At 57.7% G+C, this 56,823-nt stretch carries 53 protein-coding genes, 1 pseudogene and 1 riboswitch (2 of these 55 only partly in view); of the genes and pseudogenes, 39 read left to right on the plus strand and 15 right to left on the minus strand.

Going from position 1 to position 56,823, the window contains the following annotated elements; all coding sequences use genetic code 11:
• From ACW5XD_RS05130 to ACW5XD_RS05160, 7 genes are all read left to right on the plus strand, one after another.
• On the plus strand, positions 1-1,024 hold the 3' portion of the coding sequence (locus ACW5XD_RS05130) for an exoribonuclease II (RefSeq protein WP_456493925.1). 1,013 nt of this gene lie to the left of the window's left edge; 1,024 of the gene's 2,037 nt are visible here — the last part of the coding sequence; its start codon lies beyond the left edge, outside the window; its stop codon occupies positions 1,022-1,024.
• A 681-nt stretch (positions 1,025-1,705) separates the two neighbouring features.
• Positions 1,706-3,628: a PTS mannitol transporter subunit IICBA gene (locus ACW5XD_RS05135; RefSeq protein ID WP_456493926.1), complete on the plus strand. Its 1,923-nt coding sequence runs from the start codon at positions 1,706-1,708 to the stop codon at positions 3,626-3,628.
• Positions 3,629-3,665: 37 nt separating this feature from the next.
• Entirely contained in the window at positions 3,666-4,814 is a 1,149-nt protein-coding gene (locus tag ACW5XD_RS05140) for a mannitol-1-phosphate 5-dehydrogenase (RefSeq protein WP_456493927.1), read from the plus strand.
• A gap of 127 nt (positions 4,815-4,941) precedes the next feature.
• Positions 4,942-5,463, plus strand: a complete 522-nt coding sequence (locus ACW5XD_RS05145) for an MltR family transcriptional regulator (RefSeq protein WP_456493928.1) — start codon at positions 4,942-4,944, stop codon at positions 5,461-5,463.
• Positions 5,464-5,644: 181 nt separating this feature from the next.
• The gene (locus ACW5XD_RS05150; RefSeq protein WP_456493929.1) at positions 5,645-7,432 is read left to right on the plus strand and encodes a cation:proton antiporter; all 1,788 of its coding nucleotides are present in this window, start codon (positions 5,645-5,647) and stop codon (positions 7,430-7,432) included.
• Positions 7,429-8,013 (plus strand): DNA-J related domain-containing protein, encoded by a 585-nt coding sequence (locus ACW5XD_RS05155; RefSeq protein WP_456493930.1) that lies wholly within the window; start codon positions 7,429-7,431, stop codon positions 8,011-8,013. The genes ACW5XD_RS05150 and ACW5XD_RS05155 overlap by 4 nt, the downstream gene beginning before the upstream one ends.
• Positions 8,014-8,076: 63 nt before the next feature.
• Positions 8,077-8,325 carry a hypothetical protein gene (locus tag ACW5XD_RS05160; protein ID WP_456493931.1) on the plus strand — a complete coding sequence of 83 codons (249 nt, stop codon included), beginning with the start codon at positions 8,077-8,079 and terminating at the stop codon, positions 8,323-8,325.
• Positions 8,326-8,467: 142 nt separating this feature from the next.
• Here the strand turns inward: ACW5XD_RS05160 and ACW5XD_RS05165 are convergent, their stop codons facing one another.
• The gene (locus tag ACW5XD_RS05165) at positions 8,468-9,454 is read right to left on the minus strand and encodes a phage integrase (protein ID WP_456493932.1); all 987 of its coding nucleotides are present in this window, start codon (positions 9,452-9,454) and stop codon (positions 8,468-8,470) included.
• Positions 9,455-9,520: 66 nt separating this feature from the next.
• Positions 9,521-9,820 (minus strand): helix-turn-helix transcriptional regulator, encoded by a 300-nt coding sequence (locus ACW5XD_RS05170; protein ID WP_456493933.1) that lies wholly within the window; start codon positions 9,818-9,820, stop codon positions 9,521-9,523.
• A 116-nt stretch (positions 9,821-9,936) separates the two neighbouring features.
• Between ACW5XD_RS05170 and ACW5XD_RS05175 the strand changes: the two genes are divergently transcribed.
• The 11 genes from ACW5XD_RS05175 (at position 9,937) to ACW5XD_RS05225 (ending at position 20,299) form a co-directional block, all read left to right on the plus strand.
• On the plus strand, positions 9,937-10,266 hold the full coding sequence (locus ACW5XD_RS05175) for a Cox family DNA-binding protein (RefSeq protein ID WP_456493934.1): 330 nt from the start codon (positions 9,937-9,939) through the stop codon (positions 10,264-10,266).
• Positions 10,263-10,502: a hypothetical protein gene (locus tag ACW5XD_RS05180; RefSeq protein ID WP_456493935.1), complete on the plus strand. Its 240-nt coding sequence runs from the start codon at positions 10,263-10,265 to the stop codon at positions 10,500-10,502. Before ACW5XD_RS05175 ends, ACW5XD_RS05180 begins: the two co-directional genes overlap by 4 nt.
• On the plus strand, positions 10,502-10,711 hold the full coding sequence (locus ACW5XD_RS05185; protein ID WP_456493936.1) for a hypothetical protein: 210 nt from the start codon (positions 10,502-10,504) through the stop codon (positions 10,709-10,711). Before ACW5XD_RS05180 ends, ACW5XD_RS05185 begins: the two co-directional genes overlap by 1 nt.
• Complete coding sequence (locus ACW5XD_RS05190) at positions 10,693-11,022, plus strand: ogr/Delta-like zinc finger family protein (RefSeq protein WP_456493937.1); 330 nt, start codon at positions 10,693-10,695, stop codon at positions 11,020-11,022. Before ACW5XD_RS05185 ends, ACW5XD_RS05190 begins: the two co-directional genes overlap by 19 nt.
• On the plus strand, positions 11,019-11,579 hold the full coding sequence (locus ACW5XD_RS05195; protein WP_456493938.1) for a GPO family capsid scaffolding protein: 561 nt from the start codon (positions 11,019-11,021) through the stop codon (positions 11,577-11,579). The genes ACW5XD_RS05190 and ACW5XD_RS05195 overlap by 4 nt, the downstream gene beginning before the upstream one ends.
• A gap of 11 nt (positions 11,580-11,590) precedes the next feature.
• Positions 11,591-12,556 (plus strand): P2 family phage major capsid protein, encoded by a 966-nt coding sequence (locus ACW5XD_RS05200; protein WP_456493939.1) that lies wholly within the window; start codon positions 11,591-11,593, stop codon positions 12,554-12,556.
• A 5-nt stretch (positions 12,557-12,561) separates the two neighbouring features.
• The gene (locus tag ACW5XD_RS05205) at positions 12,562-13,278 is read left to right on the plus strand and encodes a hypothetical protein (RefSeq protein ID WP_456493940.1); all 717 of its coding nucleotides are present in this window, start codon (positions 12,562-12,564) and stop codon (positions 13,276-13,278) included.
• A 509-nt stretch (positions 13,279-13,787) separates the two neighbouring features.
• Complete coding sequence (locus ACW5XD_RS05210) at positions 13,788-15,845, plus strand: replication endonuclease (protein ID WP_456493941.1); 2,058 nt, start codon at positions 13,788-13,790, stop codon at positions 15,843-15,845.
• A gap of 158 nt (positions 15,846-16,003) precedes the next feature.
• Positions 16,004-16,888 carry a hypothetical protein gene (locus ACW5XD_RS05215; protein WP_456493942.1) on the plus strand — a complete coding sequence of 295 codons (885 nt, stop codon included), beginning with the start codon at positions 16,004-16,006 and terminating at the stop codon, positions 16,886-16,888.
• Between the two features lie 482 nt (positions 16,889-17,370).
• Entirely contained in the window at positions 17,371-18,030 is a 660-nt protein-coding gene (locus ACW5XD_RS05220; protein ID WP_456493943.1) for a RipA family octameric membrane protein, read from the plus strand.
• Positions 18,031-18,901: 871 nt separating this feature from the next.
• Positions 18,902-20,299, plus strand: coding sequence for a hypothetical protein (locus ACW5XD_RS05225; protein WP_456493944.1), 1,398 nt, complete (start codon positions 18,902-18,904; stop codon positions 20,297-20,299).
• A gap of 452 nt (positions 20,300-20,751) precedes the next feature.
• Here the strand turns inward: ACW5XD_RS05225 and ACW5XD_RS05230 are convergent, their stop codons facing one another.
• Both ACW5XD_RS05230 and zntB read right to left on the minus strand, forming a co-directional pair.
• Positions 20,752-21,270: a mechanosensitive ion channel domain-containing protein gene (locus ACW5XD_RS05230; RefSeq protein ID WP_456493945.1), complete on the minus strand. Its 519-nt coding sequence runs from the start codon at positions 21,268-21,270 to the stop codon at positions 20,752-20,754.
• Positions 21,271-21,279: 9 nt separating this feature from the next.
• Positions 21,280-22,245, minus strand: a complete 966-nt coding sequence (zntB, locus tag ACW5XD_RS05235) for a zinc transporter ZntB (protein WP_456493946.1) — start codon at positions 22,243-22,245, stop codon at positions 21,280-21,282.
• Between the two features lie 131 nt (positions 22,246-22,376).
• On the opposite strand from zntB, the gene ACW5XD_RS05240 reads away from it, so the two are divergent.
• The 4 genes from ACW5XD_RS05240 (at position 22,377) to ACW5XD_RS05255 (ending at position 24,415) form a co-directional block, all read left to right on the plus strand.
• Positions 22,377-22,829, plus strand: a complete 453-nt coding sequence (locus tag ACW5XD_RS05240; protein WP_456493947.1) for a YaiI/YqxD family protein — start codon at positions 22,377-22,379, stop codon at positions 22,827-22,829.
• Between the two features lie 120 nt (positions 22,830-22,949).
• Positions 22,950-23,219, plus strand: coding sequence for a PepSY domain-containing protein (locus ACW5XD_RS05245; RefSeq protein WP_456493948.1), 270 nt, complete (start codon positions 22,950-22,952; stop codon positions 23,217-23,219).
• A gap of 46 nt (positions 23,220-23,265) precedes the next feature.
• The gene (locus ACW5XD_RS05250) at positions 23,266-23,823 is read left to right on the plus strand and encodes a cytochrome b/b6 domain-containing protein (protein WP_456493949.1); all 558 of its coding nucleotides are present in this window, start codon (positions 23,266-23,268) and stop codon (positions 23,821-23,823) included.
• Between the two features lie 91 nt (positions 23,824-23,914).
• On the plus strand, positions 23,915-24,415 hold the full coding sequence (locus tag ACW5XD_RS05255) for a metal-dependent hydrolase (protein ID WP_456493950.1): 501 nt from the start codon (positions 23,915-23,917) through the stop codon (positions 24,413-24,415).
• A gap of 112 nt (positions 24,416-24,527) precedes the next feature.
• Here the strand turns inward: ACW5XD_RS05255 and ACW5XD_RS05260 are convergent, their stop codons facing one another.
• Complete coding sequence (locus ACW5XD_RS05260) at positions 24,528-25,733, minus strand: NupC/NupG family nucleoside CNT transporter (protein WP_042868870.1); 1,206 nt, start codon at positions 25,731-25,733, stop codon at positions 24,528-24,530.
• Between the two features lie 563 nt (positions 25,734-26,296).
• Between ACW5XD_RS05260 and dbpA the strand changes: the two genes are divergently transcribed.
• The 3 genes and pseudogenes from dbpA to ACW5XD_RS05275 all read left to right on the plus strand — a co-directional run.
• On the plus strand, positions 26,297-27,676 hold the full coding sequence (gene dbpA, locus ACW5XD_RS05265) for an ATP-dependent RNA helicase DbpA (RefSeq protein WP_456493951.1): 1,380 nt from the start codon (positions 26,297-26,299) through the stop codon (positions 27,674-27,676).
• 114 nt (positions 27,677-27,790) lie between these two features.
• Complete coding sequence (locus tag ACW5XD_RS05270) at positions 27,791-28,081, plus strand: YkgJ family cysteine cluster protein (protein WP_288034040.1); 291 nt, start codon at positions 27,791-27,793, stop codon at positions 28,079-28,081.
• Between the two features lie 42 nt (positions 28,082-28,123).
• A pseudogene (locus tag ACW5XD_RS05275) lies at positions 28,124-28,225 on the plus strand (YkgJ family cysteine cluster protein); the annotation flags it as partial.
• On the opposite strand, the gene ACW5XD_RS05280 reads toward ACW5XD_RS05275, so the two are convergent.
• A complete protein-coding gene (locus ACW5XD_RS05280) occupies positions 28,212-28,625 on the minus strand; it encodes a hypothetical protein (RefSeq protein ID WP_456493952.1) in 414 nt (137 codons plus the stop codon). The pseudogene ACW5XD_RS05275 and the gene ACW5XD_RS05280 sit on opposite strands and share 14 nt — an antisense overlap.
• Before the next feature lie 277 nt (positions 28,626-28,902).
• Between ACW5XD_RS05280 and ACW5XD_RS05285 the strand changes: the two genes are divergently transcribed.
• The 4 genes from ACW5XD_RS05285 to ACW5XD_RS05300 all read left to right on the plus strand — a co-directional run bounded on the left by ACW5XD_RS05285 (position 28,903) and on the right by ACW5XD_RS05300 (position 34,110).
• Complete coding sequence (locus ACW5XD_RS05285) at positions 28,903-30,378, plus strand: PepSY-associated TM helix domain-containing protein (protein WP_456493953.1); 1,476 nt, start codon at positions 28,903-28,905, stop codon at positions 30,376-30,378.
• 356 nt (positions 30,379-30,734) lie between these two features.
• Positions 30,735-32,837, plus strand: coding sequence for a pyruvate/proton symporter CstA (gene cstA / locus ACW5XD_RS05290; protein ID WP_456493954.1), 2,103 nt, complete (start codon positions 30,735-30,737; stop codon positions 32,835-32,837).
• Between the two features lie 52 nt (positions 32,838-32,889).
• Positions 32,890-33,087, plus strand: coding sequence for a YbdD/YjiX family protein (locus tag ACW5XD_RS05295; protein WP_456493955.1), 198 nt, complete (start codon positions 32,890-32,892; stop codon positions 33,085-33,087).
• 12 nt (positions 33,088-33,099) lie between these two features.
• Positions 33,100-34,110, plus strand: coding sequence for a CobW family GTP-binding protein (locus ACW5XD_RS05300; protein ID WP_456493956.1), 1,011 nt, complete (start codon positions 33,100-33,102; stop codon positions 34,108-34,110).
• Between the two features lie 76 nt (positions 34,111-34,186).
• Here ACW5XD_RS05300 and ACW5XD_RS05305 read toward each other — a convergent pair whose 3' ends face one another.
• Entirely contained in the window at positions 34,187-35,092 is a 906-nt protein-coding gene (locus ACW5XD_RS05305; protein WP_456493957.1) for a 1,4-dihydroxy-2-naphthoate polyprenyltransferase, read from the minus strand.
• Positions 35,093-35,299: 207 nt separating this feature from the next.
• On the opposite strand from ACW5XD_RS05305, the gene ACW5XD_RS05310 reads away from it, so the two are divergent.
• The 7 genes from ACW5XD_RS05310 (at position 35,300) to ACW5XD_RS05340 (ending at position 44,062) form a co-directional block, all read left to right on the plus strand.
• A complete protein-coding gene (locus ACW5XD_RS05310) occupies positions 35,300-36,646 on the plus strand; it encodes an isochorismate synthase (protein ID WP_456493958.1) in 1,347 nt (448 codons plus the stop codon).
• A 34-nt stretch (positions 36,647-36,680) separates the two neighbouring features.
• Positions 36,681-38,414 (plus strand): 2-succinyl-5-enolpyruvyl-6-hydroxy-3-cyclohexene-1-carboxylic-acid synthase, encoded by a 1,734-nt coding sequence (menD, locus tag ACW5XD_RS05315; protein WP_456493959.1) that lies wholly within the window; start codon positions 36,681-36,683, stop codon positions 38,412-38,414.
• Positions 38,404-39,171, plus strand: a complete 768-nt coding sequence (gene menH / locus ACW5XD_RS05320) for a 2-succinyl-6-hydroxy-2,4-cyclohexadiene-1-carboxylate synthase (RefSeq protein ID WP_456493960.1) — start codon at positions 38,404-38,406, stop codon at positions 39,169-39,171. The genes menD and menH overlap by 11 nt, the downstream gene beginning before the upstream one ends.
• Before the next feature lie 161 nt (positions 39,172-39,332).
• Positions 39,333-40,193 carry a 1,4-dihydroxy-2-naphthoyl-CoA synthase gene (gene menB / locus ACW5XD_RS05325; protein ID WP_042868847.1) on the plus strand — a complete coding sequence of 287 codons (861 nt, stop codon included), beginning with the start codon at positions 39,333-39,335 and terminating at the stop codon, positions 40,191-40,193.
• Positions 40,193-41,122, plus strand: a complete 930-nt coding sequence (gene menC / locus ACW5XD_RS05330; protein WP_456493961.1) for an o-succinylbenzoate synthase — start codon at positions 40,193-40,195, stop codon at positions 41,120-41,122. Before menB ends, menC begins: the two co-directional genes overlap by 1 nt.
• 10 nt (positions 41,123-41,132) lie before the next feature.
• Positions 41,133-42,539, plus strand: a complete 1,407-nt coding sequence (locus tag ACW5XD_RS05335; RefSeq protein ID WP_456493962.1) for an AMP-binding protein — start codon at positions 41,133-41,135, stop codon at positions 42,537-42,539.
• Positions 42,540-42,838: 299 nt separating this feature from the next.
• A complete protein-coding gene (locus ACW5XD_RS05340; RefSeq protein ID WP_456493963.1) occupies positions 42,839-44,062 on the plus strand; it encodes a winged helix-turn-helix domain-containing protein in 1,224 nt (407 codons plus the stop codon).
• Between the two features lies 1 nt (position 44,063).
• Here the strand turns inward: ACW5XD_RS05340 and ACW5XD_RS05345 are convergent, their stop codons facing one another.
• From ACW5XD_RS05345 to ACW5XD_RS05370, 6 genes are all read right to left on the minus strand, one after another.
• Positions 44,064-44,609 (minus strand): fimbrial protein, encoded by a 546-nt coding sequence (locus ACW5XD_RS05345; RefSeq protein ID WP_456493964.1) that lies wholly within the window; start codon positions 44,607-44,609, stop codon positions 44,064-44,066.
• A 13-nt stretch (positions 44,610-44,622) separates the two neighbouring features.
• Positions 44,623-45,651 (minus strand): fimbrial protein, encoded by a 1,029-nt coding sequence (locus tag ACW5XD_RS05350; RefSeq protein WP_456493965.1) that lies wholly within the window; start codon positions 45,649-45,651, stop codon positions 44,623-44,625.
• A 4-nt stretch (positions 45,652-45,655) separates the two neighbouring features.
• Complete coding sequence (locus tag ACW5XD_RS05355) at positions 45,656-46,387, minus strand: fimbrial biogenesis chaperone (RefSeq protein WP_456493966.1); 732 nt, start codon at positions 46,385-46,387, stop codon at positions 45,656-45,658.
• A 10-nt stretch (positions 46,388-46,397) separates the two neighbouring features.
• Entirely contained in the window at positions 46,398-48,929 is a 2,532-nt protein-coding gene (locus tag ACW5XD_RS05360; protein WP_456493967.1) for a fimbria/pilus outer membrane usher protein, read from the minus strand.
• Positions 48,930-48,996: 67 nt separating this feature from the next.
• Positions 48,997-49,395, minus strand: a complete 399-nt coding sequence (locus ACW5XD_RS05365; protein WP_456494069.1) for a hypothetical protein — start codon at positions 49,393-49,395, stop codon at positions 48,997-48,999.
• 98 nt (positions 49,396-49,493) lie between these two features.
• Positions 49,494-50,036 (minus strand): fimbrial protein, encoded by a 543-nt coding sequence (locus ACW5XD_RS05370; protein WP_456493968.1) that lies wholly within the window; start codon positions 50,034-50,036, stop codon positions 49,494-49,496.
• 803 nt (positions 50,037-50,839) lie between these two features.
• Positions 50,840-50,926, plus strand: a riboswitch (cyclic di-GMP riboswitch).
• Positions 50,927-50,967: 41 nt separating this feature from the next.
• Between ACW5XD_RS05370 and ACW5XD_RS05375 the strand changes: the two genes are divergently transcribed.
• The 3 genes from ACW5XD_RS05375 to ACW5XD_RS05385 all read left to right on the plus strand — a co-directional run bounded on the left by ACW5XD_RS05375 (position 50,968) and on the right by ACW5XD_RS05385 (position 55,798).
• On the plus strand, positions 50,968-51,348 hold the full coding sequence (locus tag ACW5XD_RS05375) for a fimbrial protein (protein WP_456493969.1): 381 nt from the start codon (positions 50,968-50,970) through the stop codon (positions 51,346-51,348).
• Between the two features lie 508 nt (positions 51,349-51,856).
• Complete coding sequence (locus ACW5XD_RS05380) at positions 51,857-54,607, plus strand: collagenase (RefSeq protein ID WP_456493970.1); 2,751 nt, start codon at positions 51,857-51,859, stop codon at positions 54,605-54,607.
• A gap of 210 nt (positions 54,608-54,817) precedes the next feature.
• Entirely contained in the window at positions 54,818-55,798 is a 981-nt protein-coding gene (locus ACW5XD_RS05385; RefSeq protein WP_456493971.1) for a SanA/YdcF family protein, read from the plus strand.
• A 54-nt stretch (positions 55,799-55,852) separates the two neighbouring features.
• Here the strand turns inward: ACW5XD_RS05385 and ACW5XD_RS05390 are convergent, their stop codons facing one another.
• Both ACW5XD_RS05390 and ACW5XD_RS05395 read right to left on the minus strand, forming a co-directional pair.
• Positions 55,853-56,467, minus strand: coding sequence for a superoxide dismutase (locus ACW5XD_RS05390; RefSeq protein ID WP_456493972.1), 615 nt, complete (start codon positions 56,465-56,467; stop codon positions 55,853-55,855).
• Positions 56,468-56,488: 21 nt separating this feature from the next.
• Positions 56,489-56,823 carry the 3' portion of a hypothetical protein gene (locus ACW5XD_RS05395; RefSeq protein WP_456494070.1) on the minus strand. Its footprint extends 91 nt past the window's final position, so 335 of the gene's 426 nt are visible here — the last part of the coding sequence; its start codon lies beyond the right edge, outside the window — the gene reads right to left on this strand; it ends in the stop codon at positions 56,489-56,491.

Below are 56,823 nucleotides of genomic sequence, written 5' to 3' on the forward strand. Positions count from 1 at the left end.
GCTGATGAAGGCCATGACCGAGGCGCGCATTGCATGGCGCACCGAGCATGCGCTGGTGTTCCCGGACAGACCCGACTACGACTTCGAGCTGGGTGAAAACGGCGCCGTGCTGGCCATCCACGTGGAGCCGCGCCGCATCGCCAACCGCATGATCGAAGAGTCGATGATCGCCGCCAACATCTGTGCCGGTCGCGTGCTGGGCAAGAGCGTCGGCTACGGCATCTTCAACGTCCACACAGGGTTCGATGAAGAGTCCCTCGACGGCGCCATCGATCTGCTGAAAAGCGCCGAGGCCCCGTTCGAGAAGGAAGAGATCGCCAGCCTGACCGGTTTCTGCGCCCTGCGCCGCTGGATCGACAGCCTGGATACCCGCTGGCTGGACGGCAAGATCCGCCGCTTCCAGAGCTATGCACTGATGTCCGCAGAGCCGGGTGCCCACTACGGCCTGGGCCTGGATGCCTACGCCACCTGGACCTCCCCCATCCGCAAGTACGGCGACATGGTCAACCATCGCCTGCTCAAGGCCGTTATCGCCGGCAAGACCCCGGGTGAGCGCCCAAGCCAGGAGCTGACCGAGCACCTGACCGAGTGCCGCCGCCTGCACCGCAGGGTGGAGCGCGACATCGGCGACTGGCTCTATGTCCGTTACCTCAAGGCCGATGCCGGCACCGACAAGGTGTTCAACGCCGAGATCATCGACGTGATGCGCGCCGGTCTCAAGCTGCGCCTGCAGGAAAACGGGGCCGTGGTCTTCATGCCCGCCCGCCATATTCTGGACAACAAGGAGCGGCTGGAGTGCAACTGGGACAACGGCCGCGTCTACCTGGACAAGACCGAAGTGGTCTATGAACTGGGCCAGATCATCGAGGTCAAGCTGACCGAGGCGGTGGAAGATACCCGCTCCCTCATCGCCAAACCGGCGGTAGATCTGGTGCCGGGTCCGGCACCGGAAGCCCCGGTGGCCGACAGCACAGTGACCGAGAGCAGTGAGGCCCCTGCCGAGGCGGCTCCCAAGGCCGAATAAGCCAAGCCTCTACAGCCCGATGCAAAAGCCCGCAACCTTGCGGGCTTTTTTATACGTGCAGAGCGGCTCGGTATGGGCGTGTTGGAGGCACTTGGCTGGCTGAGCGGGCAGAGCCTGCCCGAGGTGGGGGCTGACCGCCCCTTGGCGATGCTGCGGCTTGTCAATCGGTGGAGTCAACGCTTCGATCGGGGCTGTGGGAGGGAGTGATACGCCGGCTGCGCGGCGGAAGACGCTGAGCGGAAAACTGAAAGTAGGTTACAAAATTATTGATTCATTGGTGATTAATGACGAAAAAGAAGGATTCATCGTCCTGGCTCGCTGATTGAAGGTCACCGCGATCGCCCCATTTGAATACAAATGATGTATTTGTGATTCACGTCACATTGACAACCGGTTTGCGCAAACCATAAAGGGTGACATACATCACATTAAATCTATGTGTTCAGCAGGAAAGATCGAAATGTAGCCAAACTACAGCGCATGAATGTGATCAGCATCACTGCAAAGGGAGGGGGGTGGCCTGGGTATTTGAGAGGTGCGTCACAAGACACCCCGTTTTCAGCCTAATTTGATCACAAGCTGGTAGATTGAAGTTGCTTAGACGACTGGGATGGGGGTTCGGCAAAACCCGTCATCCCGACAACCACTTTTAATCAAACAGGCTTAAAACGGGGTCCCGACATGTTATCACCGGATACCAAAGTCAAGATACAGAATTTTGGACGCTTCCTGTCCAATATGGTCATGCCCAACATAGGCGCCTTCATCGCCTGGGGCTTTATTACCGCCCTCTTCATCCCCACCGGCTGGCTGCCAAGCGAAACCTTGGCCAAGCTGGTCGGCCCCATGATCACCTACCTGCTGCCGCTGCTGATTGGCTACACAGGCGGCAAGCTGATGGGCGGTGAGCGTGGCGGCGTGGTCGGTGCCATCACCACCATGGGTGTCATCGTGGGTACCGACATTCCCATGTTCATGGGTGCCATGATGGTCGGCCCGCTCGGTGGCTGGACCATCAAGCGCTTCGACAAAGTGATGGAAGGCCGAGTCAAGAGCGGCTTCGAGATGCTGGTCAACAACTTCTCCGCCGGTATCATCGGCATGCTGCTGGCCATTCTTGCCTTCTTCGTGATCGGCCCCTTCGTCAAGGTGCTCTCCGGCGTACTGGCCGGTGGCGTCGGCTTCCTGGTGGACAACAATCTGCTGCCGCTCACCTCCATTTTCGTTGAGCCCGCCAAGATCCTGTTCCTCAACAACGCCATCAACCACGGCATCTTCTCGCCGCTGGGGATCCAGCAGGCGACCGAGCATGGTCAGTCCATCTTCTTCCTGATTGAAGCGAACCCGGGCCCGGGCATGGGCGTGCTGCTGGCCTACATGGTGTTCGGTCGTGGCGCAGCCAAGCAGTCCGCTGCTGGTGCCTCCATCATTCACTTCTTCGGTGGCATCCACGAGATCTACTTCCCCTACGTGCTGATGAACCCGCGTCTCATCCTGGCGGTGATCGCCGGTGGCATGACCGGGGTCTTTACCCTGACCCTGTTCAACGCCGGGCTGGTCTCCCCCGCTTCACCGGGCTCCATCTTCGCCGTGCTGTTGATGACGCCGAAAGCCTCCCTGATCGGGGTCGCTCTCTCCATCGTCAGCGCCACTCTGGTCTCCTTCCTGGTCGCCGCCGTGTTCGTGCGCGCCCAGCAGCCGGAAGCAGACGAAGCCGATGCCCTGGGTGAGGCAACTCGCAAGATGAAAGCCATGAAGGGTGCCAAACCCGAAACCGCGGCGGCCAAGAAGCCGGGCGGCGAACTGATGGCGGTACGCAATATCGTGGTTGCCTGCGATGCGGGCATGGGTTCCAGCGCCATGGGTGCCGGCATGCTGCGCAAGCGGGTGCAGGCCGCCGGACTCGACATCAGCGTCACCAACCGCGCCATCGATCAGCTCGACGATCAGGTGGACTGGGTCATCACCCACAAGGATCTGACCGAGCGGGCTCGTCGCCACGCACCGAACGCCCATCACATCTCGCTCACCAACTTCCTCGACAACGGTCTCTATCAGGAGCTGGTACAAAGCCTGACCCGCGCCGCCAACGATGATGTCGCCAACCCGCAACTGCTGGTGGCGGCCAACGACGACCACTACGAGCCGCAGGCCAGCGAGGTGTTCACCCTGAGCCGTCAGGACGTGCACCTGGGGCTCAAGGCCGACAACAAGGAGGCCGCCATTCGGGCTGCCGGCAAGCTGCTGGCGGAGCGTGGCTACGTGGCGCCCGACTACGTCAACGCCATGCTGGAGCGTGAACAGCTGGTCTCCACCTACCTCGGCGAATCCATCGCAGTGCCCCACGGCACCATAGCCGCCAAGGAGTTCGTGAAGCGCACCGGCATCGTCATCTGCCAGTATCCGGCCGGGGTCGCCTTCGGCGAGGCGGCCGATGAAGTGGCACGACTGGTGATCGGCATCGCCGCCCGCAACGACGAACACATGCAGGTGATAACCCGCCTGACCAATGCACTGGATGAACCCGGTCTCATCGACCGGCTGGCCAGCACCCAGGATCCCCAGGAGTTTCTGGATCTGCTGGGTGCCGAACAGGCTGCGTAATCGTCCTTCATCGTCTTTGGTTGTAGAGGTTAATATCATGAAAACATTGCATTTTGGTGCCGGCAACATAGGTCGTGGCTTCATTGGAAAACTGCTGGCGGATGCCAGCCACCAGGTCACCTTCGCCGACGTCAACGAGACCCTGATCGATCAGCTCAACCACCGCCAGGAGTACAAGGTGCATGTGGTGGGAGCGGATCAGAAGCTGGACGTGGTGCGCAACGTGGCGGCGGTCAGCTCTGCCGGCCACGAGGTGATCGCCCGCATCATCACCGCCGATCTGGTCACCACTGCGGTCGGCCCCAATATCCTGGACAAGATTGCCAGCACCCTGGCCAAGGGGCTGCAGGCCCGCTTCGATGCCGGCAACCTGACCCCGCTCAACGTCATCGCCTGCGAAAACATGGTGCGCGGCACCAGCCATCTCAAGCAGGAGGTACTCAAGTACCTGCCGGTCGCGTATCATGCCACGCTCGAATCCTGCGTCGGCTTCGTCGACTCGGCGGTGGATCGCATCGTACCGCCCACGGCCGCAGCCAACGACGATCCGCTGGAAGTGACGGTGGAGAGCTTCAGCGAGTGGATCGTCGACCAGACCCAGTTCAAGGGGGAGCTGCCACAGGTGGCGGGCATGGAGCCCACCGACAACCTGATGGCTTTCGTCGAGCGCAAGCTGTTCACCCTCAACACCGGCCACATAGTCACCGCCTACCTCGGCAAGTTGCGGGGCTACCGCACCATCCGCGAGGCGATCGAGGATCCGCTGATCCGCAGCAAGGTGCGCCGCGCCATGGAGGAGAGCGGGGCCGTGCTGGTGAAACGCTACGGTTTCGACCCGCGTCTGCACGCCGCCTACATCGAGAAGATCCTGGCCCGTTTCGCCAACCCTTATCTGGTGGACGAGATTGACCGGGTCGGCCGTCAGCCGCTGCGCAAACTGGCGGCGGGAGACCGCCTGGTGAAGCCGCTGCTCGGCACCCTGGAGTACGGCCTGCCGAGCGATCACCTGCAGGAAGGGATTGCCGCCGCGCTGCACTACCGCAATGCCGATGATCCCCAGGCTGTGGAGCTGCAACAGCTGCTGGCGGAGCTGGGCCCGACCCAGGCCCTGGCGCGCATCACCGGCCTGGCCGCCGACAGCGACATCGTCAGCGCCATCGTCGCCCGTTACAACACCTTGAAGTGACCCCGATGGGGCGCATTCACCGCCGGGCAGCCGCCTCAACCGGTTGAATGGCATGAGAATTCGCCCCATATGATAAAAACCGGGAGAGAGGCACTCTCTCTCCCAGTCAGCTGGACCCTAAACACCTATGACCACACACCAGGAAGATGAAGTACTGGAACGACTGAACGAGCAGGATGGCCCCCGCGGCTTCTTTCTCGAAGTCGTGACCATCCTGGAAGAGGCGGTCGACTCCCTGATGCGGCGCGCGTTCCGCCAGGAGGAGTATGCCGTCAAATACGCCATCGAACCCCTGCTCAACCAAAGCGGCCCCCTCGGACAGCTGGAGGTGCGCCTCAAGCTCATCTTCGCCCTCGGCCTCATCTCTCTCGAGCGTTATCAGGATCTGGAAGCTTACCTGAAGATCCGCGATTTTCTGGTGCGCGACCCCAAGGATTACCGCTTCAGCGACAAGCCGGTCCGCGATCTGCTGGATCGACTGCACGGTCTCAACCAGAGCGGCATGATGCCGCAGGATCCCCCCGCCAACGAGGAGGATTGGCCCTTCTACCAGATGCAGATCAACCGGCTCGATCAGGTGGTGCGCTCGGCGCTGGTGCTGGCGGTGGCCGACTGCGTCACCGAGCTCCACAAAGAGAGTCCCATCTAATCCGGCTGGTGGCTTCAGGTCAGCAGCCTTGGCCTTCCCTTGCCAACACCCTCTTCCCGGCGGTTATCACGCCGGCTGTCGCACTTATCCCGCAGCCCTTGATCCTGCCTTCGCCGGGTGTCAATCTGACCATCTTCCCCGCTACACTTCCCCCTAGTCCATTAGCTGAATCGAGGTCTGCATGATTGCTCTCTCCCTGGCCGGGATCGCCCTGGTCTCAGTGCTGGCCCAGTGGCTCGCCTGGTCGCTGCGAGTACCCGCCATCCTGTTTCTACTGCTCACGGGCCTGACCCTGGGCCCGGTCAGCGGTCTGCTCGACCCCGATGCCCTGCTCGGCGACCTGCTGTTTCCGCTGGTCTCCCTGTCGGTGGCCATCATCCTGTTCGAAGGGGCACTGACCCTGCATCTGGCCGAGCTAAAGGGGATAGGCAAGGTGGTGCGCAACCTCTGCTCGGTGGGCATGCTGGTCAGCTTCGCCGTCATCGGCAGCGCCAGCTACTTCCTGCTGGGGCTGGACTGGCGGGTCGCCATGGTGCTCGGCGCAGTGCTGGTGGTAACGGGGCCGACCGTGGTCGCCCCCATGCTCAACGTGATCCGTCCCACCCGGGAGGTTGATCGCATCCTGCGCTGGGAGGGGATCGTCATCGACCCCATCGGGGCCCTGTTTGCGGTGCTGGTGTTCGAGGCGGTGCGCCTCGGCAGTCAGGGAGATCTCATCGGCCACACCCTGCTGGCACTGGCAAAAACGGTGGGGGTCGGTTCCCTGATCGGGGTGGCCGCAGGCTGGCTCACCACACTGCTAATCCGCAAGGACTGGCTGCCGGTCAGCCTGCACAAGTTCGGGGTACTGGCGCTGGTACTGGTCACCTTCAGCCTTTCCAACTGGATCAGCCACGAATCCGGCCTGCTGGCAGTGACCGTATTCGGCATCTGGCTCGCCAATCAGGAGGGGCTGGATCTGGAGGAGGTGCTGGCCTTCAAGGAAGATCTCGCCGTCATCCTCATCTCCAGCCTGTTCATCCTGCTGGCTGCCCGCCTCGATCTGGTCCAGCTCTGGCAACTCGGTCCCATGGTGCTGGCGCTGCTGTGCGTGGTGCAGTTCGTGGCGCGCCCGCTCTGCATCCTGGTCTCGACCTGGGGCTCGGATCTCTCCTGGCGGGCCCGTGCCCTGCTCAGCTGGATAGCCCCGCGGGGCATAGTGGCGGCGGCGGTCAGCGCCTCCTTCGCCATCAGCCTGCATCAAGCCGATATTCCCGATGCGGACAAGCTGGTGCCGCTGGTGTTTGCGGTGATTATCTCCACCGTGGTGCTGCAGAGCCTCACCTCGGCGCCGCTGGCGGGCCTGCTCAAGATGCGTCAGAGCGCCCCCAACACCTGGCTCATCATCGGCGCCAATTCGGTGGCTCGCGCCATAGGCCGGGCACTGGCGGAGCAGGGGGTGCCGGTACAGCTCTGCGACCCGGCCTGGGAGTTTTGCAGGCAGGCGCGCATGAGCAACCTGCCCTGCTACTTCGGCAACCCGCAGTCCGAACATGCCGAGCTGCACCTGCCGCTCACCAGTATCAGTACCGTACTGGCGCTCTCCCCAAACCGCCACAACAACGCCCTCGGCGTGCTGCACTTCGCCCATCTGTACGGGGAGGAAAAGGTCTACTCACTGCGCTCCAGCGAGCAGCACGGCAAGGCGAACCGGGAGAGCGCCACCTTCCGCGCCCGCCAGAACCTGTTTGGCCCCGACATCAACTATGCCCGCCTGAGTGGCCTGCTGAGCCGGGGCGGCCAGATAAAGGCGACCCGTCTGAGCGAGGCGTTTGACTGGGCGCAATATCAGGTGGCCAATCCGGGCGCCATTCCGCTGTTCGTGCTGGATGGCAAGGCCAGACCCCGCATCGTCACGGGCCCTGTCACGCCGCTGGCCGGGGAGCTGCTGATCGCCCTGCAACCGCCAAAGGAGACAGCCAGCGCATGAGCGAGACGTCACGCCACCCCAATCCACTGCTCGCCCCGCTGCTGGCCCTGCTGCAACAGGCCAGGGGTGGCTACAAGGTGCACGAGCTGCTGGCGGCCCTGCGAAGGCAGGGGGTGGTTCCCACGTTGGCGGAGGATGAACAGCTGCAGCTGTTTCGGGTCAACTTCCTCATCATGAACGCCCTCTACCAGTTGCAGGCCGAACTCCATGACGCGGGGTGGTGGCTGGTGATCAGCACCCTGGATATCCGGCTAGAGCCCCTTGCCGGGGCAACAGATACTCGCCAGAAGCTGGCCCTTGGTCAGCCTCTGCGCAGTTATTACCTGGACTGGCGGGTGTTCTGGCAGACCGACAGGGAGGAGGTAGAAGCCCTGCTCACCCGCTTCTGGCTCGCTTATGACGGCGCGGGACACAGGATGGAGGCGCTGGCCCTGTTCGCGCTGACCGCCGAGGCCAGTCCGGAAACAGTCCGCCGTCGCTGGCGTGAGCTGGCGCTGCAACATCACCCGGATCGCGGTGGTGATGCCGAGACCTTCATCCGCCTGCGCTGGGCCTGGGAACACCTGAAATCGGCCAAATGAGCCAGCTGCTGCCGACCGCAACCACTAGACTTGAAGAGGCGCCAAAAGCCACAGGAGGACGTCATGACAGTCAGTGAACTTCGCCTGCTCTTCCAGCAACAGGCCTTCAAGGAAGCCGAAATCTTGCAAGATGCCATACTGCCGGGCTGGATAGTGGAGTTCAGGGGTCAGGATGGCAGGCTGTACGAAATGACCGACACCCTGGGTTGCCCCCGCTACTTCGGCTCGGTCGAAGAGGCCCGCCAGCACGTGCATCTGGTGGCAGACTGCCCCATTCAGGTCGAGCATCTCTACCGCTTCTTCGAACGCTGAGTGGCATTCAGAATGAAGAAGGCTCCCGAGGGAGCCTTTCTCGTGCCTATACCGCAAGGTATACACAGCGAATCAGTTACTTGGCCACCACTACGGCCTGATTTTACGGGCCGAAATCGACCTAAACGTGGACATCATGTGGTCACCCAATTTCGACACCTCCTCTTAGTGGATTGAAGGTAATAGCATCCTGTAGATAGTCCGGCGCAAAGTGTGCGTAGGACATTGTCTGCTGGATGGTTGCATGCCCCAAGATCCGTTGTAGGGTAATGATGTTCCCGCCATGAGCAATAAAGTGGGTGGCAAAGGTATGGCGCAACACATGAGAAGCTTGCCCATGTGGCAAGTCCGGTTTCACTTCTCTCAATACCTTCCGCACCGTCAGGTAATCCACGTTTGGAAATAACCGCCCTGACTTCCCATCGATCATTCGTGCCGATACATCAGCCGAGATTGGCACCACACGTGTTTTGCCATTTTTAGTGGCCACAAACATCACTCGCTGATTGATGACATGCTCCGCGCTAAGCTCTGCCGCCTCGCTCCATCTTGCTCCGGTACTCAAGCACAGCAGGACAACATCTCGATTATCACCATCAAGTGAAGTCAGTAGAGCCTCGATCTCATGTTTGGACAGATAACTCATCGCAGTGGGCGGCTCCTTGAGTTTCTTTGTTCCTTTCAATGGATGAGGAGCGTGATACATCCCCGCATCAATCAGAAAACTAAACATCCCTCCAAGTGCTATCAAACGGCGATTAACACTTGAAGCTTTCAACCCCTGGGTCAGTAAACGTGACCGGAAGCAGGCGATTGCATTGTTATCAATCTGGAATACACAAGGGTGGTTCATAAGACGATCCACCAGTTCTAACGTTCTGCGTGTATGTGCACCCCATTTCGTATTTTGCCCGTGGTAGATCCACCAAAGCTGGATGAGCTCGGACAATGGCCGGGCATCCTTCGGTTTCTCTATCCACGCCTTGTCATGCTGGTTTGCCAGCACATACCGCTCAAAGGCGGTTGCTTCATGCTTCTTGGCAAACTTCCGCCGGATTCGCTTTCCGTTGCGTCCCGTCGGTCTCATGTCCACTTCATAACGACCATCATCGAGCTTCTTAATCGACATAAGGAAGCCCTCCGATGTAACTCAAACCTGATGACTCTATGGCGTCGAGAAACGCCTCATGCAGGGTTAGCCAGTTTTCTTGCCTGAGGCTGAACAGCCTGTTTCGTCTTGCCCAAAGTGTGCGAGAACCGGTGCTATCTGCCCGGCTTCTGGAGCGACCTTATCGGTCATAAACCAGAGCGTGTATTTCGTGAATAGTGGGATGTTTAAAATCCTCATTGAAACGTCTGTTGGTGGCGTAGAACGCCCTGTTTCATAATAATTTAGAGTTCCAACAGGAACCCCTGTAACTTCTGAAAACTGCTTTCTCGTCATGAATTCAGACTTTCGAATCAATACAAGTTTTTCACTTATGCTCGTTGACATAGTGATTTGATCTCCATAGCATAGTATCAAGATGTAAATAATTGACTATCTAGTTGTGGTCAATCAACCATTATGATGCACTGAGGCCCATTGGGGCCAGCAGAGGAGAATATCAGATGACAGCAGCAACCCATAACCAACCGCCGACCGAAGCCGACCCCCGTGTCGCACTGGTGCTCGAACCGATGATTAACGCCTCTGATGCGGTGCCCGTTGAGGTGTTCGCCAAGATGATTGGCAAAACCAAGGGCGCAGTGCGGGGGATGATTGAAAAGGGCAAGGTGCCGGTGGTGCCGATGCGCAACCCCCTCAACCCAACCGCTCCCGCCGAATACTGGATTTACCTCCCGGCATGGAACGAGGGCATGAAGCTGGCCTTTGAGAGCCGCCCCCGTGAAATTCGTGACGGCTGGTTGTCCTGGCTGGGGCTGGGGTGTCCGGTATGAGCCAGACATGGGATGAACAACAGGCCATGAACATGGCGGGGGCGCAGTTGCTGCGCGAGACCGTCGAGCAGGTGAGGGAGCGCCAGCAGCGGGCCAGCCATGACAAGGGGGCTCGCTGCCTGTGCCACAAGCTGGCGGTGCTGCGGGGCCTGAATGACGGGCAAAGAAAAACCCCGCTTAACGGTGCGCTAACACCAAACGGGGTTTCCAAATCAGCTTTAGAGGGCATGATTTGATGAGCATCTTATCTATCCCCTGCGCATTGCGCAACCTGCGGCTCCAACGCCGCAAGCTGGCGGGGACTGCCTGCCAGCGTTTCATTCATCTGCCCGACTACATCGCCGCCGTTGAGCGTCCCAATGCCTTGGCATGGGATGCCCTTTGGCAGCGCCTGCCACGGCCTGTCAATTCATTGCAGGGGAGCGTATGCGCGTTATGCGAGTGATGTGTATCGAGTGCGGCGGAAAGGGCTGCATCAAGAAAACCTATCGTATGAGCCAGGGCGTGGCCAACCTCTATTGCCAGTGCATGGACCCGATGTGCGGGCACACCTGGGTGTCCACCCTGTCCTTTAGCCACACCTTGACCCCGTCCGCCAAAAAATCCGGGGAAATGGCGCTGGCGCTATCGCGTGGCCTCTCCCCGGATGAACACCGCAAGCTGCATGAAACAGTGATTGAGCGGCAAAAAGTGCTCGATGCCGAAGCCGAAATAGAGCGGCAAAAGCCGGTTGTGACACTAAGGAGAATGCTATGACTACCCCGGTTAAAACAGGCTGGGTCTGTATCGCCTCGGCGGGGCCGACCGTGGACGACCAGCACATCGCCCCCGAGTGGCTGCACCAGATGGCGGAGAGTTACGACCCCGATTTCTATACCGCCTGCCTGTGGCCCGAGCATGGCCGTAGTCGCCCGGTCGGGCATGTGGAAGCGCTCAAGGCGGACACTGTGCAAGGCGTACTCAAGCTGTTTGCCGTGCTCTGCCCCACGCTGGAATTGATGGACCTTAACGCCCTTGGCCACCTGCAATTTTGCTCTATCGAGCCCAAGCCCAATTTTGCTGGCACGGGCAAGTGGTATCTGGGGGCGCTGGGCGTCACGGACGAACCCGCCAGCACCGGCTTGACCCGTCTCAAGTTCAGTCAGGCCCGCCCGCTGATTGGCCAATCCCACCGCTGGACAGCGGCCAATACCCAGCAGTTCAGCACCCTGCACGACAGGGCCAAGGCACTGAGTCAGGACCTTGACCGGATGCAACAGACCCTCGACCGCCTCACCTCGCGCAATGACACACCCCCGCTTCGTGCTTATTAGGAGTTTGCCCCATGACGTTATCTGACCTGCTGCGCGACATGCGCATGAGCTTTGTCCCCATTACCCAAGCCAGCTTTGGCACCCTGAACCCCACCGTCAGCAGCGCCCTGAGTGCTGCCATTGTGCAAGCGTCCCCATTTTTGAACCTGCTAACCCACTTGATCGTGGATGACCAAAGCGCCCCGCTGTATGACCCCATCAAAGAGACGCTGCGCTCCGGGCGCAAAGCGCAGGCGCGGTTCCTTGTCCCGGCAGACCCCACCAAGCAGAGCCACGTCTATCAGCCGATGGACAGCAGCGTTATCTGGACATGGCAACAGCTGGGGCAAATGTTGGGCGGCATGAACCAGCAGCAGGCCAACAAGGCGCTCGAAGCGCTGGCGCTGGCCGCCTTTGGCGATGACATTTTGCGGGTCGGGTTCTGGGGGCAGTCGGCCGCAATCAACACTGACCCGGTGGCCAACCCGAACGGGGAAGATGTGATGAAGGGCTGGCCTACGCTGGCCAAAGAGGCTGACCCGGACGGGGCGCGGGTGCTGCGTGATGCGGTGGTGTTTGATACCAGCGGCGCGGGGGACTATGCCGACCTCGACAGCATGGTGTATGCCCTGATTGAAAAGATGCCCGAGGCGTACCGCAACGACCCGCGCTTGCGGGTGCTGGTCGGTCATGACCTGCTGCGCGCTCACAAGAAAGCCTATCTCAAGCCCGGCATTGTGCGGGACAAGCAGCAGCGGATGAAGGTTGCCGACATGCCCACGCTGTCCAACCAGCGGATGCCCGGCACCTTTCTGGCGCTGACCTTCACTGAAAACTTGCAGGTGTTGACCGTCAACCATTCCCACCGCCTGAGTGCCGATAGCATCGACGACCTCGCCTCCTGGGGTATCCGCTATATCCGGGGCCAAGCCTATGGGCTGGGCGAGCCGACCGCCTATACCGCCTTTGATGCCATCACCCTTGCCACTGAGGAGTAACCCAGATGCCGCAACCGACTTTGCACACCCTGCCGACCCCGCCTGCCGCCGTGCCACTGCCCGCCAGCCGACTGGATGACCACATCGCCCGGTTTGAGGAGGAGCGCGCCAAGCTGATGGCACTGGATGACGAGGTGATGACCTTGCGCCAGCAGCGCAAGCAGTTGCAAGAGCGCGTCCCGGCGGCCAAGGCCCGCCTCGAAGAGCTGCGGCAAGGGCGGATTAACCAGCTGCTAGGCGGCGCGACCTCGCTCGACTCGGCGCGGGAATACCGCGAACTGGGCGAGCTGGTCGAAGATGCCAAAGAAGCGCTCACCTTGTCCCAGCGCCAAGAGAGACGGCTGGCGCTGCCGCTCTATCAGGCGTTGCTGGCCGTAAACAACGCCCAGAGCATCGTGGCCGGGTGCTACGAAAGCTACCTTGACCACAAGGTGGTGCCCGTCACCCTCAAGCCCCTCAAACAACATCTGACCGAGCTGGCCGCCCTGACCCATGCCAAGGCCGCCATCATGGGGCCGGAGGGGGCGCAAAAGTGGGCGGTGAACGAACTGGCCCACGCCCTCAAGCAGGCCATGAGTTACACCTCTGTCCTGCTGGAAGGGGACAATCCCACTGCCCGCGCCGCACTGGGCATCCTCACCCGGCCACGGGCAAGTGACTTGCTGGCGCTGTGTGACAGTCAGGGCAAGCGGCAGGCACTGCGCCATGAGCTGAAAGAGTAATGACGACACGAAAAAGGGGAGCCGATAACGGCTCCCCCAGTGCTCACACGCTTATCACAACAGCGCGAGCGGGCGCAGAGTAGCAAAGCCGACCACGCCGGACAAATGGCTGGATGGGAAAGGGAAACAAGGAAGAGGAGAGCAAGAGAGGCAGAACGCCAGAAAAGACAAAGGGAGCCATTGCAGGGCTCCCCTTAGCTAACCCATATCAAGCACGACAAGAGATAGCCAATGAACAGTATCAAATTCAATGCCGCCCAGCAAGCGGAGGGGCTCGCTTTGTCCGCATTCTGGGGCGAGTCCCAGCGTCAAGACCATCGCCGCCTCTACATCCTGCAATCGCGCCTTGCCGTGTTGCGCATTCGGCGGCGGGTCCGGGGCCTACGTGACAGAGGCCAAGTGCGGACGCTGCTACACATGTGCAGGCTGACCCGCGCCACCTTGCGCCAAGCCCACGCTAAGGCCGCCGCCCACGCCAGGGCGCTGCGGGACTGTGTAGGGGGCCGCGCATGAATAACCCCCTCAGCACCCTCAGCGACAAAGGCCACCCCCGCCGTAACCAGTCCGCCGCCATTTTGCGGGCACGGGTCAAGAAGATGACCCACATTTTACAGCTGCAACTGCGGCCACTGTGCCCGCTCGAAGAGTCCCGCAAACCCGCCCGCCAGCGCAACCGCAACGCCCCCGCCTCAGAGGAGACCATTCGCTCCTATTTCAAGGACAGGCTGGGGGTCTATGACCTTGATTGGGCGCTCGACCTGCTGATGTTCTCGGTCAAACGGGGACAGGGCGGGTCGGTGCAACTGGCCGATGAACTGGTCGGCGAGCTGTTCGTTGGCTACTGCGTGCGGCGGGTGCCGGCCATCCTCAAGGGCATCAGCTGCAAGGAGGCCAACCTCTGGCTATGCGACCGGGTAAAGGTGCTGCGGCAAGTGCAAGCCGACCTGCCCGAACCGCTGGAACAATTGCAGCACAAAGACCGCCGCGACAAGCTGGCGGTGGATTATGCCGAGCGGGTCTGGCGCCTGCTGGATGCCACTACCAATGGCCAGACCGGCACCATGCCCGCCACCTATCTATGGCGGGTCTGTGGTCAACCCCTCAAACCTTGGGGCTTCCTGCCCACCCTGCCACGCTTCAAGAGCACCGAGGCCCGCGATACCTTCATTGCGGCCCAGCTTATCCGCTGGCTTGACCCTCAATGGTGGACGCGCAAACTGCGCAAGCTCTGGGAGCAATATCGGGAGCACTGCGCCATCCTGCTTGGCAAGGTACGGCGCGGCGTCTCGCCTTATGTGTCTAGCTACGCCCTGCGGGCCTTCAACGAGCGCCAGCTGGCTGCCGAGCAGTGGCTCAAGAGCATGGAGGCGCACAACGAAGCGCACGACATTACCATTTCCCTGGCCGATGCCGTGGCCAGCTCAATGGCCAACCCGTCAAACCGCCGTGATGAACTGGTGGTCAGGGCGCGGGGCTTCTCCGATGCAGCGGACGAAATGGGTTATGTGGGCCTGTTCTTCACCTGGACAGCCCCGAGCCAATATCACCCGTGGAAGACAACCCCCCAAGGACATGGCCAACCGGCCCGCACCACGGAAAACCCCAAGTATCAGGGCCACACGCCCCGCGACACCAACACCTATCTCGGCACCCTCTGGAAGCGCTGCCGCGCCGCACTCGCCCGCCGTGGTATCGAGTATTTCGGCTTTCGGGTGGTTGAACCCCATCACGACGGCACCCCTCATTGGCATCTGCTGTTGTTCGTGACCCCTGCCCAGCAGCATGAGCTGATAAGCACCATGCAGCGCTACGCCCTGAGCCATGACCAGAGCGACCTTGAGCGCAAACGCCATCCCGTGAGCAAGCGACCCTATAGCGACATCACCCCGCGCTTTGACTGGAAGGCCATGGTTCCAGCCAAAGGCGGGGCCGTGGGCTACATCGTGAAATACATCGCCAAGAACATAGACGGCCACCAGATAGGGGACGAAGGCGACCTTGAGGCCCAAACCGCCGCCAGTGAAGGGGCGAGGCGGGTCAGGGCGTGGGCGTCCCTGTGGGGCCTGCGCCAGTTTCAGCAACTGGGCGGGCCGTCTGTGAGCGTGTGGCGAGAGCTGCGGCGATTACCTGGGCGAGTGCAAGAGAAGGAAGGCCGGACGGTGGCCCCGCTGGCGAGTGAGATCATGGAAGAGTGCCGCCGCTATGCGGACACGGCGAACTGGAAGGAGTTTACCTATTCCATGGGCGGCCCAGTGTGTCCACGGGATGCGCGACCGGTACGGCTGCATCACCTGATAGACCCTGCCAAGAACAAGTACGGGGAAGACGTGATCCGGCTCGTGGGTGTGGCCGCTGGTAGCGCCGTTAAGCGAACCCGGCTTGATGGCTGGGTGCTGCGCCGCAAGGCGACAGACAAGCCCGCAGAGAGCGCCGAGGAGGTGTTGAGCGAGCGAAGCGAAGCAGGGTTTGACGAGCGTAGCGAGGAGCCCTTAAGCGGCGCCAGCTGCGCTCCTTGGAGCTCTGACAGTAACTGTACTCTGCATATAAAAGAGAGCAAGAACCAGTAAGCGCTACCTCCCATTAGCTCTTTGAATTCGATGATGCTTAAGCTTGAACATAATTGTGAGCAAGCTCACCCACAGCTAGATATTGCGTTGAACAAGATACTCATTTGATGCACTATATGTCATTGATATTAATAAAATCACATTAGAGATAGCTTCAAATGGAGAGTAGAGGGCGATATTATCTCGGGCGAGTACTGAAGATAAATTTATCACAAAAAGATTTGATGGATGCGATAGTCTCATCCCCAATTATTACAAAAGGAAAGTTTGACTGGACGATTACTGACTGCATTGATGCTAGAAGTAACGACATTCCATTTGTATTTGGCAAACTTTCCAAGTATGCCAAAGATGGCCATGCAAATGTTGTAGATGAACGCAGTCGCTCTCAGATAAAGGCAAATGTTCCAAATTTAGTTGAAGCATCCTCACCCTTTATATATCTGCCTGAATTTTCGGGTATCGCATTCCTACATGTCTGGAATGGTATACATGAAGATGTATTTCCACGGAGATTCAAGTCTATCATTGAAGATGTTTTCGACGGATTCATGGTCTCATGTGAGGTCGACCCATTGGCCGACTATACTGAGTTCACACAGAAACTAAGGAGCATCAGTATCCTTACAGAAATAACTGCAACTGTATCCCCCCCAAATCCATTATTTGGCCGACTATGGGGAGAGCTAAACGACTATATATCAAAAAGAAATGCTTCAGAAGTTACAGTAAAAGAAAGTAGCTCTAAATTATCAGGGATTAAGTCAAAATTAATAGACCTCATGGATGGAATTATGAAATCAAATGATTACATCCCTGACAATCCCGCTGATATTGGTGATGCAGTTATTTTAATGGCTGCTGATGGGTATGGTAGAGGAAAGGTTCGTGGAATATCTGAAGATGGTGAAGAGGTGGAGATAAAAACTTCAGACACACAAAAAAGCTTCCTTTTTTCAAAGGATCCAAACCCGTATAACTTAGCTAAAAAGGTAAAGGAGGTTTTTGCAAACACTAGTATAGAGAGAGATATGAAACATTGAAAAAAATAAATTACATAATACGTATCTTTATTATAAGTGTAGAGTTTTTGGCTATAATGGCTAGCTTTTCTTTTAATGGGTACTTATTAAGTTTCATAAGCGGTTTCATTACTCACTTCCAGATAAACAATGATGCGTATAACTATTTTATAGTTATCCCCGTAGGTATATTTATATGGATGATTAATGAGGTCACTCCAATTTTATTTCCAAATGAGAAAGTAAACTCATTCTTGCACAAATGGAATAGCCTTTGGAAGTTAAAGGCTCATATATATGTAGGTCTTTTATACTCTGGCATATCTACTATGACATGCCTTCTGATATGGTTGTTCGGTGGTGGATCTACCCCCCAAAGCATACTGCTTTTAGCTACGGCTCTAGCTGTTCAATTATCATCGGCAATTAGTTTTTTACTTGCTAGAGTAGAAATATCATCAATCTTGGCTAGAGCATCAGAGTAAATACAGCGAGAGTTATCAATGAAAAAAATTAAATACAGAAAGCTATTTGAAACAGAGGATGAACGTTCTGAGATTTTGATAGCTGCATATTATCAGGCTGCTGATATACGAAAGTTTGAAATAGATATGTATTGGAAGCGAGCAACTTATTTTTGGGCGTTAATAGCCGTTGCCTTTGCCGCATTCTTTGCAGTCTCAAGTGCAGAGCATTTGTCCCCGCAAGATAAAAATTTATATTTATCAGCTATTTCATCTGCTGGATTTATTTTCACGTTTGCATGGTTTTCTGTTAACAAAGGGAGTAAGTATTGGCAAGAAAATTGGGAAAATCACTTAGATTTATTAGAGGATAAAATTACTGGCCCTCTTTATAAGACGAAACTAGAGAGACCCCAAGATGATTCCGGTCTAGAAAAGTTAATTATAGGTCCTCAGCCATATTCAGTATCCAAGATAAACCAAATTATTGCTGTGTTCACGATGATTTTATGGTTGTTTTTTATTGGTTCTGTTTTTCTAAATAAAAATACAACAAGCACCTGCAATATTATGTTATATATACCTATCATCATGGCAGCAGTATTCATCCTGTTTATTGTTTTGTATGGAAAATCACACCAAAGTGAAATGAATCCAAAGTTTTCAGTTCGGGTTGTAAATCATCCAGATGACAACTGACTGTGCAATTTATTTAAACATCCATTTACTCAAAAATCTGCGTATTCCAGGAATGCTTAAACAGCATTCTGGAATCCGTTTACATGATTTCAGGAAAGGATACCGGAAGAAGATAACTGAATGTGAGAATGATGGGCTTTGATGAGGGAATATTTTTATAGCTCCCAGAGCAAACTCGCAGCATAGAACTCTATATTTAAATCTAGAGAAGGCCTATTCCAATCAACCTTTATTCAACAGATGTGAACCCAACGGCGCTTGCGCCGTTTTTTTGTGGCCAGGGGGTACCCGCGCAGCCCAATAGCCACGGAAATCTCAATCCCACGGAATCCGCACTACTCCCCCCCCACCTTCGCACTAAAAATGTGGCATTTTTTGACAAAATAAATGTGTGACAACCACCCCGCCAGACCCCGTGATTACTGGCGGTTTGGCACAAAAGCAAAATGTCACAGAATGTCGTTCTGTGACATTTTTAGGCCGAAAAGATCACAGGTGAGCGCGGAGTGATTTTTGTTAAGTCATTGAATTTATATGTGAAAATCCTACTTTTCGTGAGAGTGGGAAAGATCTATTCAGCTTGGGAGGATCCGATTTTTAGTCAGGGATGTCTGTAAATATGCCTATAAATCAGATGGTTATTAACATTTAGGGTAAAAACTTAAAATGTCACGAGTGACATTTTAAACAACTCAGCAAGGATTTCGAATGAATCTCTTTGCGAGCAGAACGCTGTCACGGAAAATTCAAGAGCAGCTATTTTCCGTGGCGTTCTGATGATGGGAATTCCACCGCCTTGAGTTTTGTTCTCATCCGAACCTATGGCAGACTGCCCGCTCACAAAAAGAGCAGAGACTAGCCGGGGGATACCATGGCGGCCAAAAACATCAGCGAACTGAATCTCGACGACTTCGTCAGGATACAAGGCCCGGACAAGGGCAGCGCCAGAGACGGCAGCCGAGTCACGGTAGGGCGAGCAGGGGATCGCGATAGCTGCGTGAAACTGGCTGACGGCAAACTGCAGGTTACGGGTGATGACGAATTTCGTCGCACAGTTGAGGAAGCCTACGAAGCCAAGCAGACCCCATCAAGTGGCTTTGGTCACTCTCCTACTCCATCACCCAAGCCAGAACCTGAGCCAACCTTGAGTAAACTAATGCCAGCGACTCAGAGGCCAGAGATTGAAGTCTTTGATGTGGGGTACTACTGGAATGAGTTCCACCAGAGCAAAGAGGCCATCTACCAGAAGCTCTACGGCACAGGCGCTAACTTTCAACAGCGGTCGATGTTTGAGCGTAACAACGAACACCTCCAAGACATGGTTTTACCAGGCGAGCTTGTGATCCTGGCTAATAGCCCCAAGACCCTAGCAGAGAAAGACAGGCTACTTTTGCTCAAAGCCCAGGCTAAAGATGCTAGTGAAGGAATCCAAAAATTAACCCCAGAAGAAGCATCGACATTATATCGACACTTTGACGTGTTTGATCTCCTGGCCGCTCAAGACCTTGGCACCCCATCAGCAACTTTTGGTGCAATCAGTACCGTTGTTGCCGGAAAACTCAAAAATATAAGTAACATATTAGAAGAACTGAATACGCTTTATGTTGCACATACAGGCAGTGGAAAGGGGGCCAAAAGTTTTTCTCCAGAATTTTTTGTTCAAAGGAAAATAATATTTGATAAGTTAGATGGGGCGCTAACTAAAATCACGCTATCAAGTATTAAAATCCCAGAGTACGACAAGATAAAACATCGGCTTGGCCTATCGACAAAATCAGTTATACACAACTGGCGAACTGTATCCAGTAAAGGGGAAGTTTCTGCGCTAGGAAACAGAATTAAATATATCAGTCGATATGTAGAAGGTGCTAATAAATTCGCCTATGTGAGCATCGGGCTAGATTTAGTGTCTGGCGGTGTGACAGTACATCAAGCTTGTTCAGTTGGTGATGGCACCTGCGGGAGAGCCGTTAGTCGCGAGGTCGGCAGGTTCGGAGGGGCTTATCTTGGCGGGATGTGGGGTGCTGAAGTTGGCGGGACTCTAGCCGTTGGTACGGCAGGGACTGTAGCTGTTGCCTTTGGCATCGTACTGTCGGCACCAGTCATTGCTATTATTGGTCTCGGGGGTGCTGCATTCGGAGGGTATTATGCAGGAAGCCAATTTAGTGAGGCTGGTGTGGTGCTCGGGGATAAGTTTGCAGATGTTGTCGATTCTACTAGCGCGGATATGGCAGAGATTCTTTATAAACTTGAGAATTCATTTAAATGATAGATATAGTGTGGTTAGTGATTAGATTGGTGGTTATTACCATTTGGTTCTCTACGCCAGTCATTTTCTTATCTATGATATTTATCACGCCGAAACTAGATAAATATATGTCTCTACAACCTAAACATGAAAGTCAATGGCTCGTTCATAGATTCACTCGATTCCATAAGTATGGGGTAGAGTTAATACGAAGTCCCCATAGTTATCCTGAATGCCCTGCACCATTAAAGGTGTGGGTTATTTTCTCAACACTGGTCAGCGTCATTTTTACCATATCTTGTATGGCAATCCTTTTTATCTAAAAACGCCTAATCCTCTGGTAGACAAAGCCCCGACGATGCGGGGCTTTAGTTTTTTCTCTCGATGTGGTCAACGTGTGGACATTGACTGAAACAAATCCTTTTGTTTCATTACGTTAGCTTCTTTTTTTAAAACTCCCGAGGGAGCCTTTTTCATTCCGGTTGCAGCGGTTCCACCCCTTTTCCTTCCAGTCGCCTGACCGGCTTTTGCAGGATCAGGTTGGCCGGGTAGGTAACCAGATCGCCGTTGTCATCACGCACCCGCAGGTAGAACAGGCCTATCTCGGTGATGACGCCGGTGACCGAATCATCCTTGTCGAGGATCCGGATCCGGTCGCCAATCTTGTAGGGGAAGGCGAAGAAGATGGTGATGCTGGCGGTGATGTTGGAGAGGATCGACCACTGCGCCACCATGGCGACGCCAAGCACGGCGAAGAAAGAGGAAGCGAGCACCACCAGCCGGGAGAAGTCGAGCCCCCACACCCCGGCCAGGATCAACAGGGTGGCGCAGCCGAGCAGGAAGTGGAACACGTGTTCCACGTAGAGCACCCGGTTCTCGCTCACCTGCCGGCTCTGGGCCAGCGCCAGCAGGCTCTTGTGAATGAGGCTGCGGATCAGGGTGTGGCCCAGCAGCAACAGCAGGGTCACGCCAAAAGATTCCCATGTCGTCATATGTGTTCCTTACCACCAGCGCCTGTGTTTGAGCCAGACCGCCAGCCCGGTCGCCAGCGCCACCAGAGAGCCGCAGAAGACCCAGAAAGCGGTCGGGCTCTCGGCCCCCGGAATGCCTCCCAGGTTGATGCCGAACAGACCGGTCAGGAAGCTGGCCGGCAGAAACAGCAGCGCCATCACCGACATCTGGTAGGCCCGGCGATTGGTCGCCTCCGCCATCAGGTTATTGATCTCGTCCGCCAGCACGGCGGTGCGCGCCACCCCGGCATCCAGATCGTCCAGCCAGCGCCGCAACCGGTCGGCGATGTCGAGCAGGCGCCGCCTGTCATCCTCGTCCAGCCAGCTGATCTTCTCGTTGGCGAGGCGCGCCACCAGATCCCGCTGGGGGGAGAGGTAGCGACGGATCATGATGAGCTGCTTGCGGATCAGCGCCAACCTGCCGTTGGCGGGCAAGTCGCGCATCAACACCATCTCCTCCAGATCCAGGATCTGATCGTGCAGCTCCTCGACAAACTCCCCCGCCCTGTCGGTCAGGGCGTCACAGATCTCCACCAGCCAGTCGGCCGGGGTATCGGCACCGCCCCCCAGCTTGAGCTGGCCATACACATCCTGCTCCGACAGCAAGGCGCGACGACGGCTGCTGATGATGAGGTCCGGGGTGATGAAGATGCGCAGCGCCACCATCTCTTCGGGCCTGTGATCCTTGTTGTGGTTGATGCCGCGCAGGATCAGCAGCACGGTTTCCCCCATCCGCACCAGCTTGGGCCTGTTGCTCTGGCCGAGCAGGGACTCGCGCGCCGCGTCATTGAGCAGCGGGGTCTGCAGCAGCCAGCGCGCCGCTTCCGGATTGCCATAATCCAGATGCAACCAGCCGGGTTTCTCCCCCGGTATCTCGCTCCCCGCCGCCAGCGGCTGCATGCCACCCCTGCCATCCAGGGTCAGGGCATAAATCACGTCACTGGGCACCCGATCCATCTGCTCGTCCTTCTCGTTCCGATTTATCGGCCCAGCTTACACTAAAGCCCGGCCTGACTCAGCCCCGGGGCAGCCGACCCGCGCCAGCCATGTTAAGATGCGGCCTCATTTCAGACACAGGAAGCCATGCCATGCCCATCTGGGTCGATGCCGATGCCTGCCCTCTCCCGGTCAAGGAGATCCTCTACCGCGCCGCCCACCGCGCCCAGATCGTCACCACCCTGGTGGCCAATCAGGGGCTGCGGGTCCCCCCTTCCCCCTTCATCAAGACCCAGCAGGTGGAGAAGGGGTTCGATGTGGCGGATCATGTCATCGCCCAGCAGGTCACACCGGGAGATCTGGTGATCACGGGCGACATACCGCTCGCCTCCTGGGTGATCGATGCCGGTGGCGAGGCGCTCAACCCCCGTGGCGAGATCTACACCCGCGAGACCATTCAGGCACGGCTCGGCATGCGCAACTTCATGGAGGAGCTGCGCTCGGCCGGAGTACAGACAGGCGGCCCGGCCCCCTTCAACGCCGCTGACAAGCAGCGCTTCGCCAACGCCCTCGACAAGTGGCTGCTCAAGGGCAGGCTCAGCTGATTGCAGCCTCCCCGGCACCCCGCCGGGGAGACCCAATCAATTCCGTCTGCACTTAATTCTTTCTTAAGTCTTGTGGGCTAACCTTGTGGCTGTTGACCAAACCACCAGCAAGGAGCACACATGAAACTGACCCCCCTGTTGTTACTTATCCCCCTGTTCAGCGGCGCCGTTCTGGCCGATCCCCAGTGTACCCAGACCGACAAGACCAAGTGGTTGAGCGAGGCGGATGCCCAGCAGCAGATCAAGGCGATGGGCTACGACATCAAGAAGTTCAAGGTCACCAAGACCCACTGCTACGAGATCTACGGTTGGGACAAGGAGAAGCGCAAAGTCGAGATCTACTTCGACCCGACCGATCTGAAAAAAGTGAAGGAAGAGATAGACGAATAACGCTGCTGGGCCGGTCTGTCGCCGGCCCCTTTGATGGAGCCTTGTCATGACAACCTCATCTGAAGTGAAGGTCTGGGACCCCCTCATCCGGGTATTCCACTGGGCAACCGTGGTCCTCTGCCTGCTCAATTTCTTCGTTCTGGAAGAGGGCAGCAAGCCTCACAGATACGTTGGCTATACCCTGGCGGCCCTGCTGCTGGTCCGGCTGCTGTGGGGTCTGGTCGGTCCCCATTACGCCCGTTTCGGCCAGTGGTGGCCAACGCCGGCCCGCATTCGTTACTACCTGCGCCAACTGGCACAGGGACGCCATCTTTATTATCTGGGTCACAACCCGCTCGGTGCCCTGATGATCTGGCTGTTGCTGCTGTCACTGGTCGGCACCATCACTACCGGCTGGCTCACTACCTGGGATGCCTTCTGGGGTGAAGACTGGCTGGAGGAGCTGCACGGTGTCATCGCCAACACCCTGATGGCCGCCGTCGGTGTCCATGCCGCCGTGGTGATCCTGACCGACCGCCTCACCCGCAGCGATCTGCTGCGCGCCATGGTGCTGGGCAAAAAACGGGTGCCCGCCGATGCCAAGGTGGAAGATCCGCGCAGTTAATGACCGGGCCGGCCCGCCGGCCCCGGTTTTTTGCTGCAATGGCCCGCGACACTGGTAAGATGCGCCGCCATTTCTCCATGCCGTAGCCACCATGACAGCCCAAGGGCACCTGCTGTTTTCCGTCACCTGCACCCTGCTCGCCCACAAGCTCCAGCTCACGCCGGCCCTGGCCGATGCCAGCCTGTGGCAGACCATACCCGCCGCACTGGCCAGCGCCCTGCTACCGGATCTCGATCACCCCAAATCCGTGCTGGGTCAGCGATTGCCCTGGATCTCCAAACCCTTGTCACGGCTGTTCGGTCATCGTGGCTTCACCCACAGTCTGCTGGCGGTGGCGGTGGCCGTGTGGGGGCTGGATCAGAGCCTGGTGCCCGAACTGCTGCCCGCAGGGGTCAAGGATGCGCTTATCATCGGCTACCTCAGCCACCTGCTGGGAGACTGGCTCACCCCCGCCGGCATACCGCTGTTCTGGCCCCTCAAGCGCCGCTACCGGCTGCCGGGCTGGCCGCTCAAGAGCGGCGGCGCCGTCGAGACCGGCTTTTGCACCCTCACCCTGCTGGCCGCCGGTTACTGGAACCACTGGGCCGGTTGAACGGGCCCGGACCCGGCACCGCAACGGAGTCGCAGGAAGCACCTTTGCTCCCCCCTGAAAAAAACAAACCCCTGCCGAGGCAGGGGTTTGTCGTGGTGATGGCGAGGTGCGGTTAGATCATCACACCGGCAATCACGGCGGAGAGCAGGCTCACCAGAGTAGAACCGTACACCAGCTTCAGGCCGAAGCGGGAAACCATGTTGCCCTTCTCTTCGTTCAGCGCCTTCACAGCACCGGCAATGATGCCGATGGAGCTGAAGTTGGCGAACGACACCATGAAGATGGAGAGGATGCCGACGGTGCGCGGAGAGAGCTCGGCAGCAATTTTGCCCAGATCCATCATGGCCACGAACTCGTTGGTCACCAGCTTGGTCGCCATGATGGAGCCGGCTTGCAGCGCTTCACCACTCGGGATACCCAGGATCCAGGCGATCGGATAGAAGAGGTAGCCCATGACGTACTGGAAGTTGACGCCAAACGCCAGCTCGAACAGGTAGTTGACCAGGGCGATCAGGGCGATGAAACCCACCAGCATGGCAGCCACGATAACGGCCACGGAGAAACCGGCCATGATGTACTCGCCCAGCATCTCGAAGAAGTTCTCTTTCTTCGGGGTGTGGTGCTCGTCGCCCTCGGCGATGGCTTTCAAGTCGGTGACCGAGTTGTCCGGCTCATACGGGTTGATCAGGGACAGCACGATAAAGGTGCTGAACATGTTGAGCACCAGCGCGGCCACCACGTAACGCGGCTCGATCAGCTGCATGTAGGCACCGACGATGGACATGGAGACGGTGGACATGGCTGTCGCCGCCAGGGTGTACATCTGCTTCTCGTTCAGGTGCGGCAGTGTGTTCTTAAGCGCGATGAAGTTCTCGGACTGGCCGACGATCATGGAGCTGATGGCGTTGAAGGACTCCAGCTTGCCCATGCCGTTGATCTTGGCCAGCACTGTACCTATGCCACGAATGACGATGGGCAGCAGACGGATGTACTGCAGAATGCCGATCAGCACAGAGATGAAGACAATGGGCATCAACACCATCAGGAAGAAGGAGAAGGCCCCTTCGTTGACCAGGCCACCGAACACGAAGTCGGTACCCTGTTTGGCAAACTCCATCAACTTGGTGAAGCCGGCCGCGAAGCCACCCACCACCGCCAGACCCACTTCGGAGTTCAGCATGAACCAGGCCAGCGCCAGTTCAACCACCAGCAGTTGGCCGATATAGCGTAGTTTGATCTGTTTCCAGTTGTGGCGGTTGGCCAGCAAAGCGAGAGCGAGGACCATCACGAGTCCGAGCACGAAGTGAACGTATTCCATACCAGTAGCACCTGAGTGAATTGTTATTTTTGACCGGCGCCATCATAGACATTTGCATATTTAAAAATCAGATAGCCATCACAATCTGCGGTAAAAATATGCATGTTGGATAATACAAACGTTTTTAAATTAATTAAACACTCACTGCGGTATCTAATCATTGTTCAATAAATATAAAAACAGATAATAAACAGCCAGTTACAAATAAACACCTCAATCAGAAACAGCCGCTACAACACAATATCAACATCTGCTTAAAACGCTGACCGCCCCGTCGTAGCGGTCAGGTTAAATTTGAGACAAAAATATTTAATCAAACCAGAGTGACAAACGTTTATCTTATTTGCGATTAACGAGTCTGGCTTCATCACGCTATTTTTGACGCGGTTTTGCATTTTGTTCAGCACACACAAACCAGAAAGGCCCCGCTTTTTTCTTCACGTTCTTCACCACGATCCTTTGCTCAGGCGTTCAAAAATCCGCCACACCCGAGGCCGCATTCTGGTACAATGCGCGGCCTTAGCGTTAGCGCATCCCCGTTTTCTCCGAAATAGAGTCCTTTTGTGAACAACAGCGAATTTAGCAGCCTCAACCTCTCCCCCGCCCTGCTCGAGAACCTCGCCAGTCTGGGTTATCTGCAGATGACCCCGATCCAGGCCCAGAGCCTGCCCCTGGTGCTCGATGGCAAAGATCTGATCGCCAAGGCAAAAACTGGCAGCGGCAAGACCGCCGCCTTCGCCCTGGGTCTGCTCTCCCGGCTCAACGTCAACCGTGTCGACGTGCAGGCGCTGGTGCTCTGCCCGACCCGCGAACTGGCGGATCAGGTCGCTCAGGAGATCCGTCGTCTGGCCCGCTCCCTGCCGAACGTCAAGCTGGTGACTCTGTGTGGCGGTACCCCGACCGCACCTCAGTCCGCCACTCTGGGCTTCGGTGCCCACATAGCCGTCGGTACCCCGGGCCGTATTCTCAAGCACCTGGAACAGGGCACCCTGGAGCTGTCCAGCCTGGAGACGCTGGTGCTGGACGAAGCGGACCGCATGCTGGACATGGGCTTTGGCGAAGACATCAATAAAGTCATCAGCCATGCGCCCGAGCGCCGCCAGACTCTGCTGTTCTCCGCCACCTATCCGGAGGGCATAGCCCAGATGAGCCGCGGCGTGCAACGCAACCCGGTCGAGGTGAGCGTGGAATCCCTGCACGAAGGCAGCGCCATCGAACAGAAGCTGTATGAAGTGCCGGCCGGCCAGCGCCTCGACGCCCTGACCTGGCTGCTGAGCCACTACCAGCCGAGCTCCTGCGTGGTGTTCTGCAACACCAAGCGGGCCTGCAACGACGTGGCCGATCATCTGGCCGCCAAGGGCTTCTCGGCACTGGCGCTGAACGGCGATCTGGAACAGCGCGAGCGGGATCAGGTGCTGGTGCGCTTCGCCAACGGCAGCGCCACCATACTGGTCGCCACCGACGTGGCCGCCCGTGGTCTGGACATCAAGGAGCTGGGCGCCGTCATCAACTTCGAGCTGACCTATGACCCCGAGGTGCATGTGCATCGCATCGGTCGTACCGGTCGCGCCGGCCAGCAGGGTCTGGCCCTGAGCCTGTATCAGCCGAACGAGGCCCAGCGCGTCAACTTTATCGAGGAGTACCAGCAGGCTCCCATCCCGCAAGGGGATCTGGCCGAGATTGGCCGCGAGATCAAACCGATCGCGCCGCTGATGGCCACCCTCTCCATCGATGCGGGCCGCAAGACTAAGGTGCGCGCCGGTGACATCCTGGGCGCCCTGACCGGTGAAGGCGGCATCGCCGGTGCCGATGTAGGCAAGATCCAGATCTCCGAGCAGTACTCCTACGTGGCGGTGAAGCGCAGCGTGGCAAGCGCCGCCCTCAAGCGGTTGCAGGAAGGCAAGATCAAGGGGCGCACCTACCGCGCCCGCAAACTGGGTTAACGATGCAGCCGGGCAGCACAGCTGCCCGATTCGTCACTGACCACAGCACGGGCGCCTTTGCAGGCGCCTGTTTTTTATCGCACATGTGCCATTCACATGGCATGGACAACACAGATGAACAGAGAACCCCAAGCCGACGTCAGCTGCCAGAACTGCGAAGCCTGCTGCTGCCGCCTCGAAGTCATGCTGTTTACCGATACCGGCGTGCCGGATCGCTACGTGGACGAGATAGAGGGACAGGTGCCCGTGATGCACCGGCTGGAAGATGGCTGGTGTGCGGCGCTGGACCGCAACACCATGATGTGCCGCATCTATGAGGTTCGCCCCCTCATCTGCCGCGAATTCGAGATGGGTGAGCCCGACTGCGTCGACGAGCGGGACAAATGGTTTATCAACCTGAGTTGACCAAGGGATAGCGAGCGGCGCTGGACCGCCCTGTCAACGACGTGCCGCGTCTATGAGGTGCGACCGCTGATCTGCCGCGAGTTCGAGATGGGTGAGCCCGACAGCGTCGACGAGCGGGACACATGGTTTATCAAGCAGGGGTGAGCGGAGCCGGATCGGCGGCCAACCGCTGCTCCAGCCAGCACAGCGCTTCGTCGGTCTGCTCGAAGTAGCAGATAGCCTGAAATGGCAGCTCGTTGAAGACCTGATCGGCCAGGTATTGCTTGAAACTCCCCGCCAGCACCACTGCCAGAAAGGCACAGCCATTGGCGGCGCACCAGCCGAACTGGCGACGAAAATGGGCAAGCACCTCGGGCCCAGCCGCCTCAAACTCGGTCGCCACCTCGACGATTCCCCAGGGCGCATCGCACAATTCGGCTATCTGCCGGCTGAAGGCGGCCTCATAGGCCATGGCCCCCGCCAGATTGAAGGGACCGCTCGGCTGACAGATCAGCACCTGTCCGCGCCGCTGCATCTCAAAATGGCCGTGTGGTTGCAACTTCACACCAGTCTCCTTCCTTGGATCCTTTCCCATTGCACCAAAACGGTGACATGTTGCAACAAGGTAAGGATTTATCTACCAAAAGTCCATGCCACCACGCGTGGCTAAGCCCTGGCCCCGCCGCCGGCCAGCCCCTGACCGGCACGGATATCCAGGCAATATGGATCGGCCGACCCTCCCGTCATGTTCTGTTGCAGTTAATAAAACGTTGCTGCTATCATCCGCGCCGCCATGAACATTCCACCGACTGAAACGTTGGTCATCAACGCAAGGATCAGAGATGAAAAATCGGGACTCGAGTCACTACCAGCGGATCTGGCGCTGGCACTTCTACGCCGGCCTTTTCGTCGCTCCCTTCCTGATCCTGCTCTCCCTCACCGGCATGGTGTACCTGTTCAAGCCCCAACTCGACAATCTCATGTATCCCGAGCTGATGAAGGTGACGCCTGCCAGCCAGACCCTGAGCGCAGATCAGTTGCTGGTCAAGGCCCTAAGCGCCGATGCGCTGTGGACCGAGGCACGGACCGCCATGCCGGACGCCAGCCTGAGCAAGTACCTGCCACCGGCCAGCCCGGATGCCAGCGCCCAGTTCATCGTCCGCCAGGGGGGCCGCGAGCTGACCCTGTTCCTCGATCCCGCCAGCGGCGCCCTGCTCGGCACTCTGGACAACCAATGGAATCTGCAGGCGGTGGCCCGCGCCCTGCACGCCGAACTGCTGCTCGGCACCACCGGAGATAGGTTGATCGAGCTGGCCGCCGGCTGGGGAATTGTGCTGCTCATCAGCGGCCTCTATCTGTGGTGGCCACGCAAGGGGCCCGGTGTGGGAGGTATCCTCTGGCCCAGAATGAACCAGCGCGGACGCCTCTGGTGGCGCGATCTGCACGCCGTGGTCGGCTTCTGGGGCGCGGGTTTTCTGCTGTTGCTGCTGCTGAGCGGCATGACCTGGACCGGTTTCTGGGGGGATCAGTTCGCCAACGTCTGGAACCGCTTCCCCGCCGCCATGTGGAACCAGGTGCCCACATCCACGCCGCTTGCCCGCAGCCTGAACCAGGCCCACGACCAAACTGTGCCCTGGGCGATGGAGAACACCCCCATGCCGAGCTCGGTCACGCCCGATGAGATGGCCTCCATGGCGATGGCAGACACGGCCATGCCGCAGAATCCGGAAGGCCACGATCACAGCGCCATGAACCAGGGCGGCGAACACGAGGGGATGGTGATGGCCGAACACCGCATCCCGCTGCAACAGGTGGTGGATATCGCCTACGAACGCCAGGTCACCCCGGGCTACAGCATCACGCCGCCAGCTGGCAAGAGCGGCGTCTACACCATAGCCCTGTTCGCCGATGATCCGCGCAATGACGCCACCCTGCACATCGATCAATACAGCGGCAAGGTGCTGGCCGACGTGCGCTGGCAGGATTACGGCCTGGTCGCCAAGACGGTGGAGACCGGCGTCATGCTGCACACCGGCAAACTCTACGGCTGGCCCCATCAGCTCGCCATGCTGCTCATCTGCCTGATGGTATTGCTAAGCGCCGTGAGTGGCCTCTGGATCTGGTGGAGTCGCCGTCCGCAGGGCCGTCTCGCTGCTCCGCCGCTGCCGGCCAAACTGCCCCCCATGCGCGGCGCCATCGCCGTGCTGGTGCTGCTCGGGCTCTGCTTCCCGCTGGTGGGCGCCTCCATGGTCGTCATCTGGCTGCTGGACAGTCTGCTCTTCTCCCGCCGCGCCGCTTGGCTGGCGCCGGCCCGCTAGCTCGGCGCCATCACCATGGACTCAACAAACAGGGCGCCCTCACCGGCGCCCTGTTTCCAATCTGAATCTTCTTGTCGGTCGTCGTTCATCGGTGGATATAAAGGATATCGGGGATATCGGGGATATCGGGGATATCGTTTCATCCTGGCACAGGACAGCCTCCCTCTCACCAACCCGGCGCAGCCGAAGGCCGCGGCAGGCGTGTGCCCCCTCGTGATCCCGCTGGCATTTATGATGGAAATAACGGGAGATAGACCTCAGTTGCACATTATTACTATTGTGATGACCGGACGATTGTTATAGGAGTGAAATCATATTGGCTTTCGTGTGTAAACACCTATAACGGAAGAATGCAGATGGAAAAGCTCAATAAACACCTGGGATGGCTGGGAGTGGCCTTGATCGGTGCCTTCTCCCTCGGTTATATCGCACTCGTTCGGGGTGAACAGATAAACGCCCTCTGGATCGTGGTGGCAGCGGTGTGCGTCTACCTCATCGCCTATCGCTACTACGGTCTCTACATTGCTCACAAGGTGCTGGGGGTAGACGGCACCCGCATGACTCCGGCAGTGCGTCACAACGACGGTCTGGACTATGTACCGACCGACAAAAAGGTGCTGTTTGGCCACCACTTCGCCGCCATCGCTGGCGCCGGCCCCCTGGTTGGTCCCGTGCTGGCCGCCCAGATGGGTTACCTGCCCGGCATGCTCTGGCTGCTGGCCGGGGCTGTGCTGGCGGGGGCGGTGCAGGACTTCATGGTGCTGTTCGTCTCAACCCGCCGTGACGGCCGCTCCCTTGGCGAGCTGGTCAAGGCCGAGATGGGCAACACGGTCGGCGTCATCGCCCTGGTTGCCACCTTCATGATCATGGTGATCATCCTGGCAGTGCTGGCGATGATAGTGGTCAAGGCCCTCACCCATAGCCCGTGGGGTACCTACACGGTTGCCTTCACCATTCCTCTCGCCCTGTTCATGGGGATCTACACCCGCTACCTGCGCCCTGGGCGCATCGGCGAGGTGTCATTGATTGGCATGGTCTGTCTGATATTTGCCATCGTTTCCGGCGGCTGGGTGGCAGAGAGCGCAACCTGGGCCCCCTATTTCGACTTCGACGGGGTACAGCTCACCTGGATGCTGGTCGGCTACGGCTTCATCGCCTCTGTGCTGCCGGTCTGGCTGCTGCTGGCACCTCGTGACTATCTCTCCACCTTCCTCAAGATAGGCACCATCATCGGGCTCGCCATCGGCATCCTGATCATGCGTCCGACCTTGCAGATGCCGGCACTGACCCAGTTCATCGACGGCACAGGACCTGTGTGGGCAGGGAATCTCTTCCCCTTCCTCTTCATCACCATCGCCTGTGGCGCCGTGTCGGGCTTTCACGCACTCATCTCCTCTGGCACCACGCCCAAGATGCTGGCCAATGAGAACCAAGCCTGTCTCATTGGTTACGGCGGCATGCTGATGGAATCCTTCGTCGCCATCATGGCGCTGCTGTCTGCCTGTGTGATCGACCCGGGTGTCTACTTCGCCATGAACAGTCCGCTGGCCGTGCTGGCGCCGGCAGGCACCACAGACGTGGTTGCCTCCGCGGCTGCCGTGGTGAGTAGCTGGGGCTTCCAGATCACCCCTGACACCCTGCTGCGCATCGCCAACGAGGTGGGGGAACAGAGCATCATCGCCCGTGCTGGCGGGGCCCCGACCCTGGCGGTGGGTATGGCCTACATACTGCACGGAGCCCTCGGTGGTCTGATGAACGTCGCCTTCTGGTATCACTTCGCGATCCTGTTTGAAGCCTTGTTCATTCTCACCGCCGTGGATGCTGGCACCCGCGCCGCCCGTTTTATGCTGCAAGATCTGCTAGGGGTCATCTCCCCCTCCCTCAAGCGCACCGAATCCCTGCCTGCCAACCTGATCTCGACCGCCCTGTGCGTGCTGGCCTGGGGTTACTTCCTGCATCAAGGAGTGGTCGATCCGCTCGGGGGCATCAACACCCTGTGGCCGTTATTTGGCATCGCCAACCAGATGCTGGCTGGCATGGCGCTGCTGCTGTGTGCCGTGGTGCTATTCAAAATGAAGCGTCACGCCTATGCCTGGGTGGCCCTGCTGCCGACCAGCTGGTTGCTCATCTGCACCATGACCGCCGGCTGGCAAAAAGTGTTCAGTGACAACCCGAAACTGGGCTTTCTCGCCATTGCCAACAAGTTCCAGGCGATGATCGACAGCGGCGCCATTCCGCCCCAGTACACCGAGTCGCAGCTGAGCCAGCTGGTATTCAACAACCGTCTTGATGCCGGCCTCACCCTCTTTTTCATGGTGGTGGTGGTGGTGCTTGCCCTCTTCTCGCTGAAGACGGCGCTCAAGGCACTGCAACAGGATAAACCGACCGCCAACGAGACCCCGTATCAACCGATGCCGGGTTCGGAAGGCGAGGCAATCAAAACCAGCAACGCTCACTGAGCGTGATGTGACACCGGGCCCCTGCATGCCGGGGCCCATGCTCGGAGGCACCATGTTCGATACCTTGGCCAAGGCCGGAAAATACCTGGGGCAAGCAGCCAAGTTGATGGTCGGCGTGCCCGATTACGACAACTATGTGCAGCACATTCGGCTGACTCACCCGGAACAGACCCCGATGAACTACGAAGAGTTCTTTCGCGAGCGCCAGGATGCCCGCTACGGTGGCAAGAATGGCGGACGCTGCTGCTAGACAGGGATCATCATGAACCAGGCAATTGCCGTCACCCTGCTGACCGGTTTTCTTGGCGCCGGCAAGACCACGTTGCTCAACTACTTCCTGCGCCACCATGAAGGAGTGTCGGTGGCGATCCTCGAAAACGAGTTCGGCGCAGCCAATATAGATGGCTCCCTGCTTGAGAGAGGTGACGGAGTGAGCGTGGTCGAGCTCAGCAATGGCTGCGTCTGCTGCAGCGTGCGTGGCGAGTTCACCGCAGCCCTCACCGATTTGCTGGCACGCCGTGCCAGTGGCGAGCTGACCTTTGAGCGACTCATCGTCGAGACCACAGGCCTCGCCGATCCGGGCCCCATCATCCAGACCTTCTTCGTTGAGGAGGCATTGCGCGATACCCTGCGCCTCGACGCCGTCATCACGCTCGCCGACTGCAAGCACATCGCTCAACAGCTTGACGAACACCCGGTGGCCGCCGCCCAGCTCGGCTTTGCCGACCGCATCTTGCTGAGCAAGTGCGACTGCGTCGACGAGGCAACCCGCGAGGCGGTCATCGCACGCATCCACCTCATCAACCGCAAGGCGGAGATCCTGGATGTACGACAGGGTGAGTGCCCCCCTTCACTCTGGCTCGATCTTGATGCGTTCACCCTGAGCGATGAGCTGTCGCTCACTCGCGGCGTGCGTATCGTACGGGCCGGAGCTGACGCCTTTTCCCCGCTTTCGGAACAACCCCGATCCTGGCACGACACCATACAGGCCCACCTGCTGGAAGGGGGGTCGCTGGATCTCAAGCGCATCGGCGCGTTCATGGAGCAGTGCATCGAGCATCACGGCAACGACATGCTGCGCTACAAGGGAGTACTGGCCATCGCCGGTGAGCCGCGCCGACTGATCGTGCAGGGGGTACACAAGGTGGTGGGATTCGACTATGGCTCCCCCTGGGGTGAAACGCCCCCCTGCTCCCGGCTGGTGATCATAGGTCGTTACCTGCCCCTTGCCGCATGGCAGGCAGGATTTGCTCAGACTCAGGTGCAGGAGTGAAAGCGGCCCAGGCTCGACCAGGAAAAAGGGCTCCCGTCCGGGAGCCCTTTTTCATTCGGGGCACTCCGTCATTGCATCAGGAGAGCGCCAGCCCGATGGAGAGCAGCAGGCTGAACAGGAAGGCGCTGATGGCGGTCTTCTTGAGCGCACCGGTCAGCACCTCGCCATCGAAACTCGTGCGCAATGTCTTGGCTGCGTCCGTGAGCGGCTTCATGGCGGGCAGGAAGATCCAGGGCCAGACGTTGGCGGGCTGGGTCAGCAGGAAGGCGATGGTGCTGACCAGCGCCGCCCCCAGCAACAGCCAGTGATAGGCGATGGCGCGATTGCGACCGAGCCGCACCGCCAGGGTGATCTTGCCGCTGACCGCGTCCGTCTCTATGTCCCGCACGTTATTGATGTTGAGCACGGCGGTCGCCAGCAGGCCGCAGGCGGTGGCCGGCAGCAGCAGATCCCACTGCAGCGTCTTGGTGAACAGATAGTAAGAGCCGAGCACCCCCAGCAGACCGAAGAACAGGAATACGGAGATATCGCCGAAGCCGCGATAGCCGTAAGGGGTCTTGCCAACCGTGTAGGTGATGGCCGCGACGATGGCCGCGCCACCCAGCACCACGAAAGTGAGGATCTGCAGCCACTGATCACCGAAAGCGCAGCCCAGCAGGGCGAGGCCGCTCACCACGGCGGCCAGGGCGGTCAACGCCATGGCCATGCACATCTGGTGGCGGGTGATCAGGCCAGAAACCACGGCGCGCTGGGGACCGATCCGTTCACCATTGTCGGCACCGGAGACGGCATCCCCATAGTCATTGGCCAGGTTGGAGAGGATCTGCAGCAGGATGGCGGTCAGCAGAGAGAGTGCCATTATGGTGCCATCGAAGGCGCCACGGCTGGCCGCCAGCCCGGATCCTAGCAAGATGGAGGAACACGCGAGCGGCAGTGTTCGCAAACGCGCCGCCAGCAACCAGATAGAGAAGGTATTTGTCATATTGTGATGGCCAAACAATCAGATATTGATCGTGTTAAGGGTTATCGAACCGGATTTCGGTATACTTGGCCCCTCGGGAGTCAGCTCCCCGGGCGATTTACATGGACGAATGGGCAGATAATATATAGGAATAATCGCTCCTTTGGCATAAACCAACGGCATCCTTCTGCAGGATTGACCGTCACTATCGGCTCATAGACGAAATCCATGTTGGCTCAGACCCATATCAAGCAACAACTGGACGCCCTGCGTCACGGCAACGCCAGTGGCTTCGTGCGGCTGCGCGTAGGGATCGAGATCCGCTCCTTCCTGGGCTGGCTCGCGGCGCAGACCCTCTATCCCCGTATCTATTGGCATGCCAGAGGGCACGACAAGCCCGAATACGTGGCGCTGGGCTGCCTGCGCGAGCTGACCGAGCCCCAGGCGATCCGCCAAGTCTGCGAACAGACCAGCCAGCCCCATGATGACAGCCCCCGCTACTATGGCGGACTGGCGTTCGACCCGACTCAGCCCGGCTGGCAGGGCTTCGGCCCCTGCCGCTTCGTGCTGCCCCGCATCGAGCTGGTGCGCCGTGGCGAGTGCGTCACCCTCTGCCTCAACCTCTGGTTGCCGGAGCAGACCGGCAGCGACGCCTTCGAGGCCGAACTGCAGGCTGCTGCCGCCGCCCTCGACGCCCTTCGGCCGGAGGCCCCTCTGCCGCCGCTGACCCGTCATTCATGGCAGCGGGAAGATTGCCCGAGCCAGCCGCAGTGGCAGACCCTGGTCGAGCAGGTCACCGCCCCCGACTTCCAGGCCCACACCCCCAAGGTGGTGCTGTCGCGCCAGAGCCGGCTCACCCATGACGGTGCAACGCTCACGGCCGACCCGCAGGCCGTCGCCCCCTGGTCGCTGTTGGCCAGCTGGGCACAGCACGGCCAGGACTGCTTTCACTTCGGCTTCCAGTTTTCGCCCGAGCAGAGCTTTATCGCCTGCTCCCCCGAGCGGCTCTACCGCCGTGAACATCAGCACCTCTTCACCGAGGCGCTGGCGGGCACCATCCGCCGCTCCGGCGACGAGGCAACCGATGCGGCACTGGCCGCCGAGCTGCTGGCCGACAGCAAGAACCGGCTGGAAAACCGGCTGGTACACGCCGACATCCTCAGCCGGCTGGCGCCGCTTACCACAGATGCCACCCTGACCGAGCCGCGCATTCTCAAACTGCGGCTGCTGCAGCACCTCAAGTGCGACATCGAAGCCGAGCTCAAGCCCGGCGTCTGCGACTGGCAACTGCTGGAGGCGCTGCACCCCACCCCCGCAGTGGGCGGCGCCCCGCGCGAGGCGGCGCTGGCCTTCATCCGCGAGCGCGAGCCCTATTATCGCGGCTGGTATGCCGGCGCCTGCGGCATGCTGAGCCGGGAGACCTCGGAGTTCTCGGTCGCCATCCGCAGCGCCCGCATCACGGCGCAGGCCATCACCCTGTTTGCCGGCGCCGGTATCGTCGCGGGTTCCGAGCCTGCCGCCGAGTGGGCCGAACTCGACAACAAGATCGCCAACGTGCTCTCCCTGCTGGGATAGCGTTTTCTCACCGTTTCCTCACTACGAGAGCCTCATGTCCGCGCGCCAAGAGTTTGCCAGCCACCATGCCACCTTCAACCACGTCTGGTCTTCCCTCTTGCTGGAGGAGCTCTTTCGCCTCGGCGTGCGCGACATCGCGCTGGCCTCCGGCTCGCGCTCGGCGCCGCTCACCATGGCAGCCGCCGCCCACCCCGGCTTTCGCCGCCATCTGCACTTTGACGAGCGCGGCCTCGGCTTCATGGCGCTGGGACTGGCCAAGGGCAGCTGCCGCCCGGTCGCGGTGATCATGACCTCGGGTACCGCGGTGGCCAACCTCTGGCCGGCGGTGGCCGAGGCCCAGCTCACCGGCGTGCCGCTCATCATCCTCTCTGCCGACAGGCCGCCCGAACTCATCGACAACGGGGCCAACCAGGCCATCGACCAGCAGGGGATCTTCGGCCGCTACCCCGTCTATCAGCAGAACCTGCCGAGCCCCACCGCCACCATCCCGGCCGCCTTCGTGCTGAGCTCGGTGGATCAGGCGCTGGCCCAGCAGGCACTGACTCCGGGGCCGGTACACTTCAACTGCATGTACCCGGAGCCGCTCTACCCCAGCGACGCATATCAAGACTTCAGCGACTACCTGGCTCCCCTCGGAGACTGGCTCCATTCAAGCAAGCCCTGGAGCCCCTGGCAGCAGAACGAGCAGATCTGTCCCAGCCAGCCAGACTGGACAGCCTTGCAGGGCAAGCGCGGCGTCATAGTCGCGGGCCGCATTCAGGATCCCGCCCAGGCGCAGGTGGTGGCCGAACTGGCCGAGCGCCTCGGCTGGCCGTTGCTGGCGGATCTGCAGAGCCAGATCCGCTTCGATGCCCGCAATCTCATCCACATGGATCTCGCCCTGCAAAACAGCGGCTTCGTGGCCGAGCTGGCCCGCGCCGACGTGCTGCTGCAATTCGGTGCCCGCCTCATCTCCAAGCGACTCGGCCAGTTCATCAAGCAGCACCCTTGGCAGGATTACTGGCTGGTGGACCCACAGCCGGCACGGCTCGATCCCGATTACCGGTTGCGCCGCCGCCTGGTGTGCGAGCCCGCCGCCTTCGCCGCGACCCACAAGGTGAGCACTCGTCACCTGCCCTGGCACCGGCTGGCGGAGCGCCAGCAGAGCGCCACCCGCCAGATCCGCAGCGCTTGCGATCGCTTCTCCGAGCTCGGTGTCTGCCATCGGCTGGGCTCCCTCATTCAAGGCCAGCTGTTTGTCGGCAACAGCATGCCGGCCCGGCTGATGGACATGTTCGGCGAAACGGGCAAGGGACCCTGCCGGGTGATGACCAACCGCGGCGCCTCCGGCATCGACGGCCTGATCGCCAGTGCCTATGGCTTCGCCCAGTCGAGCGAGCAGCCGACGACCCTGCTGATCGGTGATCTCAGCGCCCTGCACGATCTCAACAGCCTGGCCCTGCTCGGCAAGGCGAGCCGGCCGCTGGTGGTGATCCTGCTCAACAACGACGGCGGCAGCATCTTTCGCATGTTGCCTGTGCCCACCGGCGATCGGCTGCTGGAGACCTACTACTGCCTGCCCCACGGCCTGCACTTCGAACATGCCGCCGCCATGTTCGGCCTCCACTATCGGGCGCCGACCACGCTGAGCGAATTTGAGCAGGCCTACGGCGCAGCCCTGACAAACACGGCGTTGGAAAAGAAAGTAACGCTGATTGAAATCAAGGTACCGAGCAGCGAGGTGGCCGAAGATCTGAAAGCACTGGGCACTGTTATCCGTGGCATCTAGCACTGACCAGCCACCCCTGGTGCTGCTGCACGGTCTGCTTGGCGATGGCCGCGACTGGCAGCCGGTGATCAAGGCATTGCCCGGCATAGATTGCCACGCGCTGGATCTGCCGGGCCACGGCAACAACCGGGGGCTGAGTGTGACCGGTTTCGATCAGGCTCATCAGTGGCTCCGTCATGAACTCAAGGATCGCGACATAGCGCGCTACCGACTGGCCGGCTATTCGCTGGGCGGGCGACTCGCCCTCTATCACGCCAGTCGTTCCCCAACCGGATTGCAGGCCCTGCTGCTGGAGAATTGCCATCCCGGCCTGCCACCGGCCGAACGGGCGGCCCGCATCGAACACGACGAGCGCTGGGCGCGGCGCTTCGAGCGCGAACCGCTGGCCGCCGTGCTGGCCGACTGGTATCAACAAGGAGTCTTCGCCGATCTCGACGAAGCAGCCCGCTCCCGCCAGGCAGCCAGACGCCTCGGCAATGACGGCCAGGCCGTCGCGGCCATGCTGCGCGCCACCTCGCTTGGCAAACAGCCAGACCTGGCCGCCTGGCTAAGAGCGGAACCGCTGGCTGGCACCCGCTTGCCGGTGAGCTGGATCTCCGGCAATCAGGATCACAAATTCCATCAACTGGCTTGCCAGTTGGTGAAGCAGGGCTGCAATATCAATCACTTGACCCTGGATGGCGGCCACAATCTGCACGCCAGCCAGCCCGAGCGCTTTGCCTCGTGCCTGCGCAACTGGATTGCGAGTACGCCATAAACGGCATGACACCATTTACCCGAGCCGGCCTTGCCGGCTTGTCACCAACAAGAAAAAGAGCGTGCACATGATTGACGCAATGACGAAAGCTGAACCGTATGCCCCCGTTCAGATGACGCGATTGCTCAATCTGGGTTCGACCAGACCAGAAGGAAAAAAACATGATTGAGGCAATGACGGAAGCGGAACTGTACGCCCCTGTCGAGTGGCGCGATTGCTCCGCCGGTTACGAGGACATCCTCTATCACAAGTCCGGCGATGGCATTGCCAAGATCACCATCAATCGTCCCCAGGTGCGCAACGCCTTCCGTCCCCGCACCGTCAAAGAGATGCTGCAGGCGCTGGCCGATGCCCGCTATGACGATCATATCGGCACCATCATACTCACCGGCTTCGGCGAGAAGGCGTTCTGCGCCGGTGGCGACCAGAAGATCCGGGGCGACTACGGTGGATACCAGGATGACGAAGGCACCCATCACCTCAACGTGCTCGACTTCCAGCGCGACATCCGCACCTGCCCGAAACCCGTGGTCGCCATGGTGGCCGGTTACGCCGTCGGTGGCGGCCACGTGCTGCACATGATGTGCGATCTCACCATCGCCGCCGACAACGCCCAGTTCGGTCAGACAGGTCCGAAAGTCGGCTCCTTCGACGGCGGTTGGGGCGCTTCCTACATGGCCCGCATCGTCGGCCAGAAGAAAGCCCGCGAGATCTGGTTCCTGTGCCGCATGTACGATGCCCAGCAAGCGCTCGACATGGGTCTGGTCAATACCGTCGTACCGCTGGCCGAGCTGGAGCGCGAAACCGTGCGCTGGTGCCGCGAGATGTTGCAGAACAGCCCGATGGCGCTGCGCTGCCTGAAAGCAGCCCTCAACGCCGACTGCGATGGTCAGGCCGGCTTGCAGGAGCTGGCAGGGAATGCCACCATGCTGTTCTACATGACCGAAGAGGGTCAGGAAGGGCGCAACGCGTTCAACGAGAAACGTCGTCCCGACTTCTCCAAATACAAGCGGAATCCCTGATGAAACTCGCTCTCTATCGCTACCAACTGCCTTTTACCCAGCCCCTGACCTTTCACGGCAAGGTGGAGGTGGCGCGAGAGGGCCTGCTGGTTCGCATTGACAAGGGCTGGGGGGAGATAGCCCCCCTGCCCGGTTTCTCCAAAGAGACGCTGGCCGAGGCGCAAGCCGAGGCCCTCGGCTGTCTGGAGCAGCTGGCTCAGGGGCAGTCCATCGCGCCCCTGCTGCCTTCGGTGCAATTTGGCCTGGACTGTGCGCGGCGGGTCTGGCCCGAGCAGACGGCTCCGCTGCCCGAGCCCTATCCCCTCATTCAAGGCTCCCCCCAGGAGCTGCTCAAACACTGGAAGAACTGGCTGCACCAGACGCCCAGCAAGGCCAAGCTGAAGGTAGCCCGTTATCCCATGCGCGACGAGCTGGCGCTGATCCGCCTGCTGTGCGATCGCATTCCCACCCTCAAGCTGGTGCTGGACGCCAACCAGGGTTGGACCCGCGAGGAGGCCTGGGCCTTCTGCGGTCACCTGGATCCGAACCGGATCGAGTACCTGGAAGATCCCTGCGCCAACTTTGACGACATCGCCTTCGTGGCGAACCGCACCGGCATGCCGGTGGCCATCGACGAGCTGCTGGCACAGGGCAAACCCTGGGAGCCTATCCCGCAACTGAGAGCCCTGGTGCTCAAACCCATGCTGCTCGGCTCGCTGGCCAACAGCGAGGCCTTGGTGGCCCGCGCCCGCGAACTGCGCCTGAAAGTGATCGTCTCCTCCTGCTTCGAGTCCGGAGTCGGCCTCGGCCAGCTCGCCCGTCTCGCAGGTGAGTGGGCGCCGGATCAGGCGCCGGGCCTGGATACCAGGCGCTGGCTGGCAAGCGACCTGCTGGACAAACAAGGCAAACCCGATCCTGGCCTGCTGGAGCCCCTGTTTCACCGTGATTGAAGGGGCCTTCATGCTGCCGACATCTGACCATCACTCCCCTCTGGAACCCTGCCCGGTGCGTCACTGGGCACACATGTCTCCCCATAGGATTGCCATCCACACAGACAGCCCTCTCAGCTATCAGCAGCTGGATGCACGGCTCAACAGCCTGTGCCGGCAGTTGGCGCTGGCTGGCCTGAAAGTCGGCGACCGGCTGGCTGCCGTGGTACGCGGCGCCCTGCCGGATGTGTTGCTGGCCTGGGCTTGCGTGCGCAGCAGCATCGTCTTCTGCCCGCTTAATCCCGCCTTTCCTGCGGCCAGACAGGCCGAGCTGGCGGTGCAGCTGGACGTGGCCGCCTTCTGGTCGGCGGGCGAGATCCCGGCAGGCAACTGGCAAGCCTTGCAACTCGACTTCGCTCATGAGCTGGCGGCAGACGAGGACGGCTGCATGCTGGAGCCATCCCGGCTCAACAACATGATCCTCACCTCCGGCTCCAGCGGCACACCGAAAGCCGTGGTGCATCGCCTCGCCAACCACCTGGCCTCGGCGCGAGGCTCAGCCTCCCAGATCCCGCTGGATAAGACGTGTGGCTGGCTGCTATCCCTGCCACTGTTTCACGTCGGCGGCTACGCCATCCTGTTTCGGGTGTTTCTGGCAGGTGCCGCACTGGTACTGGACGATCGCAGCCAGCCGCTCAAGGATCGGCTCGAACGACAGCCCATCACCCACCTCTCGCTGGTGCCGACCCAGCTTTGGCGGCTGCTGGCAGAGGGTTTTGACCCCGCCTGCACCCGCTTGCGCGAACTGTTGCTCGGCGGCGCCGCCATCCCGCAGCCGCTGGTTACTCGCCTCGCGGCCATGGGGTTCACCCCCAAGTCGAGTTATGGCCTCTCCGAGATGGCCAGTCAGGTCTGCACCGGCCAGCCGTCTGCCGCTGGTGTAGTTGGCAAACCGCTGCCGGGGCGGGAAGTCTGCATCCTGCAAGATGAGATCTGCGTGCGCGGTGACACCCTGTTTGCCGGTTATTTCAAGGAGGGTGTACTGGAGCGGCCGCTCGACGAGGATGGCTGGTTTCATACCCGCGACAAGGGTCATGTCACCGCTGGCGGCGAACTGGTGGTGGAGGGTCGGATCGACAATCTGTTTATCTCGGGGGGCGAAAACATACAGCCCGAGACCATAGAGCAGCGGCTGGTGGATCATCCCGCCGTGGCGCAGGCACTGGTGGTACCCATGCCGAGCGACGAGTGGGGGCAACGCCCCGCCGCCTTCATCGACTGGCACGGCGAGCCTGTACCCTATCCGGAGCTGGCCGCCTGGATCCGCGCCGCCCTGCCCGGCTTCATGGTACCCGACCTCTGGCAACCCTGGCCAGACATGGGCGGGGCTCTCAAGCCCCAGCGAAAGCTGTATCAGCAATCAATTTTCAAGCAATAGGCGTCATACGACAGTTTTCGACACAAAAAGAGCTGTCGGCATGCACTTTATTCAAGAGAAACCGGCTCACAGTTAGCATTCCCCCCCATTTTTATCCTGAGTGAGAACGATTACATGAATGATCACCTTTATTGGTTGTTTTTTGAACCAAATTAATCACTTGCAGTACCATATTCCTCGGCCAGTATTTCAATTGAAATATAAACAATTGATAGTTAAGGAAAATATCACTTTATCGTTATTTGAACAACTGCAACATGATGGTAAAATGCACTCCTTGGCAGTAAGGCGAGTCACACATGAGTAACAAAACCTATAAAATTGCAGAGGATATCTTTTTCTCCGCTGCAATATTCAGGCTCTCAAAGGGAGAGAGGGATATCAAGCTCAGCAACAAAGAAGCCGAGCTACTCGAAATGCTGTGTGATGAGGCCGGCAGTGTCATTCCAAGAAACATAATGCAGGAAGCTTTGTGGCCAAATCAGGATAATACTGACACTAACCTTAATCGCCAGATCCTCTCACTGAGGAGGAAACTTGAATCATTTGGCTTGCTCGATGGCATCGATACCATCCCCAGAGTAGGTTATATATTTTGTGCGCCTGTCGAGGTTACTGGAGAAGGCGACAATACGGGTGAAACGATAGAATCAATGGCGACATTGCCACAGGCCAGACAACAATACACTCGTAGAAAGTACGATCGGTATTTGCACCCAAAGCGTATCGTGCAACTTATATTTCTGATTGTGGTCTTTTCTTCACTGGCAATGTTTTTTTATCATTACAGCAATGAGAATACTCTTAGAGCGATTAAAATAAGTCATATTTCTTTGTATACGACCAACGAGGTCGAAAATGCATTGAAATTTAATATTGATAAACTAACACCGCTCGTTAAAAGAGTTCCAAACAATGACGATGAACATGTTTCCATTCTCATCGGAAAGGAGGCTATTAGCTATTTTTCGATTGACAACAAAGATAAAAAATTATCAGAAAATGTCTTCCTGCTGAGAACTGGCCACCCTGTAACAGAAGAGTTGCAATGTGTCATCGCCACAATGTCCCTGCAGGGAGAAAATGTTTCTAATAATTATTACAACAGCCCAAACACGACTGTCAGATATCATAGCAGTTGCCAAGCACCTGATAATTGGGTAGAAATAACAAGAAAGAGCAAAATGATCGTCACCATGAATAAGGAAATTGCGGTGTCGACAGTAATAGCAACGGATCATCGGGGGAATTCCCTATTCAATCTGGATTCGGTCGGGAATATTGAACGGGATGAAGATGATTTTGCGTTAGAAATAACGAATACCATAGTTAATCTTGTCGACCAGAAGGCATTGATCAGTAATGGCATGGTTGCCCCCCTGGTCGCTGCCATGACTCCACCGAAACAGAAATTGATTTTTATTCAACTGCCCGGTGGAATATACCTATCCAGTTATATGGGTGGGGTCATTTTCTGGCCCAGCCGGGACAACTTGAAAGTTATCCCGCATAACGACCGTTAAGTTACTCATAGGAAACAATAAAACTGGCTACCGCCGTATAATCGCCAGGTTTGATGTTATTGGCTGCAATGGCGTCCGTGTACCCTTCCACGCGTGCAGAAAACAGCAGTTCATTATCTATTGAACCACTCAGGACATAACCGCTGGAAGGGCTACCCAAATCCAGCGGTGATTGGGTGGCATCGTATAATCTGATACCCGCGCCCTTGGCAGAACCGGCAGAGAAGGCCAGAGCACCACTCATCTGTGGATCCTCAGTGCCGCTGAAGGTTACCTTGGCCATACGGAAAATATCGGGCTTGCAGTTGGTCAGGCGGATCACAAATGGCACTTGGGCTCCGCCACCGGCGGAGTAAAGATCCCTGACGTCAACTACCCCCATATCGACCGACTGATCGGCCGATTCGGGAGATATCACGCACGGTTGATCGATGATCCGGCCATGAAGATTCACCGTGTTACCCAATAGTTCCAGATCATCACCAGACGCAGCAATAGCATTCAACCCCGGGAAAAACATCAGACCTATCAACAGTGTCCGCAACATATATAATGGTTCCTCACTGAAATTCAGCAACGACAGTGGCGGTCGCATAAAAATCTCCCGCAGCCACATTTGCAGCGGCTGGTGATATTATAGGCGCGGCAATAAACCCCCAATCGCCAATATTTCCTTGCATAGTGACCGGGTAAAATTCATTCAGCCTCAACGGGGAGCCATCCAGTTGTTTGAACTTGATTCCCAAGTCAGGAATAACTGAGCTCCCCTGATAACCATCCTTTGTCGTTCTCAGATACTCTTGACTGAATGATGCTGCTTTCCCAGAAATACCAAGATTAATCTTCAAAGCATTACCTTCAAAGACCCCACCTTCACAACTAAAATTCAATGGAAGCGTCTTTTCAAAATTGTTTCCGTCTAGTCCAGTACCTGGCAGATCACCAAATTCAATTTCGATTGTTTGGCCGCCATTGATCGTACATTTCTCTGGTACACGTAATATTGATGACTGAATTATAATTCTTGACATCACATCATTACTAAACCCAGAATCAGTCGTCCCTAAACGACCAAATAGTTCAACTACTTCATGGTCAGATATATGAACACCATTGATGATGGGTTTTCTGACTCTAAACGTTACCTTTCCCTGACTACCACTCTTAAAATCATAACTAACAGACCCACCTTTTCGACATGGTCCAAAATTGCCTCGATTGCTCTCATTTTCAAATGGTGCAACTACATATTGGTTACGATTGCCAGCGATATATATTTCTACCTTCATATCGAGAAAATCATTCAGCCTGACAAAGCCATCGCCAATGGGTGGTAATCCTTCACTCATCACAGCCCTGTAGAAAAATGGTGATGTCGGAATATCTTTATCTGGACAATATGCCGTTCCCCGATACGTTCCATTTAAATTCCAGAGAAAGGGGGGAGTCGTGTAATTTTGCGTATTTTGAATATCACTATCACCCAACTCGATGGGGTATGTTTGTGTATCAGCAACCACGGCACCATTAACCGCCAATACTGGCGCAGTAAAAACCATCATCACTGCACAGATAATGAAACGATACATAATGCTACTCGCTCTTGATGGCTTTACAGGCATTCCCGACGCACTGATATTTAATATCCATATATCCACCGTAGTCATTGACATAGCTGATAATAAATTCATTACCCAGTGCCTCTGGAATTTTGGCATCCAGCTCGGCCTTGGGTGACACCATAAAGGCGGAGAAGCCCTTGATGGCGGTTTTCTCTTTACCCTTCGGATGAGCCAGGCCGACATAGGTGATGTAATAAGGAGTCGGGTTGTTGACTTTCAGGGTCGCCCCCTGCTTGGTGATCGTCACCTGATCCTGCCAGACGGCGCCACGCTCCGGAATAATGGCCTCGGGGCGGTAAAAGAGCTTGATCTTGGACTGCACGGCAATCTGCATCACATTGCTTTTCTCGCTCTTGGGCGGGATCTCGCGCAGGTTGAAGTAATAGATGGATTCACGATCTTTGGGCATAGCATCGATGGCGGGCACGCTGGCTATCCTGACGATCGACTTCTGATTGGCATCGACGCGCTGTACCGGCGGCAACACCACGAAAGGCGAAGAGATCTTCTGCCCCTGAGTGTCTTCAATCCATGCCTGAGCCAGATAAGGCAGCTTCTGGTTCTCGTTCTTGATATTGAGACTGATAGATTTGACACCACCCGGATACACGGCACGCGTACGATCCAGCACGATGGCGGCACTGGCATTGATTGCAGTCATGCCCAGCACGGCCAGACAGGTAAAAGAGAGCAGCTTTTTCATCGGTATCCCATTACTTGCAAGTGAGAGTCTTCATCGACAGATCGGTTACTTTGGGCGGTGCCACTATCTTGCACTGACGACTGCCGCCCCAGGACACATCAAACGATTCATTTGGTTTGACCCCTGTCAGGTAGATAAGGCCATCCTCATCCACCACGGAAAGAACTCGCCCGGAGTTTTTGACGACGGTTGCCCCAAAAGGAGGGTTGGCACCATCAGGCAATCTGACACTCGCCAACAGCTTGAAACCTTGAGCAATTTCAAATGCGTTATACCCAATCGCACCTTCGGTCAGGGTGCCCTGCTTGATCGCATTCATGGCATCTATATCATCGCTCAGCTGATCCACGTCTATTCTGGTATCGCTCTTGCGATAGTCGGTCATGTCACTGATCACGGCGACCCCAAACCGGTTGGTCACCGCACGACCATTGTTGAAAGAGACGCCAGGCACCTTGTCGGTATCCACCATCATGCGAGTCCCCCCCCGTCGGGTGGCCTGGTGCAAGGCAGCCCCATACTCCGTCGCCGTCAGCCCACCTCGCATGCTTGCCCCGAGCGAGGTGTACTCGCTCTGTACGCTGTAGGCATTGAGGCTGACAGCGCCTATATCACTGTTGTGGTTGTAGTAGCCGCGAGCAACGGCATTACCGTTGCTTTGCACCCCCACCCCCAGCTGATAGGTGTCATCAGGCCGGCTGTAATCCTGATAGGTCGCCAGGTGGGTAACCTTGCCGTTGGAAGACTGCACGCTGTATCCCACGCTCTTCCTGTCCCCAATGGGCATACTGACGGTCAGCATGACGCTCTTGTCATCTTCATACTGCTCGGTTTTGGTCTTGTAGGCCGACAAATAGAGTGAGACGTCCTTGAATGTGCCAATATTTACATTCTTGTTAATTGACAGACCATAACGATCTTCTGCCTCATGATCCCAATAGGTTCTACGGGTGTAATCCAGATAAATAGTCAATGCCTTGGCAGCATCATCAGCCCAGAATGTCTTGTTGGCAGTAATGGTATATAGCTCTTTGTCTCCCCAGGTATTGTAATCTTCACTGATGGTTGATTCATTATGCTCCAGCCGGTCCTTGTTATTCAGGAACTGCGACATGGTCATGAAGTCTTGCTGGGAGAAACGATAACCAGCAAAAGTAATGGCGCTATTATATTCATCGAATTGCTTGGCATAATTTAAACGGAATGATTGGCCAATCTTGGTGGACAAGCCCGGTAATTTTGAAATGGATTGAGTCAGATCGGCCGAAATAGCACCGAATGCATAAAGGTCACGGCCAATCCCCAGCCCCATGGAGTTATATTCACCAGCAATCAGACTGCCACCATACAGAGACCAGGAGTTGGCAACGCCCCATGAAAAATCACCCGTCACGAAACCCGGCCCATTGACATCATGAGCCGAACTCCCCAGCTCGGTGGGTGCCCCGACAGAGAGGTTATACCTGACATAACCGGGACGAGTCAGATAAGGTACGGTTGCTGTATCCACCTGGAAAGAGCTGACACTTCCATCCTGCTCCTCAACCCGCACATCGAGCCGACCACGCACCGAACTGTCCAACCCCTGGATACGAAATGGGCCGGCGGGCACATTGGTCTCATAAATGATGCGGCCAGACTGGGAGATAATCACCTTGGCATTGGTTTTGGCAATGCCGCTCACCTCGGGTGCATATCCTTGCAAGCTGGGTGGCAACATGCGTTCATCATTGGCCAGGTTGATGCCGGTATAGCTAAATCCATCGATCAGCTGCGAATTGAGCTGTTGCTCGCCAACTGTCAATTTGGCAGCCATGCTCGAGAGCGGGCGATACGCATAAATTCGATTCAGCTCAGCTGACTTCCGCTCATCATCACCCCAATAAGAACTTGCCTGATAATCGCCGCGCAGGCGCCAAGCACCATAGTTAGCCCCAAGCGTACCGTAGCTGCTGATATTGCGATTGGAATAGTCACTCCCTTCGTTGATCTGGGCATTGATGTTGTAATCCAGCATCAGACCAGTGATACCTTCATCCCACTGCTCGGGCGGAATCCAGTTGGGGTCACTGTATTTCATCCACGCTTGAGGCACCGCAATCCTGAGCAGACCATTGCCGATATCATTCGAGACCACGACCCCATCCAGAGCCTGCACATTGGCACACTGGCCCTGATGCCAGGTATCGATTTTGGCAATGGCTTCATCAGTCAGTGCCATTTTGGGGACGAGATCCGGAGGCAAGCAGGCAACGCCACCTTTTCCCTTGCCATCTTCCAGCTCATAAAACGGGATTTTCTGGAGTGGCAATTTATTTTTGTTAACCTCAATTTCAAGATAGTAATCGCCAGGCAGGATATAGCCTTTGTCCGCGAACTGAGAAAGATCTATCTTGGTCCGCTCATCCAGATCAAGCGCATCAATATTAAACTCCGTTTCTGCCCATGCATTATTTTTCATTACCAGTAAACAAGGCATGCATAGCATAAACGCTTTTTTAAAAACATGTTTTCTAACAGAGTTTGATGTTGCAACGCTCATATTTTGACTCTAGGGATATCATAACGGTCTCACACAATGAGGTGTCTACACTAAGCAAGCTGTTTGCCTACATATAACTAAGTTCAAACAAGGCCATATTGTCTGAATAAAATGGCTTGCTACTCTTCAGACTGATATGAAGTTCCATATCGTCATTGACAACATTCGAAATAATAAAACGCTCACCTGACACCTTATAATATTGTCCATTGTTGATGATTCCCAAATCATCGGTCATGGCACCATGCACGGACATGGATATATGAGACAGTGACTCACTCACTGGTCCTTTAATCTGACAGCCACTGATTTTTAGTGTGCCATGGCGTTGCTGTTGCCAGGGAATGCTGTGCAGTTCATCCAGATCACCGAGTGTGCAAGCTGATTCAGCCAAACCATCCGTCAGTTCATTCGCATTAGCAGGGCTTGCCATCATCACAACCTGCAGCACCACTGGCACCATCATTGACATCTTCATGATCAAGGTCCGGTGAGAGGAAAAAGATGTGTGAGGTTGTAGTGGTTTTCACCACCACAACCCTTGTCACACGTTAAGGCAGACGATTACTCGTAGGAGAGAGTAAAGTTGGTAACCGCAGTGAAAGCACCGGCAATCAGCGGGTTAGTAGTCTGGTCGGCATAGCCTTTCAACACGGCACTGAAGGGCAGTTCGTTGTCGCCATTTACCAGATTGAAGGCAGTTGTAGGTTCGCCCAATACAATCGCATCGCCACCCGGAGCAGTCATCTTGATGCCGGCACCAGCAGCTTGACCACCACCGATAACCAACAGGCTCTGGTCAACAGGATCCTTGGAACCACTGAAGGTCACTTTGACGGCATCTTCCTCAGGGGTAATTTCGCAGTTCAGCAGCTTGATGCTAAACGGCTTGGAGTTGGACTCCCCACCGTTAACCAGCTCTTTGGTGCTGATCTGGCCCATTTCAACGACTTGATCAGCAGACTCAGAGGCTACGGAGCAAGGCGCATTGATGATCTCGCCATTAAAAGTAACTTTGCCTGAACCAGCGCCGCCGGCAGCAAGAGCAGAGCCGCACAGCATTACAGAACCAACACCCATGGCAACCAGAACTTTATTAACTTTCATTTGTGTATACCTACATTAACGCGTGTTGTTATGCGGCATCATCTAAACCAAGCTGGAGTCATGGTTTTCGATGATGCCGCAATATTATCACACAGCAACTACCAGTAAGCCGACCTCTCACCAACAACTCGATGAGAAATGACCACAGATAGATTTATCTGTGCATGTTAAAAGCAAAAGTTGCCAAGGGATAGTTCCCGCTACCCCCTATCTCCTGCATCTGTGCTCATTGACATGCCTACATATTCATGTGCACAGAAAGCTTGGTTCAGCTTTTGCTTTTCGATAAATTAGCGATATATACGATGCACATCAAATACATTTTGATTTTTAAAGATTGCAAAATAAACACACTAAAATCAATAACTTACCGCAAATAAAAACATTAACAAACAATAGTAGCCAACTATTGAATATATATATCACTTATATGACAACACTAGCCAACACAACCTGAGTGAATTTCAATAAATCACCATCAGATATGAAGGAGATATCATTTCCCCATCAGCTACCGTTCCTATAGCTCGTATGGAGTCTATAGATAACGGATGACATATATGAGTAAAATGTGTAGCCATTCCATGCGCTGGGAAAATAACAAATCTATTAATGTGAAATGCACCTCCACGCTGACCATATTTTCACCATCCAAAGATTTATTCCACATCATTAATAATAAACTAAAAGAGAACATCGTGACTGTATCTCGATACGAATACGAATGACTGCTGCTATTTGTAAGCTATATCTCAAATTTTTTGTCGATTGATTTCTCGATGCAGGAGGTTATCATCTAAACATAGAGTAAAGGGCAAACCGGTCGAAAGGTCGGGACGCAAAGCCACCGGTCTAAGGGTTTAAATACCTAAGACAGCGAAGCTGCCATCTGAGAAGAGTGATGTCATAACCTGTATGCCATTCTCTTTGATTGCGTTGCCCTTTTCGTACAACGACCTGTAACGAAAAGGACATAAACATGAACACTTCCAATACTCCCGCTGGCTTTCTCCACCACAGTACCATCCGCTTTGCTTCTTCTGCCGCCACCGCTGTGCTGCTTGGCGTAGCGCTACTGCCCGCGACAGCATCAGCTCAAGATGGCAGCGTGGCCTTTATCGGGACCATCTACGAATCACCGTGTGATTTTTCTGACCATAGCGTGACCTGTTATTCCGGCACTCAACACCAGATCATGGATTTGGCCAGCCTGCAGCAAGCTGGCAGTCTCAACGCCATCAGCAGCACCTTGAGTTACAGGCTGTCGGAGAGCAGCAGCAACACGGCTATCGTGACGGTGAGCTACCTCTAGCACGATCCAGATTGCGCTCACGCCCGGAGTTGCCTGCAACCACGGGGCTTGCGCCCTATATCGGCAACAAGCAGACAAATAGCCAGAGACGAGAGGTGGGCAATCCAAGCACCTGATCCCCTGTTTGGCGGATGGGTGCTTGCCAGTCTCACCCTTTCTCGTTGGCTTTTGGCTCCATCATTCCCCCTGTGACAGGGCCCAATCCCTCTACTATCTTCGGCCCGTATCGCAGCTGGCCCTCTCCTTGCTACCTGTGTCTCACATCCGCAGTTCCGACGCACGGATAAATCTTCAAGTGAAAAACCCATCAAACTCATGTACCCAGGCTTATATCCCCCCCAAATGGTGGATGAGTCCTTGCTATCACTGCAGCCCCCAATGAGGCTGACTTTGTTATCATCCAAGCTAAATAAATGATTTATATGGCCTGACTGGTGAGTTGATACCCCTTTGGAACTTAGTACATTGCCCGCGACAACCACGCAGACATAAAACCAAAGGGATAAAAATGAACTATCTGGGTACCAGGTTACTGCTCTTGGCAGTGCCGGGCATGCTTGCCACTTCGGCGCTGGCCAATTACACCCCCACAGACTGGCAACAATACCGGTTGAACGGCGAGTCGAGCCGTCAGCTGGCTGATCGCGTCACCGAAGTGACCTATGAGCTCAGCGCACGCAATGGCGATGCCCCCTATCAGCAACTGCGTGTCTATCGCCGTTTCGACTGGAGCGAGGCCAATCTGACCGTGCTGGCAGAACAGCAATGCGGCGAGCCGCAACTCAGGATCGAGCAGGGCTGGCAGATCCGTTACCTCAGCTGCGAGCAGGTGGTGCCGGTAGGCAAGGCCATCCCGGCCAGCAGCTATGACTTTGGCTACGGTCTGAAACAGGGTCGCTGGGAACCGCTGACGGGCACCCCGACCGCCCCGCGTCAGGACCGCCTGCCGCTGGCCGAACGCATCATCCTGAGTCACAACGAGCAGGAGCTGGATCGCTGCGAGCTCAATGCACAGGGCCGCTGCGCCGAGCCGGTTTGGCAATATCAACCGCAAAACTGGCAACAACTGAGCGTGCTGGAAGAGACCCCCAACGAGCGGGACGGCCGCCTCGAGCATATCTTCTTCCGCCTGCAGCCCATGGCGGGCAGTCAGGCTGCCAGCCAGGTGAGCGAGATCCATGTCTGGCGTCAATACAGCTGGCAACTGGACGAGGCCAAGACCCAGCAAGAGTGCGACGAGCCCCAAATCCGCCAGGAGGGGGACAAGACCATCAGCTATCGGATTTGCCGCCAGACCCTGCCCGCCGGCAGCGAGGTACAGGTGGTACTGAAAGACACCGGCTATCAATACCCGGTCGGTGGCAGCGAATGGCAGACCCTGCCGGAGACCGACGAGTGGCAAGAGAGTCGGGTGCTCAATCGCCCCATAGTGCTGGCCAGCAAGGAGGAGCAGCTCGACTGCCGCCGCGCCGATGGCCGCGCCTGCTCGGCACCGGATCTGCCTGACACCGAACTGCTGGATGCCGATGCGGCAAAACTGGTTGCGGATGTCAGCGGCCAGAACAGCCCGGCATGGCAGGCCAACTATGGTCACGACGATGCCAAGTTGATGGCCGTCGTACGCGGGATCCGTTCCCTGCTTGCCGCCAACCAGCCGACCCATCCGGCCATGGACAAGCTGCTCTACTACGTCCGTGCACACAACTACCACGGTGGTATCCGCCAAGAGAGTGATCCGGCCGCCCGCGCACTGGCCGAGGCAATGATAGATCTGCTCAACCACCCGCTACTGCTGAGCAGCGAACCCCAGGATCAAGCCGGCACTGTGCTGGAAGCCTGGAGTGTGGCTGCACAGGGCCAACTGGGCCAAACCGCCTTCCGGCAGAGTGCCGCGCCCATGCTGCCGCAGATCAGCCAGGCATTCGGCTATGCGGTCCAGCATGCCAGCGAGCTAAATGGCCACAAGCCCTGGGCTGATGGCCTGTTCGAATTGCTCAATCTCGTCGATCAAAGCGCATCCTATGGTCAGCTGGCCGATTTTTCCTCGGCACTGTTGCAACAGGAGGCAACACTGCGCCAGCATCTGCGCCAACTCGGCATGAGCGAACTGGCGCTGTGGAAACAGCATGACGGCAATCGGGACCTGTTTATCTTCAACAACATCCTCGATGCCCAGAGTCGCCTATATCAGCTGAAACGCTATCACAGCCCGGACGAGGCGGCTGCCTATCGCCAGTTGCTGGATCAGGATGTCATCGCCATCATGAGACAACACGGACTGGTGCCAGGAGGTCAACATCCTGCCGCCTTGCTGGAAGATGTCTCGCTGACCCTCTCCACCTACTATCTGACCTACACGGACCGCACCAGCGAAGCCTGCATCAGCGGTGACTTTGCCGGTCTCTGCACCCCGATCCGGATGGAGGACGTATTGCCGTTCGAGCACACCTGCTCGCCGACCCTGCGCCTGCGGGCCCAGGATCTGAGCCAGGATCAGGCCGACGGCATCTGCCGCGAGCTGGGCGCCGAGGAGCAGCAGTTCCATCAGCAGATGGAAACAGGCTGGCAGCCGGTGAGTGATGACAACAACGAGGCTCTGGAGCTGGTGATCTTCAACTCCTCCGCCGACTGGGCACGCTACGGCAGCGCCCTGTTTGGTGGTGTCTCCACCGACAACGGCGGTATCTACCTTGAAGGGGATCCGGCTCGTCCCGGCAACCAGGCCCGCTTCTTCGCCTATGAGGCGGAGTGGAAACGCCCCGCCTTCCAGGTGTGGAACCTGCGCCACGAGTACGTGCACTACCTGGATGGCCGTTTCAACCAGTACGGCAGCTTCGGCCACTACCCGCTCAACCGCACCACCTGGTGGTCGGAAGGGCTGGCGGAGTTCATCGCCCACGGTCAGTGTTTCGCCCGCGGCATGGACAACGTATCGGGTCGTCCGGCGGCCGATCGACCGAGCCTGGCCGACATACTGCATCTGGATTACGACAAGGGGGGCGAGATGGTCTACTCCTGGTCCTATACGGTGCATCGCTTCCTGAACGAGACAGGTCGCGGCGCCAGCTGGCTGGCCATGGCCCAGGCCCTGCGCAACCCGAGCCAGCAGCAGGCGATGAGCGCCTTCGAAGCCGAACTGGATCAATTGATCGCCAATGACAGCGCCGCCTATCAGGAGTGGCTGAGCCGCGATCTGTTGCCCTGGTGGGAGGCCAACAAGGACTCCGACGAGTGCAAGAGCAACGACTCCTCCCACTGAGGATGAGGCATGATGACAAGGGGCGGCCATGGCCGCCCTTTCTCATGGACTATTTAAACCGACACAGGATCAAACAGTTAGCCAACCACAGGATACGACAGCCTCTGCCCGAGTGACGCCATTGGCCGCTATCAAGCCTGACGCGCAGCGGCAACTTGTAATAGAATGACCCCCTGTCACCTCTTACTTCAGACCCGAACCGCACCGCGCATGAAGAAGTTTGCCAAGATCCTCCTCGCCTGCTTTTGCCTGTTGCTGGCATCTGCCGCCACGCTGCTGGGCTACAGCGAGTGGACCGTCTCAGACGCCCGTCATTACACCTATGACGACGTCGACGCGGTACCCTACAACCGGGTCGCGTTAGTGCTCGGCACCTCCAAGTACCTGATCGGGGGCAGTCCGAACCACTACTTCAAGTACCGGATCAAGGCCGCCGCCGAGCTCTACAACAACGGCAAGGTGGACTACATCCTGGTGTCCGGTGACAACGCCACCGTGCAATACAACGAGCCGCGCCAAATGCGACGGGCCCTGATCCAGGCAGGCATCCCGGCCAACGCCATCTACAGCGACTACGCCGGCTTTCGCACCCTGGACTCCATAGTGCGCGCCAAGGAGGTGTTCGGTCAGGCCCACTTCACCGTGGTGTCGCAGGCCTTTCACAACGAGCGCGCCATCTTCATCGCCCGCCACTTCGGCATCGAGGCCGTCGGCTTCAACGCCAAGGATCCCAGCGCCTATCAGGGCATCAAGACCCGGGTGCGCGAGGTGTTCGCCCGCCTGATGGGGCTGCTCGACCTCTATGTGCTGGACAAGGGGCCCAAGTTCCTCGGCGAACCCATCGTCATCGGTGGTCCCACCCCTTGTCAGGCGCTAAGCACCATAGGGGCAAGCCAGCCCTGCCTGCCCATTGCGCCGCCCCCCCATAAGCCGAAGGCCAAACCGGCTGTGGCCGTGAGCGCAGCAACCGCCACCAGTGCGGCGGCAGCAACCAGCAGTGCTCCGGCCACCAGCGCAGCCGTGCCGAGCGAGACCACCGCTCCGGATAAACCGGCCGCCACCAGTGCAGCGATGCCAACCAGCAACGTCCCTGCCACCAGCGCAGCCGTGCCGAGCGAGGCCACCGCTCCGGACAAACCGGCTGCTGCCAGTGCGGCGACGCCAACCGGCAGCGCGCTGACCCCTCAATGAAAGAGACCCGCCAACAGGCGGGTCTCTTTCATTGGGCTGGTTATCTGCCGGCGATCAGGCCAGCGCCGCGGCATAACGCCGTGCCACCTCGTCCCAGTCGATCACCTGATAGAAGGCGGCGATGTAGTCGGGCCGCTTGTTCTGGTACTTGAGGTAATAGGCGTGTTCCCACACGTCCAGCCCCAGGATGGGCACATGGCCCTGCATCAGGGGGCTGTCCTGGTTGGTGCTGCTCTCCACCCGCAATCTTCCCTCCTTGTCCACCACCAGCCAGGCCCAGCCGCTGCCAAACCGGCTCAGCGCCGCCTGGGTAAAGGCCTGCCTGAAGGCATCCAGTCCACCCAGCTCCCGATTGATCGCCTCGGCCAGCTCGCCGGCCGGTTCACCGCCGCCTTGCGGGCTCATCACCTGCCAGAACAGGCTGTGGTTGGCGTGACCGCCGCCGTGGTTTCGTACCGCCCCCTGCACGTTGGCCGGCAGGTTGTCGAAGCGTGCAAGCAGCGCGTCCACCGGCAGGGCCGCCAGCTCGGGGAGCTCGGCCAGGGCAGCGTTGAGGTTGGTGATGTAGGTCTGATGGTGACGGCTGTGATGGATCTCCATGGTCAGCCCGTCTATGTGGGGTTCCAGCGCATCGTAGCCGTAGGCAAGGGCTGGCAGGGTATGGCTCATGATCACCTCTTTTGATTGTGATTAATGCAGTTGATGGGCGGGCTCGGTCTGACACAGACACTGGCCGAGACAGCGCTGAATGGCATCCTGTGTACCGTGTTTGCGCACGAAGGCGAGCAGCTCGGTGCGGGTGCTGCGGCTGTGGCGCAGGGCGGCATCCCGCAAGGGGACAGGGCTGGCGGGGGACTGGCTGGTGGCAAGCAGGCAGTCGTGGATATGGCACAGCAGATCGGCGGCACGCTCCGGCAGCGCCATGGCAACCAGCAGATCCGCCAGATTGTGGTGAGCCACCACCAGCGCGGCCACCGCCTCGTCCGCATCGTGCCAGCAGGCGAATTGCTGGCGCGCCAGCCACA

The sequence above is a fragment of the Aeromonas enterica genome (genome assembly GCF_054052465.1).

What these genes read in the sequence shown, in the direction of transcription:
- cstA (WP_456493954.1), top strand. Translation starts at nt 30,735, where the DNA reads ATGGAAAAGCTCAATAAACACCTGGGATGGCTGGGAGTGGCCTTGATC.
- ACW5XD_RS05310 (WP_456493958.1), top strand. Translation starts at nt 35,300, where the DNA reads ATGTTGGCTCAGACCCATATCAAGCAACAACTGGACGCCCTGCGTCAC.
- ACW5XD_RS05285 (WP_456493953.1), top strand. Translation starts at nt 28,903, where the DNA reads ATGAAAAATCGGGACTCGAGTCACTACCAGCGGATCTGGCGCTGGCAC.
- ACW5XD_RS05180 (WP_456493935.1), top strand. Translation starts at nt 10,263, where the DNA reads ATGAGCCAGACATGGGATGAACAACAGGCCATGAACATGGCGGGGGCG.
- ACW5XD_RS05225 (WP_456493944.1), top strand. Translation starts at nt 18,902, where the DNA reads ATGGCGGCCAAAAACATCAGCGAACTGAATCTCGACGACTTCGTCAGG.
- ACW5XD_RS05365 (WP_456494069.1), bottom strand. Translation starts at nt 49,395, where the DNA reads ATGATGGTGCCAGTGGTGCTGCAGGTTGTGATGATGGCAAGCCCTGCT.
- ACW5XD_RS05305 (WP_456493957.1), bottom strand. Translation starts at nt 35,092, where the DNA reads ATGACAAATACCTTCTCTATCTGGTTGCTGGCGGCGCGTTTGCGAACA.
- ACW5XD_RS05390 (WP_456493972.1), bottom strand. Translation starts at nt 56,467, where the DNA reads ATGAGCCATACCCTGCCAGCCCTTGCCTACGGCTACGATGCGCTGGAA.
- menD (WP_456493959.1), top strand. Translation starts at nt 36,681, where the DNA reads ATGTCCGCGCGCCAAGAGTTTGCCAGCCACCATGCCACCTTCAACCAC.
- ACW5XD_RS05360 (WP_456493967.1), bottom strand. Translation starts at nt 48,929, where the DNA reads ATGAGCGTTGCAACATCAAACTCTGTTAGAAAACATGTTTTTAAAAAA.
- ACW5XD_RS05385 (WP_456493971.1), top strand. Translation starts at nt 54,818, where the DNA reads ATGAAGAAGTTTGCCAAGATCCTCCTCGCCTGCTTTTGCCTGTTGCTG.
- ACW5XD_RS05145 (WP_456493928.1), top strand. Translation starts at nt 4,942, where the DNA reads ATGACCACACACCAGGAAGATGAAGTACTGGAACGACTGAACGAGCAG.
- ACW5XD_RS05205 (WP_456493940.1), top strand. Translation starts at nt 12,562, where the DNA reads ATGCCGCAACCGACTTTGCACACCCTGCCGACCCCGCCTGCCGCCGTG.
- ACW5XD_RS05345 (WP_456493964.1), bottom strand. Translation starts at nt 44,609, where the DNA reads ATGTTGCGGACACTGTTGATAGGTCTGATGTTTTTCCCGGGGTTGAAT.
- menB (WP_042868847.1), top strand. Translation starts at nt 39,333, where the DNA reads ATGATTGAGGCAATGACGGAAGCGGAACTGTACGCCCCTGTCGAGTGG.
- ACW5XD_RS05340 (WP_456493963.1), top strand. Translation starts at nt 42,839, where the DNA reads ATGAGTAACAAAACCTATAAAATTGCAGAGGATATCTTTTTCTCCGCT.
- ACW5XD_RS05270 (WP_288034040.1), top strand. Translation starts at nt 27,791, where the DNA reads ATGAACAGAGAACCCCAAGCCGACGTCAGCTGCCAGAACTGCGAAGCC.
- ACW5XD_RS05170 (WP_456493933.1), bottom strand. Translation starts at nt 9,820, where the DNA reads ATGTCAACGAGCATAAGTGAAAAACTTGTATTGATTCGAAAGTCTGAA.
- ACW5XD_RS05300 (WP_456493956.1), top strand. Translation starts at nt 33,100, where the DNA reads ATGAACCAGGCAATTGCCGTCACCCTGCTGACCGGTTTTCTTGGCGCC.
- ACW5XD_RS05175 (WP_456493934.1), top strand. Translation starts at nt 9,937, where the DNA reads ATGACAGCAGCAACCCATAACCAACCGCCGACCGAAGCCGACCCCCGT.
- ACW5XD_RS05215 (WP_456493942.1), top strand. Translation starts at nt 16,004, where the DNA reads ATGGAGAGTAGAGGGCGATATTATCTCGGGCGAGTACTGAAGATAAAT.
- ACW5XD_RS05220 (WP_456493943.1), top strand. Translation starts at nt 17,371, where the DNA reads ATGAAAAAAATTAAATACAGAAAGCTATTTGAAACAGAGGATGAACGT.
- ACW5XD_RS05185 (WP_456493936.1), top strand. Translation starts at nt 10,502, where the DNA reads ATGAGCATCTTATCTATCCCCTGCGCATTGCGCAACCTGCGGCTCCAA.
- ACW5XD_RS05260 (WP_042868870.1), bottom strand. Translation starts at nt 25,733, where the DNA reads ATGGAATACGTTCACTTCGTGCTCGGACTCGTGATGGTCCTCGCTCTC.
- ACW5XD_RS05355 (WP_456493966.1), bottom strand. Translation starts at nt 46,387, where the DNA reads ATGAAAAAGCTGCTCTCTTTTACCTGTCTGGCCGTGCTGGGCATGACT.
- ACW5XD_RS05195 (WP_456493938.1), top strand. Translation starts at nt 11,019, where the DNA reads ATGACTACCCCGGTTAAAACAGGCTGGGTCTGTATCGCCTCGGCGGGG.
- ACW5XD_RS05230 (WP_456493945.1), bottom strand. Translation starts at nt 21,270, where the DNA reads ATGACGACATGGGAATCTTTTGGCGTGACCCTGCTGTTGCTGCTGGGC.
- ACW5XD_RS05140 (WP_456493927.1), top strand. Translation starts at nt 3,666, where the DNA reads ATGAAAACATTGCATTTTGGTGCCGGCAACATAGGTCGTGGCTTCATT.
- ACW5XD_RS05165 (WP_456493932.1), bottom strand. Translation starts at nt 9,454, where the DNA reads ATGTCGATTAAGAAGCTCGATGATGGTCGTTATGAAGTGGACATGAGA.
- ACW5XD_RS05200 (WP_456493939.1), top strand. Translation starts at nt 11,591, where the DNA reads ATGACGTTATCTGACCTGCTGCGCGACATGCGCATGAGCTTTGTCCCC.
- menC (WP_456493961.1), top strand. Translation starts at nt 40,193, where the DNA reads ATGAAACTCGCTCTCTATCGCTACCAACTGCCTTTTACCCAGCCCCTG.
- ACW5XD_RS05245 (WP_456493948.1), top strand. Translation starts at nt 22,950, where the DNA reads ATGAAACTGACCCCCCTGTTGTTACTTATCCCCCTGTTCAGCGGCGCC.
- ACW5XD_RS05380 (WP_456493970.1), top strand. Translation starts at nt 51,857, where the DNA reads ATGAACTATCTGGGTACCAGGTTACTGCTCTTGGCAGTGCCGGGCATG.
- ACW5XD_RS05135 (WP_456493926.1), top strand. Translation starts at nt 1,706, where the DNA reads ATGTTATCACCGGATACCAAAGTCAAGATACAGAATTTTGGACGCTTC.
- ACW5XD_RS05150 (WP_456493929.1), top strand. Translation starts at nt 5,645, where the DNA reads ATGATTGCTCTCTCCCTGGCCGGGATCGCCCTGGTCTCAGTGCTGGCC.
- ACW5XD_RS05155 (WP_456493930.1), top strand. Translation starts at nt 7,429, where the DNA reads ATGAGCGAGACGTCACGCCACCCCAATCCACTGCTCGCCCCGCTGCTG.
- ACW5XD_RS05335 (WP_456493962.1), top strand. Translation starts at nt 41,133, where the DNA reads ATGCTGCCGACATCTGACCATCACTCCCCTCTGGAACCCTGCCCGGTG.
- zntB (WP_456493946.1), bottom strand. Translation starts at nt 22,245, where the DNA reads ATGGATCGGGTGCCCAGTGACGTGATTTATGCCCTGACCCTGGATGGC.
- ACW5XD_RS05350 (WP_456493965.1), bottom strand. Translation starts at nt 45,651, where the DNA reads ATGTATCGTTTCATTATCTGTGCAGTGATGATGGTTTTTACTGCGCCA.
- ACW5XD_RS05210 (WP_456493941.1), top strand. Translation starts at nt 13,788, where the DNA reads ATGAATAACCCCCTCAGCACCCTCAGCGACAAAGGCCACCCCCGCCGT.
- ACW5XD_RS05370 (WP_456493968.1), bottom strand. Translation starts at nt 50,036, where the DNA reads ATGAAAGTTAATAAAGTTCTGGTTGCCATGGGTGTTGGTTCTGTAATG.
- ACW5XD_RS05160 (WP_456493931.1), top strand. Translation starts at nt 8,077, where the DNA reads ATGACAGTCAGTGAACTTCGCCTGCTCTTCCAGCAACAGGCCTTCAAG.
- ACW5XD_RS05255 (WP_456493950.1), top strand. Translation starts at nt 23,915, where the DNA reads ATGACAGCCCAAGGGCACCTGCTGTTTTCCGTCACCTGCACCCTGCTC.
- ACW5XD_RS05240 (WP_456493947.1), top strand. Translation starts at nt 22,377, where the DNA reads ATGCCCATCTGGGTCGATGCCGATGCCTGCCCTCTCCCGGTCAAGGAG.
- ACW5XD_RS05295 (WP_456493955.1), top strand. Translation starts at nt 32,890, where the DNA reads ATGTTCGATACCTTGGCCAAGGCCGGAAAATACCTGGGGCAAGCAGCC.
- ACW5XD_RS05250 (WP_456493949.1), top strand. Translation starts at nt 23,266, where the DNA reads ATGACAACCTCATCTGAAGTGAAGGTCTGGGACCCCCTCATCCGGGTA.
- ACW5XD_RS05190 (WP_456493937.1), top strand. Translation starts at nt 10,693, where the DNA reads ATGCGCGTTATGCGAGTGATGTGTATCGAGTGCGGCGGAAAGGGCTGC.